Source organism: Acetobacter malorum, assembly GCF_001580615.1.
In the GTDB taxonomy this organism is placed as follows: Bacteria; Pseudomonadota; Alphaproteobacteria; order Acetobacterales; family Acetobacteraceae; genus Acetobacter; species Acetobacter malorum.
This window is the reverse complement of the sequence record NZ_LHZC01000056.1, coordinates 171,388-229,058: the sequence shown is the minus strand read 5'-3', so window position 1 is coordinate 229,058 and position 57,671 is coordinate 171,388. Positions and strand designations below refer to the sequence as shown.

The window sequence follows — 57,671 nt, the reverse complement described above, 5'->3', positions numbered from 1 at the left end:
GCCTTTTCGACACCGGATGATGTTTACAAACGGCCTTACGAGGGTACGGATAATGCAGTAGAGGCTATGCAGGCCTATCTGGACTGGGAGTACGGACTGGTTGCTCAGCTTGAGAAAGATGGAACCCATGGTTTCAGAGTTCTGGAAAACATCTGACGGCCCTTTTCCTCTCTAAACCTTCAGTGCTTCGCACCCTGCGGCCAGCAGGGCACTGTCAGCCTGTGGCGTGTGAATGCGGCCGCACAGGACATTGCGGTAATGTCGTTCAAGTGGGTTATCCTGACTCAGACCGGGATTGCCTATGGCGGCAACCGCTTTACTGACGGCTGCAATGGCATTTTCCGTGATGACCTGTTTGGCCAGTCCAGCGGTGGTATCGGTGTCTGCGCCTTGTTCCGTAAGCGTGATCGTATGGTTAATCAAAGCTTCATTGGACAAAAGCAGGGCATCGATTTCTCCTAGCAGGATCTGAAAACGAGGCAGCCTTGCCAGAGACGTTCCTAGGTTGGAGGGTTTACGGCTGTGAAGAAACGCCACCAGCCAGTTCCGTGCAGTAATGGCTATGCCGTTATAGAGGCCAGCTATGACAACCGCATGTCAACTTGCAATCGCGATTGGAACATTCTCTTTTGCGAGAGGGGACGCCAAAAGGCCAATATAGCGTTTCGGAATCTCCACATTATCAAAAATGATGGTGTGACTTCCGGTGGCGCGCATTCCAAGCTGATGCCAGCTTTTCTCGATACGCACACCTTTCAGGTCGAGCGGAACGAGGACCGGTCCGACTTTGGGTTCGGTATCATTTGTTTTAGCCCAGACAATGCCCCATTGAAGGGCTGTCGAGCCTGTCGAGAAGATCTTGCGACCGGAAATGCGCCATGTCGAACCGTTTCGGCTGACAGTCGTGTCGGGTAGGCCACCACGAGCCGGTGTGCCGAGTTCCGGCTCCACGCGCAGCGTGTTGATGAGAGCGCCTTCCTGACGAATGCTCTCGAACAGTTCCTGCTTTACCTCGTCTGACCATTGAGATGACTGTGCAAAGGTAGCGGATTGCAGATACTGCATGGCCAGAATAAGAGCGGTTGATGGATCGCCCTGTGCAAGACGGCTGATGATCTCCGTCACAGTACGAAGGGAAATATCCTCTCCCCCCGCCGTTTTTGGCAATGCCAGAGTGAGGAAACCTGCTTCATGAAGATCATGCAGGTTCTCGACCGCGATACTGCCGCTGCGGTCATAGCGTGGTGCACGCTCGGCAAAGACCTGAACCAGTTCGTCGAGGGCTTTGTCCGTAGCCGTGGTGCTGGTTGTGGGGGGAAATTGATTGTCATCCATAACGGTTCTCCGTTTTTCCTCAATCCTGCAGATAACAGAACGTATTTATTGTGAGGGGGAAACTGTCAGATCGAAAGCATCTTCCAGCTTCCCTGCATCTCTCAGAAAACCGCCGGAACGATAGGCGTCCAGCGTCGTCTGTTCCTGCTGAATGACCTTTGGCGTCAAAGGCGCCGGAGCGGCGATGAGGTGTTTAGCTACGACCGTTGCGACCGGAAGGGGCAGGCCGGTCTGGCGGCCCAGAATGGCTGCGTATTCAGCTTGATGCTCTGTTCCCCACGCGTAGGCCGCCGTCATTCGTTTATAGAAATCTGCAAGTCGCACGTGTTTTGTTGCCAGAGCCTTGTTAGTGGCAACAAAGAAACTGTTGTTGGGCATGACGTTCCGACCATCCACAATGTTGTGTGCGTGGCTTTGGACGACCGCCAGCGAGACATACGGCTCCCATGTGGACCAGGCATCAATCTGTTTCGTATCAAGGGCAGCCTTGGCCTGAGCAGGTGCCAGAAAAACGATATGAGGAGTGGGGGCAGGAATGGCGCCTGTCGCAATCAGGCGTAGAAGCAGCAAATGGCCAATCGAGCCTTTGCCCGTTCCAATCCTTTTGCCTGACAGGTCCGCCGCGTTGTGAATGGGCGATGAGGTCGTCGTGATTACAGCGGTCGACTCTCCGCCTCCTCTGGGGGGAACAAGAAAGGCGGCTTTGATGGGCAGATTAGCTCCCCATGCAAAAAGGAAGGGGCCGTCTCCTGCAATTCCTGTATCCACTGCGTTTGCCGCAAGCGCCTGCAAAAGGGGAGCAGCGGCTTCAAATTCGGTCCATTGAAGAGTGTAGGAAAGATTTTTATCCTGTCCGGCGGCCTCAAGAAGGGCCTTCTGCTGTCCTTTCTGATCAGCGACGATCAGGGTATCTTCTGCGTGGGCAAAAGAGATTGTCCAAAAAAGTGCCGCCACAAAGGACAGGAGTTTTCTTACAGAGGCCATAAAAATTAACTCGTTCAAATCTGGGAACCGACCCTGCATAAACAGGAAAGCCCTCAGCCTGATGGCATATCTGCTGAGGAACAATTAAATCACGTTAAACATTGATATTTAAAATATTCACCTGACATCTGCGCGTAGAATAGAGAAGGTAGGCACCTAATGTTGCCTGTGAGAGGACCCGCGATGTCAGACGCCATCACGCTGACTGGACTGTACAAGACTGCTGAATCCAGAGGGAAAACCCAGAGTTTGAGAGCGCTTGTCTCCTCCATAAGGCGTTACATGTCTCCCGTTGCGCTGGTTTGTCTCTGGCAGGTTGCGTGCTCTTTAGGGGTTCTTTCGACGCGGCTCGTGGCGTCGCCGATCCAGATTGTCGTGACGGGCTGGACACTAGTGCATGACGGAACGCTTCCTTTCAATCTTGGAGTATCGCTTCTGCGGGCAGGAAGTGGTCTGGGGGTGGCGATTACCTTAGGCGTGGTGCTGGCGTTGATTTCAGGTTTGTCCCGTATTGGGGAGGACGTTGTTGATGCGCCTCTGCAAGTCTTGCGGACTTTGCCTGCTCTGGCGCTTGTGCCGCTATTTATCCTGTGGTTCGGAATTGGTGAGACACCCAAGATCCTGCTTGTTGCGCTAGGTGCGACGTTTCCGATCTATTTGAATCTGCATAAAGGGATCCGATCCATTGATCCTAAGCTTGTGGAAATGGCGTCTACGCTGGGTCTTTCACGGTGGCAGACGATCCGGGACGTGTTTCTTCCCGGAGCATTGCCAGATTTCCTGACAGGACTGCGTTACGCCGTTGGCGTGTCCTGGCTGATGCTGGTCGTCGCCGAGCAGGTGAATGCGGAAAGCGGTATCGGGCACATGATGATGGACGCTCAGGATTTCCTGCGTACGGATATCATTCTTGTAGGTCTTCTCGTTTACGGTGTGCTGGGCCTGATATCCGATCAGATTGTCCGTTTTCTCGAAAGCACTCTGCTGGCCTGGCGCCCAGATGGACGAAAAGGGCGTAAGGCATGACCTCCACACATTCTTATTCTGAAGCTGATCCCGGTACGGCCGTGATCGTGGAACAGCTCACGCGACGGTTCAACAATGGTCCTCCTGTTCTGAATAGACTGGATCTGGCGATTGCTCCCGGTGAGTTTGTTGCTCTGCTGGGGCATAGCGGATCGGGCAAATCAACCCTGTTGAGAACCCTGGCCGGGCTTGATCCCGTGACCGACGGGGCCGTAACCAGACCGCGTAAAGTCTCGGTTGTGTTTCAGGAACACCGGCTTCTCCCGTGGAAACGTGTGTGGAAGAATATTGTGCTGGGGCAGGAAGACAAAGGTATCCGGCAGCGGGCGGAAACCGTTCTGGAGGAGGTCGGACTATCTCATCGTAGCAATGCATGGCCGCTTACGCTCTCGGGTGGAGAAGCGCAGCGCGCGGCGCTTGCCCGAGCCCTTGTGAGGGAGCCGGCCTTTCTGATGCTGGATGAACCGTTCGCTGCTCTGGACGCACTGACGCGGTTAAAGATGCAGAAACTGGTGGCTGATTTGTGGAAGAAGCATGGGTGTGCGGTTCTGCTTGTGACACATGATGTGGACGAGGCGCTTCTTCTTGCTGACCGTGCGGTGGTACTTGAACGGGGGCGTATTCGTGTGGATGTTCCCATTACCATACCGCGCCCTCGGCGGCATGCCGATCCAGGGTTCGAAGGGCTACGTAGTCTGTTACTTGATGCACTGGGCGTACATACCGCGTGAGTTTGTATTTCGGATAAGGCTAATTTCATGACAACTGCTCCCGACCGCGCGCCGGATTCTGCTGTCCTGCCAGTTATTCTCGATAGATGGTCTCCGCGAGCTTATCAGCCGACGGATATTGATCTGAAAGATCTGCTCGGATTTCTGGATGCGGGGCGCTGGGCACCCTCGGCCTATAATATCCAGCCGTGGCGTTTTATTCATGGCCGCCGGAATACTCCGGATTGGGACCGGTTTCTTTCATGGCTGATCCCATTCAATCGGAGCTGGGCGGAAAATGCTTCAGCAGTCGTGTATATCGTTTCCAGAACGATTACGATTTCAAGCAGGACGGGAGAACCTTCTTTATTGCCCACCCATGCTTTTGATGCAGGTGCAGCGGCTGTTCTTATACAGCTTCAGGCTTCACAAGCCGGATGGGCGGTTCATCCGATCAGTGGTTTTGACCATGATTTGGCCCATGCGGGACTGGAGCTCCCGGAAGATTATCAGCTACATGCGGCTCTTGTAATTGGCCGCCAGGCGGATGCTGCAACCTTATCGGAGGAATTGCGTGAACGCGAACAGCCATCCAGTCGGCTGCCAATTGAAAAAATCGCATTTGAAGGACGTTTCAGGCCGGACGATCTGTAAGGCTTCCGCTATAGCATTCTGTTTTGTGATAACTAGTAGTGCTTTTCCTTTACCAGGAAAGGCGCTTTGCGGTGTCTTCCCGCTATGATGGCCGTTTCTACTATAGCCGTCACGCGCAGAGTTCCATTCATCCCCAAGGCCTGTCAGTTTTCTTCCTTGGAACGTCTCTTGAGGTTCTTGACGTTCCAGGGAAGCATACAGCTGTGTGTGCGACGGGGAGAGAAACGCTGGAGGCAACATGCGCGATTGCCAGCCCGGTATGACCCTCAGCCGCGCGTTATGGGGGTAAATCAGTTTTCCCTTGTCGTTGCCGTGGGTTATTGCGGATACGGAAGGTGTGACTCGGCAGCAACCGGAGAGGCCGCTCCGCCTGCCTCGGCCGTTATAGCCCGAGATTCTCTCGCAAGGTCGTACCGGCATAGTCGCTTCGGATCACGCCACGTTCACGCAGGATAGGAAAGACCGTGTGCACAAGGCGCTGGAACTGGGAAGGATGTTCCAGATAGATATTGACCGCGTCGAACGCGCCATTTTCAAACCACTCCGTAATCGCGTTCGCCACGGTGAGAGCAGATCCAACAAAGGGCGACATGCCTCTGCCTACCCCAGCCGCCTGGTTTTTCTCCCGCATGGATTCAATGACCTGACGCAGCGTAAGAGCATTGTCCTCGGCGTGTTCGACAATTTTTCGCGCGCTGGTGTACCAGCTCCGTTCGGCATATTTCAGGACATCGGGAGGAAAAGGCAGATCGGGGTCATAACGGGTAAAATCATGCCAGCCGAACAGGCGGCCAAATTCGCCGAGTGCCTGCGCGAAACTGTGATCATGCTCATCATAGTAGTGTGCAATTTCCGCAGCGTGCTCGTCGGTATCGCCGATGATGAACTTGATCCCCGGTGCAACGAGCAGGCTGTCGGCCTCGCGGCCCGCTTTTTCGGCGCGAGTTCTCAGATCATTTCTGAATTCCCTCGTCTTTTCCAGCGTGGTGGCATGCGTGAAGATGACGTCGGCGTAGCGTGCTCCGAGTTCGCGCCCCGGTTCTGAATCACCGGCCTGGAAGATGATTGGCTCGCCCTGCGGCGAACGCTCGATATTGAGCGGGCCGACAACGCTAAAATATTCTCCCTTGTGATTCAGTGTGTGCAGCTTGGAGGGGTCGAGGAACTGCTTCCGTTCGCGGTCTCGCGGCAGGGCGCCTTCTTCGTAGGAACGCCACAATCCCCGCACGACATCGATGCTCTCTGCCGCCCGCGCATGGCGGGTTTCGTAATCATAATGTTCTTCGAGGCTGAAATTTCCTGCGGTGCCGGCATCACCAGTCGTGACCACATTCCAGCCGGCCCTGCCGCGGCTGATCAGATCCAGCGATGCAAGGCGGCGGGCGATATTGAACGGATCGTTGTAGGAGGTACTGAGTGTGCCTCCCAGGCCGATATTCTTCGTCACGACGGCGAGTGCCGAGAGCAAAGTCAGGGGCTCCAGACGGCTTAGGTAATGAGGTGGTGAGTTGGGTGTGATGAACTGGCTGTCGACGATGAAGATCCAGTCGAACTTAGCCGCCTCAGCTTGTCTTGCTATGTCGATATACCAGTCGATATTGACGCTGGCATCCGTGGGGATATCCGGGTCCAGCCAGCGATTATAGGTTCCGGGGCCGCCGACGCCGGTGGGTACGATGCCGAGTTTGAGTTGCTTTTTCGTCATAGTTTTCTCCATTTGGGCGGGTGGTCGTTATCTGATAAGCGTGAGGGTCTTCATGTCATTGTCCGGAGCGATGAGACCTGCGGCGGCGTAAGTCGCGGCAATGGATTCCAGCACCGAGATATCGGTGTCGTCGGCCGGTCTAATGGTGAAGTTCCGGTGCTTGAGAACTTCGGCGACGATGTCGAGCGGCATGTTCTGCCAACGTGCTGAGAGGATGCGTGCACCTTCCTCCTGATTGGCGTTGAGCCAGGAGGCTGTTTCGGTCAGGACCGAGCGGATGATAGCGACTGTCCGAGGGTTATCGCGAACAAAGGTGCGATCGGCCATGTAATAGCGGTTGTAATGCATGCCGACCGCCGCGCCGTCTTCCAACACAGAGGCTTCGGGAAGGGCGCGTCCGAATGTAAAGAAGGGATCGAATGTCGCCCAAACATCAATCGATCCGGTACGGAAGGCTTGAAGGCTACCGGCTTCGGGGAGGTAAACCGGACGGATATCCGATAGCATCATCCCAGCCTGTTGTAGCGAAACAAGAAGAAGGTTGAAGGAGCTTCCCGATTTTGCCACGGCGACGGACCGACCACGCAGCGCGGCGATGGAATCAATGTTCCTGTCCTTGCGCGTCAGCAACCCCAAAGCATGGGGGCTTGGCCCTTCCGCGGCGTAGAGTGCCAGGTCCGGAAAGAACGGATGGATGGACACCGGCACGGCTTCGGCGATATCGCTGAGAAAATCGACCTGGCCCATCTGGGCCGGGGAATGCCCCAGAGTGCTCCATTCGGCTGCGTATCCGGCCTCCGCCAGCGGTTGCTCGAATAGCTTTCGCTCCCTGGCGATTTCAAAGAGGATCGAGGATTCCTGGGAGCTGATGCGTAGTCGATGCGATGGTTCCGCCTGAGCCGGCTGCGTTGCGCCGCTAATAAGGGCCGCAATACTTCCGGCAAGGATACGGCGCCGGCTAGGGCAGAGTAGGGCAGTTTTCTTTGACATGCGTCTGGCTCCTGAAGCGTGCCCAGAGATCATAAGGAAAATCCGATCCGGCCATAATAATAGGAACCTGAAATCGGGATGCCCGAAGACGAGGTGTCATAGATCGAATTCCCGTTGTACCGCAGGATAAGGGGCAGCTTTCGTGGGCGCACGTTAAACAGATTGTTGATACCAAGGGTGACATGCAGGCGGTGGGACAGGAAATGCCGTGTCACCTCCAGATCGGTCATCCAGCGTGGCTTGTTCTCGAACTCGGCAAAGTGCTCGATCGAATACCGAATATCGGCGGGAGCCGCGATCTGGTAGGTCATATTTCCCGTGGTCTGGCCATAACGGGTCTGCCGCACATTCACATCCCATTCGCCGACCGTCCAGCGAGCGTTCAGGATGATCTTGCTGCGTGGAACCGAGGTGGTCAGCCAGCCGATGGCTTGGGCATTGAGCAGAGGCTGGTTGTTCGTGTCGTTCGACAAATGATGCAGGCGGGTGCGGTTGAGATCGATACCGGCGGACCAGTCGACCTTGCCGAAACGCCCGAAGCGCGTCACGTAGTCGATATTAATGTCGACGCCCTGTGTGCGGGTGCTGGCACCATTCGAAAAATAATTCGCGCTGACATTGCGAGGATCGAGACCCGGTGGAAGGTCGATGCCGGTGAGGGCGATTGCCTGTTCGGCGACGGTTCCGCTGTAGTTGCCGCCCCCCACGATGCGATCACGAATGTTAATCTGGTAGGCATCCGCCGTCACATGCAGGCCGGGCAGCGGCTCAAAGACGATGCCGCCGCTGACATTGGTGGAGCGTTCAGGCTTAAGCGGACTGGCCCCGAGCAGGCGAGCTGCATCAGATGCGACGGCTAGGCTGCCGGCGGCCCCTGTCGGCGTAACGCTCAGACTGCTGAAATGCTGCTCGGCTAGAGTGGGAGCGCGAAAACCATTGCTGATCGTCGAGCGGAAGGCGATGCGTTTCGAAAGCTCGTAGCGCGCAGAGATCTTTCCGCTCTCCGAATTGCCGAAATCGGTATAATGCTCGAAGCGGCCAGCGAAATCGAGATCGAGCTTGTCAATGGGCGAGATCGCCACATCGATATAACCCGCCCAGACATCGCGGCTCCAGTTTCCCGCCGACTGGGGCGTCAGGCCCGGCGCGCCCTGGAAACCACCCATGATGTAAGTCGGTTCATTTCCCGAGACGATGTCATAAGTTTCAAGTCGGTGTTCGGCGCCGAAGGCCAGTTTTAGTGGGCGGGACAATACTTTGAAAGATCTGGAAATATCCAGATTATTCGTCCATTGCGCATTTCTGTAGCCTGAGGTGAAGCCCTTCGTTGGCGTAGAGCCATACGTGGCGTAGTAAAGAAGATTGGCCGAATTGATTGTCGAAAGCTTACTTTCGTCAGCGCCGTAGGTCGTGCTCAGATCCCAGTGAAAGCTGCCGAATAGGGTATCGCCAGTTAGGCCCAGGGTTGCTGCATAATCGTTTTCCTCGTTCACGACTGACGGATTGAAGCCGTAGGGATAAACTTGAGGTAGGACCGAAGGAAGCCGGTTGGTCATGTAGTTTTGTATATGCCGATGCATATACGTGATGTTCATGTAGCCTTTTACGTTTTCCGTTATATCGCGCCCCGCCTCAATCGCCATGGATTCTCTCGTTTCCTCGGGAAGGCCAAAATTATAGTCTTCGGGGCGGTAATGCGTGCCGGTAACGTAGTGGTCGGCGTGATAAACTTGGCCGCTTACGTGCAGATAGCCGTTGCCGGAAAAGCCGACACCGCCATCGGCACTGAGTTGGTAATCCCAGCCAGGAGACCCATAAAGATAACTAAACGGATGAGCACCCGTCTGGAACGTCGTGTTCAGTCTGCTTGGCTTTTTCTTAAGGATGATATTGACGACACCGGCAATGGCATCTGAGCCATACATGGCGGCAGCACCATCCCTTAGCACTTCGATATGGTCAATTGCTGAAACCGGGATCGTATTGAGATCGACCGGCGTCGCGCCATGTTCCGGACCGGAATAGGTAGCGACGACACCGGTGGTGTGTCGTCTCTTACCATCGACAAGCACTAGCACTTCATTCGGGCTCAGCCCGCGCATCCGAAGGCCCGCGACCACGCCAGAGCCGCCGGTGATGCTGCTGTTGATTGAGGGATCCGTGCGAACCAGTGCGTCGCTGACATTCATGGCACCAGTTCGCGCCAGTTCGGCGCCGGTGATGATGTCGATCGGGCTGGAGCTGCTGCGAGCAGTGCGATGGGCATCACGCGTGCCAGTCACGATATACTGCTCACTTGCAACTCTGGTTTGCTGACGGGTTCGCGCTGCTTCATGAACTGGTCGTTTATTGTGTAGAGAAGGAGATTTCTCGAGCTCCTTGCGATGGTGCACCCTTTCCACAGGCTGGATCGTGGCACCTGCGGCGACCTGTTGTGATGCAAAAAAGGCTGCGGTGATATAAAGAGAGTTACGAAACGCCCGCATCGTTTTTCCGGTCAAAAATGATGTTTTCGAGAGGAGGTGTTGATACGAAGGAGAACCGAAAAGGGCAAATGCCGTTTTTTAATCCTTTTAATGAGTGACAATCATTGATCCAAACCCGTATGCGCGAAATGGCGCAAAGGGGGCTACGAGTTCCGGTCTGGGAGCCTATCGGGCAGGAGAAGGGTGGAGAGAAATCGGCCCAGGAGCAATTGTTCGCCCGAAGCAGAATTAATTCTGCGGGAATAAGCTGAACTTCTGGCAGAGGATCTGTTCGGGACACTGTGCAAAACGCCTGCAAATGCTGATAAGGGTGTTTCAGTCAATACCGAGGATTTCTATCCTTTACGGGAAGAGCAGACGCATATTTCACCTCAATCTTAGCTTTTGATATTTGAATAGCCTCTAGTTTTCTAGAGTGTGTCGTCAGTTATCGGATGGACGAGACTGATTTTGTACATTGACGTGTTTTGTAATGTTTTTTCCCTATTTTTTGGAAATATATTAGATGCGGCGGTATGGTATAAGCCGACGATCAATGGGAACGGATCTAGGGGGGCTCCTGGGTCGCGAAGGTGATGTCGATGGCATGGCCGCCGATAACCGTCTGTTTATGAAAGCCGAGTGGGATCGTTATCCCACTGGGATTCCCTGGCATGATATTTCCACCCGGTTTTGGGGACCGGAAGAGCGTTTACTGGTGATTACGTCGCTGATGCGAAAGCGGTGTGATCGAGCGGGTTTTCCGCCATTCGGTTGCCGATTACGACAAGCCAAAATCAACTTTCCTCATAGCAGTGTCACTCGTCTCCCCCATCATCGGAATTAACTGACGATACGTTCCAGAGCTCCCTAATCAACGTGGAGCAAACTACTAGCGACAAAGATAGGAAAAATATTTTGTGATGTAAGTATAATCTGGAGGTTTCTTCAGTCTAGGAGGAGTGTAAAGTTATTTAGCTTTTGGCAAGAGCCAACTGTTCTTATGCCAAAATATCCAGCTGGAGCGGGCGTTGATGTTTGAGAGAAAACGGTTTTGCCATCAATCAGGAAGGTCGTGGTCTCTTTGCTGACTGTGAGTGTAATGTGGTAGGTATGACCCGCCTGCAGCAGATCTTTTTCCTGGGTGCTTTCCTGTAAAAGCTGGCGCTTGCCTGAACCGTCATACCAACGAAAGCGGGTTGTCGTGTTCGTGTTACCCCCAATACCGGCGTAAAGCAGTATCAGGTTATTGTAGGAGGCAAGTGCGCCGTCGCGTATATGAGGTAAAGCGTTGTTCTGCTCATGCGCTGCCCAGAAAAAATTCATGTCCGATAGGCGGCATGATGGAGACGAGGTAAGGATGGTCCTCTCAAACGACAGGGTATAACTGCCAGAAAGCGGGCGGAGCAGCCAGATCGTCATGCCCTTCCGTGCCTGTAAATACAGGCTGCCATCAGGCTCCTGCCGGGTGATGGAAGGGGGGGAGGAAGGTTCGCTTTCCACTCGCCAGTTCTCCTCTGCCCAGTGCAGTAGTGGCAGTTCTCCGGCTAGGGCATTCTGGCTCAGAGCGCCAGAAGCCAGTAATCCCCAAAGTAGGCGTCGGCTCTTCATAGCATGCCCTCACGATCATTGGAGAGGAGTGCCAGACGGCTCATGGTAATTCTAAGAAGACCTCGGTTGGAGCAGGCTATGTGACGAGGTGCGCCGAAACCTTGGGGATTTATCATGCTGTTATTGATGCCTGTGAGAGGGGTAATTAACACCATTCCTATGCGAGCGTTTAATGCTAAAAATGAACGCCCACAGAGCCGCCAATAATACGCGGAGTTCCCATCCATCCGAAAACAGAGCCATAATCGCCTTCACGGAGACTCATATAGTAAGTTTTATCCAAAACATTATTGACCCAGATAGATGTATCCAGAGATGTTCCGTGGATTTTCAACTTGTAGCCTAATGAAAAATTCAGGAGGCCATAGGCCGGGATTTTAGCTGATAGGGAATTATCAACTGTTGCAAAAGTAGCTGTGCGATAGGAATAGCGGACAGTCGCATAAAGGGAAGATTTGTCGTCCAGACTATGCTCATAACGCCCCATAACGCTCAAGGAGACCTTTGGTGCGCGGAAGACCGGGCGCCCGTTCAGGTTACAGGAAGACGGGGGGTGACTTTGTAAAGAGATTTCCGGTGCGCACCGGGCGCTGTCGTAACTGAGGTATTTTGTATCATTATACAAAACATTCGGGGTGATATTCAGATTTTTTATGGGGTGCCAGTTCATGGTGTATTCAACCCCACGAGACCTATAGTTGCCTGCATTGGTTAAGTAAGTCTGTTGAGAGTCCGTATCATAGCCTTGCGTCTGAAAATTTTTGACCAGTGCATTAAAGTAATCAATCTTGAAATCGAGATTTGCTATAGGGATATCTTTATGCAAGCCAACCTCGATGCTCTCTGTCGTTTCTGGTTTGATATAAAGGCTATCGAATCCGGCTTTGCTAGCAGAACCCGAAGATATATTTATGGCGCCTGCTTTTTTGCCATAAGACAGTGCAACATAAAATTTTGTCAGGATATCCAGATCGTAATCAATATTTACCATTGCTGAAGGTAAAGCGGTCGTTTTGCTTAATATGCCTGAGTAAAATGGATTTCTGTTCAATCGTCTGAATGTTCCACTTTTATCATCAATTCCTTCTCTGAAACCAAATTTAATTGTGAGCTTCTTCAAGGGATGTGCTGTTGCCTGTGCATAGAGAGAATAGTAATCATCTCTTAAAGAGCCATAACGATAGACGGTCAAATCATTGTAACTGGCGCTTTTATACCAGGCTCCGGAAACGCCATCACTATATTGAGTAATTGCATTGGTATTAAGGCTCTCACCAGAATAGGCAAAACCTGTTGCAAAATTAATGGTTTTCCAGTGAGGGGAATCAAAGCGAATATTTTCGTACCATGTTCTATCTCTGACATTCGTGCCAGAATTGTAATAGGCATTAATACTGTATGGGTCAGACATAACAGGGTTCGTATAGAAGTAGCGGAACGAACTGATAGACGAGAGTTTCCAGCCTCCACCAAATCTCCAGCTTATTTGAGGAGAGACACCCAGTTGCTGAGTTGTATCATAATTCTGGTAATCAATGTCAGTCGCACGGCCCGTTATAATATGGTTTCCCAAAGCAGCAGACCTATTTTCAAACTGATTGACGCCTTCCACAGTAATGCTTTTGTATAGAACTGGTGTTGGTGTCTCGCGTTCAGCGCTATAATCTGCAATCAGACGGAAATTAAGATTTTCAGTGGGTGTGTAGTAAAGCTGAGTGCGAACGCTGTCCCCATGGTAGCCATTAACGTTGTTTCCATAACGGACATTTTTTATGTAACCGCCTTGCGCTGTGTGGTTATAGCTAATGCTGCTGTAAAGATTATTCAGTATTTTCCCAGAGACCAGCGCAGATGCTCGCATGTATCCATAACTGCCGTAAGAAAAGAATGCTTCGCGGCGGGGGGTAGCGGTTGGCACTCTTGTCTTGATGTCAATAACACCAGCCGTCACGTTAGCTGGATACAAGGTGCCTTGGGTTGCGCCATTATAGACGTCAATCGAATCAAGATCGTTAAACCCATGAGCCATCATGGAAGGACGGCTCAAATACACACCATCAAGAAATAGCCCGACACTGCTCGGCATGCCAACATTGGCTTCCCCCCCTGTCTGGCCGCCTCCATCCCCCATGCCGCGAATGGAGATACTGCTATTGAAGGGGTCGGCAGCATCAACATTCAGGCTGGGGGAGAGTTGCTGGAGGTCTTCGATCGTATTGATTCGTTCACTTTCCAGCTCTTTTCCCGTGAAATGATAGGATGATGATGTCGGTTTTTGTCTGTCCGTTGTCGCTCTGTTTCCAACAACGTCTACAGACTCTCCAGCTCCACGCTTACTGCTTTGTTTGGTAAGTTTCTGGAGTTTTTTATGGCTGATCTCAGGAGAGTCTGAGGTTTGCTCCGACCAGGCATTGGTGCTCAGCAAGGTGGTCGTCAGCAAAAAGCTACTTACGAAAGCGTGTCTCGAGATACTCAACTCAACCACCGATTAAAAATGTGGAATTAGGAAAGGCCTTATTCACACGATATTATTCGTTGGTATATTTAATAAAACGTAATATGGTGTTTTATTGATAATAATGTACTAACGAGGTTAGTGTTAATAAAAGGCCTATCCATGCTCAAACGATATTCGATTCGCGCTTTTTGCGGCGCTATGGCGTTGTGCCTGTTGCCAGATTTGTCTTTTGCCGATGCAAAATCGCCCCCAAAATCGTGGATTGATCCCGATACAGGTCATCGCGTCATTCGGGTCACGGATGAGCCGGGATCTGCAAGTCTGTATTTTAACATTCATGCTTATACACCCGACGGTAAGCAGATGATTTACACGACGGCAGACCGTGGTATCGGTGTAATTAACCTGTCTACGTTTACGGCCAAACCTTTGGTCAAAGGCCCAGTTGGAGGTGGGCCTGGAGCCGTTGTAGTAGGACACAAAACGGCAACAGTTTATTATTTCAAAGGGCTAAAAGGTGACTCACACTATGGCTCTCTCTGGGCTGCCAACATCGAGACGGGTGAGCAGAGAAAAATAGCTGATCTACCACGGCGTGCAGGCATTTTTTCCATTAATGCAGATGAAACGCTGGGCGCAGGGAGCTACATTGTTGGAGACGGCGAAGATTATAATGGACGCCAGGCAGGGCAGGTGGCACCGCACCCAACAGCAGAAGAGCCTTTAGACAAAAAGACCAAGATGAGCAGACGTCTGGCTGCAAGGCTACCGATGGTTATCTTTACCGTAGATTTACATACAGGTCAGATCAAACCAGTATTTGCCAGCACGGACTGGATTGACCATTTACAGTTTTCACCCACCGATCCGACATTGCTCATGTATGCTCATCAAGGGGAGTGGCAACAGGTAGAAAAACTGTGGACCATTCGCACCGATGGTTCAGAAAATAAACATATCGATCCACGCATCATGAAGATGGAAGGCAGTGGCCACCAGTGGTGGGACCATGACGGAAAAAACATATGGTATGATCTTCATATACCTTTAGGGATGATCTCATTCGTTGCAAGCTATAACGTCGAAAATGGAGATAGAACGTGGTTCCATTACGCTCCGGAAGAATCCTCTATCCATTTTAACAGGTCAGTTGACGGGAGCCTGTTTGCGGGCGACGGCAGCGATGCACCGGGAGCCAGGTGGCTCTATTTGTTTCATCCGGAACTGGTAAAGGATGATCGCAGTTTAGGTGAACATCTCATTCAGCCAGGCAAGTTCAGGGCTGAGCGATTGGTCAATATGTCCAAACATAATTATCATTTGGAGCCGAACGTTAATTTTACGCCGGATGGAAAGTACGTGATTTTCCGTTCAAATATGTTTGGCCCGACGTATGTCTTTGCTGTTGAGGTAAGCAAGTAACGTCACGGGGAAAAATGTTGTTGCGTGGGGGGTATCGGATCGACATAATCCCCCTCATTTCTTTTCAGAGGTAAATGATTGGCTCTTCAGCAGTTGTTGATCCGTTTTGTCGGTATCAGGGGGAGGGGTAATACAAGAGACAGCCTGCCTAATTCGTCTCTAATAACCTAAGAAGTTTTTAGAAATAATCCATGAAAATTAAGGTTCCAAACTAGCCGTTAAAATTTGATTTGAACCATGGAGAGAACGGCATGGAAATTTTCTGGAATGCGGCCCCCTTTGATCGTGCCATATTCATATTGCAAAGCAATTTTTAAAATATCCATGGGCCACCAGTTCAAATTGGCAGACCATGCTTTCTGCTGCCCTCCATCAACGGAAGCGGACCTCAGATTGGCTTCTGAATATCGTGCTGAGCCCTCAATAAGTCCTACCCCATTACAAAGGTAATTTTGATTTTTTGCGCATGTCGGGGAAGAAAAAGCGGCCGTTCTGGATTTCCAGCTCCGCGGCTTTCCGACCAGTGTGTAACTGGCCTGAGCATACCAGCCTGAAAAATGCAGCTTTTGCGTTGTGTTTTCTACAGCTTTATTCGCAATAATTTCATAAGCCTCCCCCTGGAACAGTAGCCCTTTCCAGGCCGCTGCCGCTTCCAGCCCAAAAGCCCCAACGCTCCTGAGGTCTATTTTTCCTGTATTCAGATATTTGGATGTCAGGCCAATATTCATTTCTGGGTAATCGGAAAATGTGGCCGCAGGTCCCTCTCCGCGACCATGAGCGACTTTGAAGACCCACTCTCCTGAAAACCCGACATGGAAAAACAGATCCTGCGTGCGGATGGGTACACCTACCAGCCGGAAAACAAGGGCCCGCTGGTTACCGTTTTCTCCCGGACCGGCGGTTCCGGCGGTGCCGGAGATCGCCAAATGGTATCGTTTGCCATGTACTTCTATTTGAACAGCCTGCCGCTCAATGCCAGCCGCAATATTGCGGGTAATGGTGGAAATGCTGGAACGTTCGATAAAAGCCGTGTCCCCTTGAGCCTGCATGGATTCAAGCCCAAAACTCGGTTTGAAAATACCTGCTGTGAACACAAAGGGTTTCAGTCCAATATAGCTGATCTGACCTTCAAAAAGACGCATCTGTCCACCGGGGGCCGGGCCGAAATCCCAGATGCCGCCGAGTTCAACCTGATCGTGAATGGTAATGCGCGCGCCATTCCGAATGCGCCCGCCTCGTGCTCCAACGCCCGGTGCGGGCTGGCTGGTTTTGGGGAAGCCTCCTATATCCAACTGATCAGTCGCATAGGGTTTGATAGTGATGCCGTCGAACTTGAAAGTTGGGATCGTGCCCGCAAACGCCGCTGGTGTGTGGATCAGTGATACACCCACACAGGCGACGGAGAAGCGCAGAGCGTAGCGCCGCAAAGCACTCATTCTGCGAGGTGACGCTTTAAAAAACAGAGGCAGTTTTTCAGAAATCATAATCAAAATGCAGCAACACAACCATCGCTTCTGGGGTCTGCGGCTCCTTCTATCATACCGTTACTGTGGCGGACGAGGGCACCCGCATGACCCATCATGGAGGAAAAGGGCGAGACAAGTTCTACATCATGCCCTGCCTGCTTCAATTGCTGGATGAGGAGCTCGGAAAAATTACACTCCATTTTGAGAGAGACACTTTCTGCTCCCCATGTTCGGCCCAGCAGCCACCGCGGTGCCGTGACAGCCTGCTGGAGTGGAATACCATAGCGAGCATACCGTGTAAAAATGGCGGCCTGTGTTTGTGGTTGTCCTTCTCCTCCCATCGTGCCGTAAACCATGGCCCGGCCATCATCAAAGCGGGCCATGGCGGGGTTGAGGGTATGGAATGGTTTCCGTCCGGGTTTAAGCGTATTCCAGCCTTCTTCTGCCAGACGGAAGGACGAGCCGCGATTTTGCCAGATAAGTCCTGTTTCTGGCAGGAACACGCCAGAGCCAAATTCAAAATACAGGCTCTGTATCATACTGACAGCAACGCCATTTGAATCAATGGCCCCCATCCATGTGGTGTCTCCTTGCTGGGAGGGCGCAGGCCAGGGCATGGCGCGTTTCATATCGATACTGCTTGCAAGGTTTTTCATCTGCGCTGCATCATTCAGGAAGCTCTGTGCACACGCCGTCATGAAGGCAGGATCCCCGACATGCGCATTGCGGAAGAGGAAAGCCTTTTTGGTGGCTTCCAGCAGTCCATGGATATGGGCAAAACTTTCTGCGTCGGGTGCATGAAGCTGGTCGAACAGTTTGAGAATGGCGAGTGAAGCAACGCCTTGTGTGGGGGGCGGCGTATTGTAGAGTTTTGCTCCGTGAATGTGGGCTTGCAACGGCGCGGTAAGTATCGCTCTGTGGCTTGTAAAATCTTCAATGCTCAGGGGACTTCCTGCCTGCTGGAGGTCATGAGCCAAGGCTTGCGCGATGCGGCCGGTATAAAAACTGTCCAGCCCATCCGCCGCCAGATGCTGTAAAGTCCGTGCTAATGCCGGGTTTCGGCGGATTTCTCCCTGGCGCACCAGTGCGTCTCCCCCAGCATAAGCGGATATGAAAGCCTGATTGTGAGCCAGTTCGGCTTTCTTTGTGTGGAGAAGTGCGGCTTCACTATCTGAAACAGCATAACCTGCCTCAGCGTAGTAAATGGCGTCCTTTAGCAACTCTGATAGAGAAAGACCGGGCTTTATTGCCGCGCTCTGGCGTAGGGCTTCCTGCCAGCCTGAAACCGCGCCTGCCATACTGTTGGCGGCAAGGCCTCCACGCCATGGAATTTCAGTATGACCAGCGTCCTGATAGAGAGCGAGGTTGGCCTTGGCAGCAGCAGCGCCACAGGCATCAATAACGCAGGTGCGGCCATCTGGATAAGAAACGAGCCAGAAAGCATCCCCGCCAAGTCCTGTCATATGCGGATAAACGGCAGAAAGAGTCGCCGCTGTGGCAACTATGGCTTCCAGCGCTGTGCCGCCTTTTTTCAGAATATCAAGCCCGGCCTGACTTGCGAGATGATGCGGCGAGGTCACCATTCCCCGCGTAGCATGAAATGTATGCAGCATTAGACGTCCGAAGAATGTTTGGTGTGATAATGGCGCGCAATGAGTGTGCAGAGAAAAAGCTGGATCTGATGATACAGGATCAGCGGCAGGATAATGAAACCTGCGATAGAGGCCGGAAAGAGGACGTTTGCCATAGGCACGCCCGAAGCAAGTGATTTTTTGGATCCGCACAGAATGAGGGAGACTTCATCGCGAGAAGGAAAACCGCAGGCTTTTCCGAGCAGCAGTGTGATCAGCAACACAAGCAGCAGCAGCCCGACATCTATGGCCACCAGAGAGAGAATGCTCTGCAAGTCCAGCTTGGACCAGATGCCCTCCACAACGGCATGACTGAACGCTGTATATACGACAAGCAGGATAGAAGAGCGGTCTGTTATGGAAATGATCTTTTTGTTGCGGTGTACCCATTTGTGCAAAACGGACTGAAAGAGCTGGCCAGCCACAAAGGGAAGCAGAAGCTGCACTGCAATATCTGTGATGGCCTGGGCAGACCATACACCCTGCGTGTGTAGAACCACTGAAACGAGAACCGGTGTGATGAAGATGCCTGCAATATTGGAGAGCGTTGCTGCGCAGATGGAGGCCGCCACATTCCCGTTGGCGAGGGACGTCAGGGCAATAGAGGACTGAACCGTAGAGGGCAGGCAGCACAAAAACAGCACGCCCAGCCATGTATTGCTGTCCAGCAGGCCCGGCGCCAGAGCATGGAGCGAAACCCCGAGGAGGGGAAAAAGCAGGAAAGTGCATGCCAGTACTAGCCCCTGCAATTTCCAGTTCCGCATATTTTCCAGAATGGCGCGCCGCTCAAGTTTGATACCCTGCATAAAGAACATGACCATGATGCAGGCATCGGTCACATATTCCAGAATGAGAGTAGCGTTTCCTTTGCACGGAAGAACTGTCGCCAGAAGGACGGCACAAATAAGAGCTGTCAGAAAAGGGTCGATTTTACGCATCAGGACGCACGCTGCATAAAACGGCGGCGCATGGGGCGCAGAACGGCAAGAGCCAGAACGGCTGTCAGCAGATCGCCTCCAATGGCCAGTGCGAAGACCGGATGCCAGTTGCCACTGGCCTGATGCAGCCACGCTGCCAGTGGGCCTCCAAAGACTGCCCCCACGCCCTGTGCCATGTAGAGCAGTCCGTAATTGCGGGAGGCATCACGTGTGCCGAACGTATCGGTGAGTGTGGCAGGGAAAAGCGAGAAAATTTCACCCCAGCCGAGGAAGACGATGCCGGAAAGCAGCACAAAAGCGACAGGGTGATTGGCCAGAGCGAGCCAGCATGTCAGGGCAATTGCCTCAAGAGAGAAAGCGAAAGCCATAGTCTGCTCCCGCCCCAGATGGTCGGAAACCCAGCCAAACAACGGGCGTGTGACGCCATTGGCAATGCGGTCGAGCGTCATAGCCAGCGGGAGAGCGGCCATTCCCAGAATAGTAAGGTGTGCTACGCCAAAATCTGTCGCAATCTGGGCGAGCTGAGAGGTAACCATCAGGCCTGATGTGGCCATGGTCGCCATCATAAAAAACATCAGCCAGAAGAGTGGGGTCTTTACGACGTAAGCGGTCAGATATCCCGTGCTTGCAGAAGAAGTGTCGGTGGAGGCGGCGCTTTCCGGTGTTTTCAGGAAGCAGGCTGCGACAACGCCTACAACGGCCATGATGATGCCAAACACCGTCATGGTGTTCCGCCAGTCAGACGCAGCCAGAAGATGAGAGATGGGGAATGTGGTAAGCATGGCCCCCATGCCATAACCTGCGGCAGCAGCCCCGGCTGCCATGCCCCGGTTTTTAGGAAACCACTGCATGAGGAGCGAAACGACACCTACATAAACAATACCGGTGCCAATGCCGCCTAGTCCACCATAGGTCAGGTAAAGCATGGTGAGAGAATGGACCTGCGCTGAGGCAACCCAGCTGAAGCCAGTCAGAACAATGCCCGCAATAATCAGGTTACGCGGCAGGACATGACGCGCAATCCAGCCCTGGATGGGCGAGAACAGGGTTTGCAGCACAATCAGCAGGGAGAAGGTAACCTGCAAGGCTGCGGCACTGGCGCTAAAATCTGTTTTCAGAACGGGCGTAAACAGGGTCCATACATATTGCGGGGAGGAAATGGCCCCCATGCAGACCAGACCGGCTATCATCTGCCGCCATTTTGCTGCGATCATCTTCTGTATCCTTTTTGGAAATTGCTGCGTAGCTCGGTCATTACGGGCTAGTTACGTGTGCGATGCAGGGTGGGGAGGCCAAAAGCTGGACTGAACTGGACGTTGATCATGATGCCGGCCTGTACTGCGGTGTTCAGGTTGGGAAGAATGGTCTTGCGTCCCAACTGGTCCGGGTTCCAGATATATTCAAAATAGGGTGTGCACATAACGCCAGGGGCAATGTTCAGGCCATAGTTTACTTCCACCATGGTTTCCTGTTTTGCCCATTTGGCATGGTGACCATGCGCGGTGAGTGTATCGTTCATGCCTTCAACAAATCTATGGTCCCAGATAAAGCTTTGACCAACCAGACCAAAATAATCACGAGGACGGCTGGCAAAGGGACCCCAGTCAAACAGACCAGCGACGAAACCATCTTTGATGGCGGCGTTCCCTGATGTCATGAGGTTAGCCGCGCCAAAAAGGATCAGACCTCTGGTTCCATGTTCATCTGGCTTCCAGATCATCTGCTGCGCCTGAAGGTAGAGCTGTGTACGGCCACGGCGGTTCATGGCCGTTCCTCCATACAGAGGGCGAGACTGGCCATGGTTGTTGTAGAGCGGGTCAGAATAGCTGGCGGTATCGTAAACAAACCCGAGATCATAAGCGCGGGGATAGAGGTCATTGGTGAAGTTTGTGCGGTAGCCTGCCTCAGTCGGGATGTATTCGCCTTCGGCTTTATCAAAACCCCAGTCCGGGCCGGGCCAGCTATTATGGTTGCTGGCTTTTAACCAAGGCTCGGCTTCCCAGATCCCTGTCTTAATGTAAGTTTTTTCTGTGGGTTTATAGAGGAAACGTGTGCCCCATGAGGACGTGACAAAGGACGGCATGGAGCCGTTGACTGTGAGGGTAGTTGGCACAGAACAAAGGAAAGACGGGAACATGCAGTAGAGTTCAGACCCGTCAAACTCGCCGCCTTTGGGCATGGAACGGCCTGCCAGAATAAAAAGGCGGTTGTTAAAAAGAGCCTGATCCCACGTAAATTCTCTGACCTGAAAACCATTGTGGTTTCCATAATAGGAAACAAACCCCCAACTGGAACCGGTCGCTCCGCCTGCGCGTCCCTGACCGGCAACATCATCTGCCAGAAAATGGATTTTTGCACCCGGGATATGCGCAATGCGCTGCATATCCAGATCCAGCCCAATCCCTGCAAAATTATTGAAGAAGGAACCATGTTTTATGCCGCCGGCAGGAACACCAGAATATTCGGAAACATTCCAGCCGGTAATGTAGATACCATTTTTAGAGAGGTATTTCCCAGCAGACATAACAGGTTGTGTATGCATGGAAAAAAGATAGGGCTGGGGAGCAGTCGAATGTGCACTATTGGCGGAGGGAGTGGATGGAACACCTCCCGGGGTGTTGATGGACGGAACATACGCGGGCACGGAAGGATCCGTCATGCTGCGTGCCTGTCCATTATCCGAATTTTTCCCGTGCACCACGACGTTAGGGGCTGTTGTGGTGTCACCCTCAGCGAGGGACGCAGAAGCGGGGCGGGGCATCTGAAGAACAGCACCAACGAGGAGCAAGCCAAAACAAAGTGGGCTGGGAATTTTCTTGAACAAGATCATGGCGGGCCTGTTTTTATGTGCTGACTTCAGCCTGGAAAGGCATCTTTTGTTGCCTGGATCAGCATATTTTCAAGGGAACTGAACTCTTGTTTGTTGTTCAGTGCGACAAAACCAACAGGCAATGCTTCGGGTAAGTCTGGGATAACGATAGGAGAGGCAAGGGCGCTCCGCTGGAGAAAGCCGGGTTGCAGCGTGCAGCCGTAGCCTGCTTTTACTGCTCCAAGCAGAGCGCTGAGGCTGTCGCTACAAAATGCAATATGCCAACGGATTTTGTGTCGATTAAGGGTTTCGAGTGCTATGCGGCGGGTAACACTTCCTTCTGGAAAAACCACAAGAGGTATGGACTTTTCCTTATCGAGAATTTCTTCAGGGTGCATGTACCATTTCAGAGTTTCTTGCCAGAGTAAGGTGCCATGCGTTTCGTGAGGAGCCTGCATGCCAAACATGAGGTCAATATCCCCGGTTCCAAGTCGGTCGCGTAATTGGTGGCTTAATCCTGTGATAAGACTGACCTGAGTTTTGTTGTTCTGTTTTCTAAAATTTCTAAGTAATAAAGGAAGGTCTGAAAGAATAAGATCTTCTGTTAACCCCAGTCTTATTTGAGTCTGTGTTTCGAGTTTTTCTGAGAGTTGAAAAATTCTGTCATGAGATTGAAGGGCGTCTTGTGCCAGACGGATAAGAGTATGCCCCGAACTGGTGAGTTCGACCACTTTCGTTGAGCGCGAAAGAAGGGAAATGCCGAGCGCTTCTTCCAGGCGGCTGATGTGCAGGCTTATGGTCGATTGACTAACGCCCCGGCGATGAGCCGCAGATGTAAAGTGGAGCGTCTCTGCGACAGCCAGGAAAGACCGAAGGTGTTGCAGATCTAGATTAGATTTATCGAGCATATAGATAAACACCAAAACGGAATCGCTATATCCGATTGATGCGATATGGATATGAAATCGTCAAGGAAAACGATGCGATAAAGAAATGGGAGCAGTGTAAAAAATACTTAATGTTTGTTCGTGTTATGACAAGAAAATGGGAATTTATATTGCTGTGATTTTATTCTGTCTGCGAAAGATGAGTTTATTATTTGGTATACAAGACTGAAAGCTAATCGGTCCAGATTGGGCGTGTCGTGCGTTGGACTTGTGCCGGCGGGTGCTACCAAGCCGCTCGGGATGTCCGGGCTTGGTAGCAGCGTACCGCAGTCTGCGGGATCTGATACAGTTTCCCAATTGGTCATGCATGCCGATACCCATAGATGAAGGCAAACTTCGTGTTTTTAGCGCACGGACAACGGTGGGCTTTTTTAGAATTTTCCTCTCATCCCTGATAATCCCCTTTCCCAGACGAAGGCGTTTATTCTCGCGGTCCAGGTCATCCTAACGCCCTGCTGCCGATTGAAGAACGAGACCCCGCTACCTCAAGTTATGCATATGATGAATGGAATATACCGAATTAGCATTGGCTGCCTTATGCACGACACTGTATCCATATCGAAACGAGATAGAGGGCGACGCCCGTTCCAAAAGGCAGTTTAGAAATCCACTTCATTTGTCTTTTGTATTTCGAAAATTATGTAATCTCTGGAAAGGGATAAAAAGTGAAGGTCGTCTTCCTCAATGGTCGTTTCATCAATGAGGATGAAGCAATGATCTCGCCTTTCGACCGGGGGTTTACCTTCGGAGAAGGCATTTATGAAGTTTGCATTTCAGTCGATGGAAAAATTGTCGATCTGGAAGATCATCTTGCGCGGCTGGACCACTCTCTGGAAGCCGCCGGTATTAACCCACCTCCTGAGAGGAGCATGCTGTCTGGTCTGATGCATGATATTCTCGCCAGAAACAGCATCGAAAATGGGTTCGTCTATATTCAGGTAACGCCGGGGAAAACTCCCCGCAATTTTGTTGCTTTGCCAGCAGAGCGGTCCACGCTTCTCATAAGCACTGGGCCAGCGCAGCTTGAGGGCAGCAAAGCCTTCAAAAACGGTATGCGCGTTCAGGTGTTGCCGGATATTCGCTGGAAACGACGCGATATCAAGACGACGATGCTCATGCCGCAGGTTATGGCCAAGCGTGCCGCGCTAAATGCTGGTTTTGACGATGTAATATTTTACGATGACCTGGGAATTACAGAAGGTAGTTCCTCGAATGTTTTCATGGTGACAGCTGACGGCGCACTCGTTACGCGACCTGTGTCGCATCAGATACTGTCTGGATGCACGCGTAATACATTGATCGAACTTGCCATACTGAACGGCATGACGGTGATAGAGCGCCCGATCTCCCATGACGATCTGTCAAACGCGAAAGAAATATTTCTCACGAGTTCGACCTACCTCGTCGTTCCTGTTGTGGAATTGGAGTTTGGGGAGAAAGCAATCACTTATTCCTGCAATGAAACAAAAAAACTTCAGGGTATTTATATCAAATATCTTCATTGATTTTTTCAATTTCAAAAAATTAACGCCGTTTTGTCATCAATGCCTAATACTGAGCGACGGAGTGAGGGTATGAGAAAGAATAGAACGGTTATCTGCACCGCCATTGTTTCATTCCAGATCGGACTGGGGGGAGTGAATGCTTATGCTGCGGTGCAGGATGACGAGAATGCGGACAAAACAAAAGACCGCGGATCGTCTCTGGTGAGAACAGGGGCGAAAACTGCCCCCTCAGGTACTGTGCATCAGGCCCGCAGACGGGCGGCGAGCCTTTCCTCTAAGGAGGTTCTCGCCAGTTCTTCGGAAACGATGATCATCACGGGGACACATGCTTTCAATCGGCGTGCGCGTGATTCCACTGCTCCGATTTCTATCCTTACCGGTGCGCAACTGCGGCAGACCGGCCAGATGAATGTCGCTGACGCCATCACACGTCTCGATCCGTCGATCACTATGCAGGCGGTCGGCGGTGATGCCGGGGCACTCACGTCCTCCATTCGGATGCGGGGATTGAATCCGAACGAAGTTCTTGTTCTGGTTGACGGAAAAAGGCGGCATACCACCGCTAATATTTATGCTGATAATGGTCCGCAGCAAGGTGGGACGCCGGTCGATCTGAATATGATCCCGGCCAACGCTATCGATCATATCGAAATTTTGCGTGATGGTGCGGCCGCCATGTACGGATCTGACGCGATTGCGGGGGTGGTTAACATCATCCTCAAGAAGACTGATCATGGACTACATATCAGCGCTCAGACGGGTGCAAATGCCTATGTGGGTAATGGCTGGAATTATCAGGTCAATGCGGATGGTGGGTTGAAATTCGGTGATGATGGCTATGTCCATATTAGCGGCTCAATGTACCATACCGATCATATGTATCCGCGCACGGTGGATTTTCGCTCGCAGCCGAACCGGCTCGGTTATGCCGGATATAGTTTTCCGTCCAATTCCAACAAGGTCATCAGCACCCCGGAAGAGACGCGTGAGAACCTGAGTATCAAGTTCGGTAAAACCCTGTTTAGTGGCGTTAAGGGGTACGGTCTGATTACCTATGCGCATAGGCACGCTGAAACGTACGAGAATTTCCGGCTGCCAAGCGTGCTTCCCGCAGTGAAGCCCAACGGCTTTACGCCGATCGAGACCATGAACGAGAATGATTTCTCGGGCATGCTTGGTCTGACGGGGGATAATTTTCTGGGATTTTCCTGGGATCTGAGCACGACGTATGGGGAAGATGATGATCGCGTCAACAACCGCAATACGGTCAATATCAATCTGTATAAATATACAGGCTATACGCCGACGACGGTAACGGCGCAGTCTTATTCCATGGCCCAGTGGACCAACGACCTTGGCTTTCGCCGCCGTTTCAATATCGGTCATGTCGTGCCCATGACGCTGGCATTCGGTGGTCAGCATCGTCTGGAAATGTATAATCTTTATGCGGGTGAGCCTGCGTCCTATCTGTATGGCGGTACGCAGGCATTCGGGGGCATCATTCCGGAAAATGCCGGTAAGTGGGATCGTGATATCTGGGCTGGATATCTGGATGGAGATTTCCACCCGCTCAAACACTGGGATCTCGATTTTGCGGGGCGTTTCGAGCATTACACCGATACGGGTAATACCGAGAATGGTAAGATCTCAACCCGCTATGACTTTACCAAACGGATTGCCATCCGTGGCACCATCAGTAACGGTTTCCGGGCACCCACTCTGGCCGAAGAGCATTACAGTGAGGTTAATATCGGTCCGACCAATGCAGGCGGTCTGCTGGCATCATCCAGTGACGCAGCGAAGGCGCTTGGAGCGAACCATCTGAAGCCGGAACGCTCCACCAGCGCCGAGGCGGGGATTTTGCTGGAGCCGGTGGATCGGTTCCATATCAGCGTGGATGTGTATCAGATCAATATTCGTGATCGTATTGCCGGTGGTGGCACTGTGCGGGGGCAGGCGGCGCATGACGCCATTCTCCAGACGGGTGCTTCGATCCCGCCGGGTGTGCTTCTGGACAATACAACCGCCTATTACTTCGCGAATGTCGGTTCGACACGGACGCAGGGTATTGATATTTCCGGTGATTACCTGTTCCGTTTTGAGAATTACGGCAATCTGGATCTAAGCGCGTCGCTCAACCTCAACCGGACGCGTATGAGCCATATTAATACCGACCAGCACGGCAGTCCCGTTCTGAATGCGCAGAATGTTAGTTATCTGACGACGGCTTCCCCGCGCAGTAAGATTATTCTGAATGCACGCTGGACCTTTCGGAACTGGGATATCAATCTGCGCGAGACGCGATATGGTCTGACAAGTACCCTGATGACTTATGAGGATCAGACGCCAGCCAGTTCCGTGTGCCCTCTGGACGGAGGCTCACTGCGTTATTCGGTGCACTGCTTTGGCCAATACAACAACACCCCTGTCTGGCTGACAGATCTTGAAGTGGGCTATCACATTAATTCGCGCCTTCATGTTGCTGTTGGTGCGAACAATATTTTCAATCAGCGCCCACGCAGGCTGCAAGACCAGTTCAACTATGTTGGGGCCAATATCTACGATTTCCGGAACTCGGGAATTCCTATTACGGGTGGATATTATTATGGTCGGGTGAATGTCGATCTGTAAGCCTGACGGAACGGAAGACGCCTGATATCGACTGCGGTGTTTCTGGGTGGCGGCTAGTGTGCCAACCCGGGAGCATCTTTAATTCTGGGGGAAGCAATGCGCGCGTGTGATATGGCAAATAGACCGTTCCGGGTCTGTCTGGTGGTAGCTCTTGTGAGTCTGGCGGCAGGTGCCAGTCAGCCGCGCCAGGCAGAGGCTCAGGCTTCTCATACGGAGGATGCCCATGCGACATCGGCTTATACCGCGCGGGAAGTGATGATTCCGATGCGTGATGGGGCGCATCTGCAAACGGTTATTGTCACTCCCAAAGGTCAGACCGGGCCGCTTCCAATTTTGCTGACCCGCACACCCTACGGCATCCCCGACCAGACCGTGATCGACACCGAAGCCTCGAAAGATATTTCCAGCGCATTGCCCAGCTGGAAAGCCTTTCAGAAAGATGGCTACATCATGGTTTATCAGAATTTACGCGGCCGGTTTAAATCCGAAGGTCAGTTTCTGAAAACAGCCCGCTTCGACGCAAACGATCCGATGCAGGCGAACGAAGTCAATGATGCATGGGATACGATCGACTGGCTGGTCAAAAACGTTCCGAACAATAATGGTCGCGTAGGAATGTATGGCGTATCCTATGCGGGAATGACGTCAGGCATCACATTGCTGCATCCGCATCCTGCGCTTAAGGCGATCAGCGAGCAGGCGGCGCCTGCGGATCAGTGGATGAATGATGACAATCATCATTACGGGGCACTTCGGGAAAGCTATACGTTCGAATATTGCGTCCTTGAGCAGGCGGACAAGAATAAAAATACGAATTATAATTTCGACACGCATGATGTTTACGACTGGTATCTTCGGGTTGGTTCTGTTCGCAATACGGACAAACTCTATACACATGGAAAGCTCAGCTACTGGAACGCAAATCTGGATCATCCGGATTATGATGCGTTTTGGCAGGAAGAGGCGTGGTATAAGAAGATAACAGGCTCAACGGTTCCCAACCTCAACGTTGCGGGCTTCTGGGATCAGGAAGATCCGATGGGACCATGGGACATTTTTTACAAATCTCAGGCTCACGATCCGAATGACACCAACTTCATCGTGGCAGGACCGTGGTTCCATGGCGGCTGGCAGAGGACTGACGGGGCATCGATAGGGCCGATGCTGTTGGGTGGACACAAGACCAGCAAGGAGTTTCAGGACGAGACAGAAGCTCCGTTTTTTGCTTACTATCTGCATGATAAAGGCGAAAAGCCACACTGGAAAGCCAGAATTTTTGAAACAGGATCAAATACATGGCAGACTTACCCGACATGGCCGGATAAGCATGTCACGCCGCAGAGCATCTATTTGCATTCGGATGGGACGTTGTCATTTACCGCACCTAAGAAGAATGATGCGCCTTACCGACAGTACATCTCGGACCCGGCCAATCCGGTTCCTTACCGCCCCCGCCCGATTTCGCCGACCTTTCCTGTTAGAGAATGGCGGACATGGGAGACCATGGATCAGCGGTTTGTCGATCATCGGCCAGACGTGCTGACCTTCACAAGTACGCCGTTGGATCAGGATTTGCGAATTGCGGGACCGGTTCAGGCTCATCTTTTCGCGTCGACATCGGGACAGGATTCGGATTTCATCATTAAGCTCATCGATGTGTTCCCGGAAAAGGGGCAGAAAAGCATATATTCGAACGATGAGGGCGCATCTTGGGCGCAGTCGCTGGACGGCTATCAATTTCCCATTGCAATGGAGGTCAGGCGGGGGCGTTATCTCCGCAGCTTTAGCTATCCCACGCCGCTTGTGCCTGGTAAAGTGACGGAGTGGCCGATTTCTCTAAGGGACCATGATCATGTCTTTCTCAAAGGGCATAGAGTGATGGTGCAGATCCAATCAACATGGTTTCCGCTGATTGATCGCAATCCCCAGACGTGGGTTACGAGTATTCCCGATGCCAAAACGGCCGACTTCAGGGCTGCGCAACAGCGGATATACACCACGTCACAAGCGCCCTCTCATATCACGCTCCCTGTCTTGCAATAGACACGACCATAACAGCGTTATCATGTTCCGTTTTCGAAATGATATGGTATGATGAGGGAGTGTGAGTTCTGATTGCGCTGCCTGTGCAGACGCTGCGTATGGATGCGTGATGATGGACATCAAATGGCTTGAAGATTTTCTTGCTCTGGCGCGCCTGCAAAGCTTTTCGAAAGCGGCTGAAGAAAGGAACGTAACGCAATCCGCATTTAGTCGCCGGATACAGGCGCTCGAATTATGGGTTGGGGTGGCGTTGATTGATCGCACCCGTTATCCGGCCTCGCTTACAGCAGAAGGCATGCTGTTTCGTGAAACCGCTAAAGAAACGATCAGGCTTCTGAATGCGGGAAAAAACAATCTGCAACGACAGCCGGATGATAGAATTCCGCCTGTATCAGTGGCGGCTCTCCATACAATTGCGATCACATTTTTCCCGCTCTGGCTTCAGAAAACCGAAGACGCTGTAGGCCCCTTGTACTCGCGCTTATTGTCGGACGATTTTTACAATTGTATTTCCGCTCTTTCTGAAGGTGAGTATGATTTCCTGCTTTGCTTCTATAATGAAGGCATGGAAATACCTCTGGATGATAATTCCTATATTTATAAAATTGTTGGATCCGACTCTTTTGTTCCTGTGATTCTCAAAGAAATCTATAAAGATAATGATACGGTTTACCCACTTCTATCATATAGCGAGAATTCTCTGTTAGGGCAGTTGAGCCATTCTGCCAGATCAAAAACGCTTCATGTTCTCACTGAAGAACGGCACCTTAATGAAAGTGCAATGGCGGAGGCCCTTAAACATATGGTTTTTGCAGGTCATGGGGTGGCGTGGTTACCCAAGAGTCTTGTCTCGCAGGAATTGCAACAAGGTTTGGTTATAGCTGTAGGCGAGGAGCTACCGCTGGAGCTCAGACTGTACCGGAAAGTGGGACGCAGAAGCGCCTTGACTGAAAAAATCTGGCTTTCGCAAAGTGTTCCGGAATACCATGACGCAGCCTTGTGCTGATTGTGAACAGAAGCATGATCGTGGCGACGCGGCGTAAGGCGTGTTCCATGCTCACCTCAATGACTGTTGTGCTGTATCCCTAATCAACAGCAGACTTTCCATCTCCCGGGAGCTTTATCCAGATCAGGTCGAAACGCCTCAAAATCCACAGTCCGGGAAAACGTTTTGAGTTGCTGGAAGGGAAACGCAGCGTAACGCTCAAAACCAAGAGGCTTTTCGACCTTTCTATCTGACGTAATCTAGGGGATAGACACCTGTCTGTTAGGTGCCCGGCTACAGGACGTGTTGTTGCCTCTTGGAACTATTATTCAAAACGGTTTATACGGCAGGAACTTGCCTGAAATCCGGACATTGACCCTGTCACCCGCGGGGTCGGGCTCACGTTCGATATGCATACGGAAATCAATGGCGCTCATAATGCCATCGCCGAACTCTTCATGGATGAGTTCTTTTATGGCCGGACCATAAACACTGACGATTTCGTACCACCGATAGATGAGGGGGTCGGATGGTGCGCCGCCCTCTAGAGTTCCTTTGGTGGGAATGGTACACAGCCACGGCTGCGCACCAGCATGCAGCCCGAGCAGGGCAATAAGGGCCTGTGCTTCCTGCGGCTGAAAAGCCATCTGCCCCAGACAGGCAGCGGTGGTCCATTCCTTACTACGGCCGACAACAGCGGCAATTTCTGCCCAGCTCACACCTTTTTCCACCCGGGCTGTCACAAGTGCTCGTGTAACGTCTGCGCGTGATTCATACATGGGTCTGTTCCTTTGTCTTAATGGCTGGTCTGCGAGGCAAGTGCGGAGCGGCGCACCAGAAAATCCACCAGATGGTTTCGAAGGTCATAAAAACCCGGCTGATGGTGGATGGATGTCCGGACCCGGTTGCGGGGAAGGGGATTCTCCACGATTTCCGCAATATGGGCTTGCGGGCCGTTGCTCATGAGTATCAACCGGTCAGCAAGCAGAATGGCCTCGTCCACGTCATGAGTGATCATGAACACGGTCTGGCCCGTTTTTGCGCAGATCCGTAGCAGCTCTTCCTGAATCACCCCGCGGGTCAGGGCGTCCAGCGCGCCGAAGGGTTCGTCCATGAGCAGCATGTCTGGTGTGGTGGAAAAGGCGCGGGCTATGCCTACCCGTTGCCGCATGCCGCCAGACAGTTCGGACGGGCGTTTGTGTTGCGCGTCCTGCAGGTTGACCATGGTGAGGTAGTGCAGGACCTTCTGGGTCACGTCGGCTTTGTTCATACCCGGGTAACGTGCCCGCACCGCCAGGGCGACATTCTGGGCAACTGTGAGCCAGGGCATAAGCGCATGGCCCTGAAAAACAACGCCTCGTTCCAGTCCGGGCTGGGTAACATGGTGGCCGTTCATGCTGACATGGCCTGTGGTCGGGTGTTCAAGCCCTGCCAGAATATTCAGGATGGTGCTTTTACCGCATCCTGAATGGCCGATCATGCAGACGAATTCACCACGGTTGATAGTGAAGGAGATATCGGAGAAAATGGCCGGAGCGTTGGCGCCATATCGCTTTTCCAGATGCTGCACATGCATAAGCGGCGTTATGCCTCCTGTATCATTCTGCATAGCCAACACTCCGTTGGAGGGCGCTGAACGCGGTATCTAAAATCATGCCTGTTATCCCGATCAGCAACACTGCCAGAATAACATTTGAGATGGACAGATTGTTCCACTGGTTCCAGACAAAATAGCCAATGCCGGAACTCCCCACCAGCATTTCTGCGGCAACAATGGCCAGCCAGGCAATGCCCATTCCAACCCGCATGCCCGTTATAATTGTGGGGGCAGCTGCCGGAAGGATGACAAGCCACATGCGCCGCGCCCAGCCCAGTTCCAGCGTGCTGGCAACGTCCAGCCATTCCCGACGGACTCTGGCAACCCCGAAGGACGTGTTAAGCAGAACTGGCCAGAGCGAGCAGATAAAGATGACAAAAATACCGCATTCTTCTGCATTTTGTATGGTGTAGAGGGCGATGGGCATCCATGCGAGGGGCGAGATTGGGCGCAGGACCTGAATAAAAGGGTTAAGCGCGCGTGCGAGTAGAGGTATTTGCCCCATAAGCAGGCCCAGCGGCACGGCAACAGCCACAGCGAGCCCGTAACCGATAAAGACCCGCAGCAGGGAGGCGCCCAGTTGCCAGCCAATACCCCGGTCATTGGGGCCGCTGTTATGGAAAGGCGCCTGAAGCTGCTGCCATGCATCATGGCCAAACTGGCTAGGGGAGGGGAAACCGTGGCTGGCCGGGGTGGCTGAGGACATTCCCATAAGCTGCGCGTATTCCGCATTCTCCCCTTTTATGACCTCTGCCGGGGGAGCAGAGGGCAGGGTCAGCACCTGCCATGCCAGCAGCAGGGCTCCGGCCAGAACGAAACTGAGCAGAGTGCCTTTGAGTTTTTCCTGTCTGCCGCCCATCACCTCTTCCCGTTTTCTGCAAACGTGGCGGCCGGGTCAAACGGCGTGCCCAGAACCTGGATGGGTGGGTAATCACTGGCATAAGGTGGGGTCAGGTCGGGCAGGGCCAGTGCAGCAGCCTGCTTGCGCACATCTCTGAGCATGAACACCTCTTCTGCAACCCTGCGCTCATCAACGGGTGTATTGAGGTAGCCCCAGCGTTTCATCTGCTCGATCATCCATATGGCGGGCGAATAATAAGGAAAGGGGCTGAAGGCGGAGCGTGACGGCTCGTTGCGGACTGCGCCCAGCCCATCGGCGTAGTGGCCCGTCAGGCCCTGACGGATGACAATCTCGGGTTGGTTGAGGTATTCAGCTCTGGAAAGAATGGCAGCGGCTTCCTGCCGGTTTTCAGCCTGCTGCATATAGGCGGCGGCCCGGATCATGGCGCGTTGCACCGCACCATAGGTGTTAGGATGTACACGGATAAAGGTTTCCGTCATGCCCAGTGCGCAGCAGGGGTGGCCGTCCCAGATTTGGGAGGTAAGGATCTGCAAAAATCCTGCCTGTTCCGTCACTGCGCGCTGGTTGAACGGGTCTGGGCCTAGAAAGCCGTCAATATTGCCAGCCTTCAGGTTCGCTACCATCTCTGGCGGCGCGGTGACGCGCAGGGTTACGTCCTGATCCGGGTTGAGGCCGTAATGTGCCAGATAGGCCCGCAGCAGAAAATTGTGCATGGAAAATTCAAAGGGAATGGCAAATGTCATGCCTTTCCAGCTACGCGGGTCCCGCCGGTTTTGGTGCTTGAGGGCAAGGGTAATGGCCTGCCCGTTGGTATTTTGCATCGTCACCGCCCGCACAGGTGTAGGCGCATGCCCTGCGCCCAGTGAGAGGGCCAGCGGCATGGGAGAAAGCAGGTGCGAGGCGTCAAAATTGCCGTTCAGCAGATTGTCCCGGATAAGAGCCCATCCGGCGGTTTTTTGTAACTCTACCGTAAGCCCTTCGTCATGAAAAAACCCTTTGGCGTGCGCCATGATCAGTGGCGCTGCGCAACTGATTGGAACAAAGCCGATTTTGAGAGTCGTTTTTTCAGGTGTAGCCGAGGGTGTGGCGGCAAAAGCCGGACCCACGGCACCAGTCAGGGCTGCGGCAAGGGAGGTGCCCAGCAGCCCTCTACGCGACAGGGACAGACCATGCATGCCGCCGCATGAGCAAATGGAGGCCGAGGAGGCATCATCGCATGCCAGAGTGGAGGGGCGCGATGTGTATAAGCCCGAAATAAAATGTCTTATCATATCATCAGACCTCCAGAGTTGCGGTAACGGTACCATCGTGGCGTTGCTGCATGACCAGCCGCTCCGGTGTGTTGTGTATGGTGTGCCAGACTAATGCAGGGTCGGGCTGGCCGCGCAGTTCCAGCGGCAGGCTACGGTTTTTCAGGCGTATGGCGGGCGGGCTGTGGTGGTAGCCTTCATAGGGCAGGCCCAGAACGGCATGAGCAATGGCGTCGGCCTGGGGGGCAATAGGGCCAATATAGCGGCAGGGTTGCCCATCCAGACTGATGCAGTCGCCAAGGGCATAGATGGCGGGGTTGCTGGTTTGCAGCGTCTGCGCGTTCACCGCAATGCCTTGGTCCGTCTGTAACCCGGCCATGTGCGCCAGCCTCAGGTCGGTTTGGAGGCCAATGGCGGCAATAACGTAATCGGCGGTTAGTGCCTCTCCCGTCTCAAGCTGGACCATAGTGCCGTGTTCCGTTCGCTTGACGGAGGATACTATGGCTTCCGGAATAAGCGCTACACCGCAGCTCCTTAACTGCTGTTGCAGCCGCGCACCTGCCTGTGCGGGTAGCAGCGAGGCAAGCGGGTATTTGCCTCGGTATACCAGTGTAACGGAGTGGCCTGCCCGTGCCGCATCTTCCGCCAGTTCGCACCCGACAAGCCCGGCACCCACAATAACAATCCTGCGTGCGTTCTGGCCGAGCTGTGTGCGTAGCGCGGCCCATGCGGCCAGCGTGTTTATCCGCCAGACCAGGCTGGCGGGAAAGGCGGGGTGCTCAACAGGGCACGCCCCCTGAGCCAGAATAAGCTTGCTGTAGGGTAGGGTGCCGCGTGTGGTGCGCAAACGCTGTGCGTGCGGGTCTATGCCCACGGCAACGGTTTGCGGCAGTAGGGTTACATGCAGGCGTTGCGCGGCGTCCTGCCCGGTCTCCTGCCGCAGGCCTGTGGCATCCAGCCCACGAGAGAGAGCAACGGACAGTTCGGGTTTGGCGTACACATCTGCTGTGCAGGCTGAAACCAGCGTAATAGGGACAAGTGGGTCCAGCGCCCGCAGCCTGCGGGCGACACTCCAGCCTGCCGCGCCACCTCCTACAATCACAATGGCAGTGCTTGTCGCCCCTGTATTCCTTACGCTGGCGGGGCGGACGTTCTGGTCTGGTGAGGCTAGGGTAGGGGGCTGTTGGGGAAGGGGCTCAAAGTCAGCTTTTCCTACCCCGCATAAGGGGCAGTACCAGTCATCGGGAATATCTTCAAAGCGTGTACCGGGTGGCAGACCGCTATCCGGGTCCCCCTTGCTTTCATCATAGATCCAGCCGCAAACCTTGCAGATATATAATGTGACAGAGGTAGGGTAGGCTGGTGCGTTCATACGGGCATTTCCTCTTGGGAAAGGCGATCCATCTCATAACGCAGGTGTTTGATGGCGGGTGTGACAATGGCCATAAACTGGGCCTCGCGCACGCGCCGTTGTGGTGCCGCGCTGCTCAGATAGCCACGCGCCCCTTGGTGCAGCAGTGCGGACTGCGTTGCGCGCAGGGCCAGTTCGGCCCCGTGGGCGCGTATATCCAGCACATCCAGCATGTAGCCTTTGTCTTGGGGTGCCGGGTTACGCGCCAGAAATATAAGGCGCTCTTCAAGAGTTTTTAATTCAGAAGCCAGCGTATCGGGGCGATCATGCAGATACTGGTTAACGTGGCCCAGCGGTCCTTCGACCTCCTCCATGCTGTCGATCGCGCCCTGAATGATGCCAGCAGCCATACCGCATTGCAAAAGCAGGAATGGGACTTTGATCTGTTTCAGCAGCGGTGCTGCGGGGGAGGCAATAACATCCTGCTCGGGCACAAAGTGAGCCTGTAAGCGTATGCCCCAGGTGCTGGTGCCTTCCATGCCCGAAAAATGCGGGCATTTGAAAAGGAGTTCCGGCTTATCCAGCCGGAGCAGGAACAGGACCTGCTCAGTTCGGTCCTCTCCCAGACTGGCAACAGCGCCGCAATACTGCCCCTGCGCAATATGGCTGACCCATGGCAAGGTGCCGTCGACCAGATAGCCCCCTGCAACACGGGTTGCATGCAGGGCCATTTTTTCTATTCCGGCCTGCGCCTTTATGGGGTTGGAAAGCGCTGTCCCCCCAAAACGCGCACCCTTGAGGTGCAGGGCCAGCAGGTCCGTATTCAGGCTGGCATCAGGGGCGGCTGCCAGATAAAGGGCGCACGCCATGTGGCACCAAACCAGAAAGCCGGTAGAGCCGCACCAGCGCGACACTGCGGACACCCCGCGCACAGCCTGCACCAGATCGGGGTTGTCCTTGCTGGCTAGGGGGGAAAACAGCCCCGCCTGCGCCAGTTCCTCCAGCACGTCGAGCGGGTAGTAGCCTTCCTGATCTATAGTGCTGGCAAGGCTGCTCAGACGGGTTTGGGCAATCTGTTCGATCCTGCTGGACACATCATCACAGCCGTTGTTCCCGGTCGTGGACGCGGCTTCTGGGGGGAGGTCGGACATCGGGTGTGAGATGTGTGGCAGCATCATGCAATCAGTCCGCGAGAGTGACAGTCAGGGGCACCGGATTGCGCAGGGTGTTGGCAACGGGCGAGAAATAATTGGCGTGTTCAACAATCTCGTTCAGAACCTCGCGCGGGGCGTCACCTTCTACGTTGACGCGGACCCGCACCTGCCGGAACCCCATCTCCTCCGGGCGGCGTTCGGCTCCGCCGGCCCCCCAGGCAGCCGTATTGCCGATATCCCCCTCCAGCCAGAGTTCCAGTTTGCTCAGCCTGACCTGCCGGTAGGTGGCCACGGCGGTAATGCCCACGGCAAGGCAGCCCCCAAGAGCAGACAGAACAATTTCGCCCGGCGCAGGCGCAGTGTTCTGCCCGAACAGGTGGAGCGGCTCATCCACAACCACGGGCTCATGCCCTTCCACATAACTCAGGGTCCGGTACTGGCCATCGGTAATGGTGCGTACTTTGTTGGTGCCCTGACCGTTGGGGTTTGCTTTGCCTTTTTCTGCAAATTTAAGAAGGCCATCCCGGTCGATCGGGCGGAGGTAGGTGGTGACTTTGGTGGCTTCAGACATGAAGAAACTCCCTAAACAACTATTTATTGTGGTAATATCATTCCGAATCGTTATTTATGGGTATACCGGTCTGTCTACCTCGTCAATAAAATAACTCTATGGTAAAAAACCGCCATGACTGAACCCGCCCCTATGCTCCACCCGACCTACGCACCCGACGCGGAACCAGACGAACAGGTAAGTGATGCGGGGGAGGCGCTGATTACAGCGGCCATCTGGCTGTTCTGCCGTAATGGCATCCGAAATACCGGGATAGAGAAGATCATCTCGCGGGCCGGGGTTTCAAAAATGACGTTATACAACCGCTTTGCCACCAAGGACGGACTGGTTTCTGCTGCACTCGAAAAGGAGGCCGAGCAGTGGCGGGAATGGTTTTTTGCCTCGGTCAACGCGCCTACGCCAGATCCACGTTATGGGCGGCTTCTGTTCATTTTTGATGCGCTGTTCGTCTGGTTTGAACGGAAAGACTATTTTGGCTGTCTGGTCATGAAAGCCGCTATAGAATTTGATGACCAGTCTGCTGAAATCAGACGTATTTTTAAAACTCACAAACAGAAAATGGACGACTATCTGATCCATTTGTGTGAAGAGGCGGGGTTTGAAGCCCCCATACGCCTTACTTCCATGCTGACCACTATTATTGATGGGTGTATTGTTAAAGCGCTGGTCAGTCGGAATCCCAATGTTGCCCTTGAGGCAAAGGATATTTGTAAATCGATTTTGAATTCCGAAATGAAAGGCCTTTTAACAGAATGAGAGTGGGCGCTTTATTTATGGTCAATGATTTGGCATGTCGCATCCGGAGCGTCAGGCGTGCTGGATATTGAAATTCATAAAAGCAAAGACGCAGGATGACAGAGTGGTCTTTTTTACGGATCTCGCCATCCTGTTCTTTCGATACGCTCGAGTTTCTTAAGCTCTGTATGAAGATTTTACCTGCCCCACCGAGGGAGGCTGCTGATCATTAAAAATTAGAATGTGCCGCAATTTTCATTGAAGGGTTTGCCTGCAAAGCGATCTTTGATCCACGCAATTTGATCCTGCGTAGAATTGATCATGGTCGGGTCATGATCAAGGCCGGGATAAAGATGGAAAAAGAGTTTAATACCGTTTCTACAGGCTTTATGCGCTGTTTTCCTGACGCCGCCCGGAGGAACAGAAACATCTCCGCCGCCGGTAAGGACCATCAATGGTCCTTTGACGGGTTCATCCCCCATACGGTCTTCTTTCAGCATGGCTTGCACCGCAGGCAATTTGGTCCAGTTGGGCTTCATAATCTGCGAGCTTGTTTTGCCCAGATACGCTGCATAGCCAGTAAACCAGCAGGCTTTTGTCGCAATCAGAGGGTAATGCTCATACCCCTCTTTGGAGAGAACAGTTTTGACGTCAAAGTCCGGATAACGGGCCTTCAGGCCATAGGCCACCATGGGGAAGTAGAAGGGGGCTCCAATCTCTTCGGGTTTGGGGGCAATAAAGTCGAGCATGTCGACTGTGCCGGAAACGGAGACTGTTCCCAGATAATCCGGGTTGTTCATCTGTTGCTCCATTTCCCCCACGCTCCAGGAGGCCATGCCGCCCTGCGAATGACCATCAGCCACCCACTTCTGGCTCAGTAGGCCCGGAAGCGCCTCATGCGCCGCAGCAACGGAGTAAATGACATCGTAGCCCTGAGCGAGCTTGTTCATATATTGATGAGCACCGGGCGTGCCTTCACCATGATAGTCGGTCGCAACGACTGCCAGACCTGCTTTGGGGAATTCAAACAGCCCTTCATCCCCATAGTAGAGATCTTTCATTAATGAAGGAGCGCAGGGCTGGGCGACACCACTGGTGCCATGAGCCCACGCAACCATCGGCCAGCCGCCGGCTGGGGCAGGTCCAGCAGGAAGTAGCACGAAAGCAGATGTGGTGACGTCATGACGTTCAGCATCAAGGGAATGATACAGGATGCGCCATGCCGTCATGCCTGCCGGGATAGCGTAATCTGTTACTTTTTCAGCGCGGATTAGGGCACCGGGCCATGATGGCGTATTGGCGAGGGTGTTATCTGTATAGAAAGGGGTAATCGGCAGAGCCTGATCGGCTTCAAGCTTAAGCCCTTCAGGAATGTTTTTTGGCAGCGCTGTCTGCCCAAAGGCATGCTGTCCTGCGCTGAGCGCCATGATTGTGGCACCTGAGAGCAATGCCATACGTGCAGCTTTCTTCCCGCTGTATCTTTGAGTGTTCGATTTGCGCGCAAGAGGCCACTGTAGGCTTTGAGCCAGCAGAAGGCATGTTTTCGAAAATTTTTCCGGCATTGTAAAAGACATGTTTCACGCCATTTCTGTTTTGATAACGGTATGAAACCATAGAATTTGTAAAAAGGCACCTATGTTTGAAAAAAATCCGGAAGCGGAGGATACGACCTGCTTCCGGACTGTTCTCTCATCGGGCACATCTGGCGGTAACATGCCGCAGACTTTCTGCTTTTTTAAGCAGAGACTATTAATTTACATCTTATAATCGGGCTGTTCTCGGTCAAGTTTGCGTTTTAACGCAGACCAGATCATGCGGCCCTGGTCCGGATCTTCATCAAATTGTTTTTTAGTTCTGAGAATTTTATCTTCGGAAGGCGTGTATAAAGGCACTCCCGTTGCTTGTGCTGCAATTTGAATGCGGCACGCCTGTTCCAGATAATACATGCGGTAAAATGCCCGTGCAACGGTTTCCCCCACAGTCAGCAAACCGTGGTTTTGCAGAATCAGGGCACTATTCGTGCCAAGATCACGCACCAGACGTTCACGTTCGCTTAGATTATCGTCAGCGGCAATGCCCTCATAGGGGTGAAACCCGACTGAGCCGTAAAACTCAATATTGATCTGATTCAAGGGCAGAATGTTGGTATCCTGTGCAGCCACAACCATACCTGGCACAGTATGAGTGTGCATCACGCAGGCGGCATCCGGGCGGCTACGATGCACAGCGGAATGAATGACAAAACCTGCGGGATTAACCGGCCAGGATGTTTCCTGCTTTGGCTGGCCATCCGCATCCACAACGACGAGAGAGCTGGCTGTAATTTCTTCAAACAACAGTCCATATGGATTGACCAGAAACCGATGGTCATCACCCGGCAGACGGACGGAAAGGTGGGTATAAACAAGGTCGGTCATGTTGAAGTGCGCCATCAGCCGGTAGGCTGCGGCTAAATCTTCACGCAGGGCTTGTTCTGTTGAGGAGATATTCGGCATTGTCATCTTCTTTCTTCAGGACACTTCTTTTGTCTTTTTGAAATGACCAAAAGTTGCTGTTCTGCGTGCACCGGCAGGAAGAGCCAATGTGCCAGCTTCTACGCGACGTGCAAGGTATTGATAGGTTTGGAGTGCCTGTGCCCACATATGTTCACCAATAGCAATGGCTTCATATTCCTGGCTGCCGCTGGCAAAGGCTGGTAACGGCCGGATTTGCGTATGGTAGTCACAGGCGTAAAAGAGCGGGAAAGAATAGCGTTCTTCTTTCACACTCCTGACCCGGTGCGCAGTGGCGACGAATGTGCCGGCTGTCATAACCTCCAGCATGTCACCAATATTGACCACAAAGGCTCCCGGAACAGGGGGAGCGTCAATCCATTCTCCGTTGCCGTTCATAACTTCCAGTCCCGGCTGGTCAGCAAGCAGGATGGTAAAGCACTCATAGTCAGTATGCGCCCCGATGCCGGGGGCATCCTGTGCTTCGGCGTCATAAGGATAATGGATCATGCGCAGCTTCGACGGTGGGAAATTGGCGTGATCGTCAAAGTAGTTTTCGGGTAAACCAAGAGTAAGGGCAAAGCCACGGAATAGCGTGCGGCCCAGAGCAAAAACAGCCTTATAGTATGCTTGCGCAGCCTCTTTGAAACCCGGAACAGTGGGCCATTTGTTGGGGCCCAGCAGAGGTGTGCCTGCCTGAACCAGCGGATTGTCAGCGGGGACCTCAAAACCAATATCAAAAGCTTCTTTATGGTCAGGCCGACCACTGCCGTAGACTTCCTCGCCTTCGGGTACAAAGCCCTTATGCGTTTCCGAAGCACCAATATAATAGTCCATCTTCCGCTCAAAAGGCTGCGCGAAAAAGGCCTTGGCTGCATCACGCACGCCTTGAATGACATCTGCCGGAACGTGGTGGCCTGCAATATACAGAAAACCCACGTTGCGGGCCGCGTCCCCAAGGTGTTGAGCGACAGCCATACGGTCCTCTAACGTCTCGCTGTACAGTCCAGCGATATTGACGACAGGAATGGATGTGAAGGTAGCGGTTTCTGTCATAATCATCTGTCCAGTTCAGCTTGCGAAGAGAAGATTTGTTTGAAGTGGGCCTGCTCTGTCTGGCCAATCCATTTATTCAGGTCCCATAGATCGGCTATGGGGGCGTTGGTAAAGGGAAGGGTATGGACGTATCCATCCGGTCCGCATTCTGGCGTGAGGGTGGAGGTGCTGTAACCCCGTTCCTGTTGAGATCGCCAGATTTGTTCCCACACGTTTTGATGGAACTTTCGGGCGGCCGTGTACTCAGGTGCTGCTGGGTGCGGGACTTGTGGCCCCTGATCATACCCGATGCGGGCCTGTATATGATGCACCCTTTTGAAAAAGGCACTGAAGTCATCTTCCGGGTCATTAAGCAGCCGTTCACAGCAGACAACCCAGTGGCTTATATCCAGTGTGAAAAGAATATTGCTTTCCAGATGCGGTAAAACATCCAGCGTAACCCATGGGTTTGCCAGAATTCTGGAACGGTGTGTTTCAAACACACAAAGAATTCCAGCCTCCTGTGCGATGGCGTAGGCTTTGTTTATGAAGTCTGCCTGCTTACTGGCGCCCCAACGGTCATTCCCTCCCAGAACATTAACAAAGCGAGGGGCCATAAGGGCCGCACGATCAAGCGCCTGCTTTAGATCTTCCAGATGCTCTTCTATGCTACACGACTGTTTGGGTATCACGCCACCTCCCGTCATGATGATGCCAATGTAAGGCATATTTTCATCCGTCAGGATTTGAGCGTTCCGGCGTGCGTCTGTGTGGGTGGAGGGAATTCGGCCTTCAAGACCGGTAAAGCCAGCGGCTTTCGCTTCCTCTGCGGCGCATTGCCACGGGCGACTGTCACCCCATAACGTTTTAAACACCTCAAGGCGCATAGAAATTTCCTGGGAAAAAGCTGGGTTCAGATAGGGGATGCTGAACCCAGCGCAGATGGTCAGAAATTATAGTGCAGATCGACACCAACCCACCGAGGTGTTTGCAAATACTGCGCCCGGCTGTTGTCACTCCCTGTGAAGGAATAAACATTGCCGTGTTTGTCGAGCATATTGTCCACATACACTGCTGCCGACCATTTACTGGTTTTAGGAGCGAACTCCATACGCAGACCCATGGAGCCAATTTTGTTGGTCTGACCGTTGGGGTCTCCCAATGCCACAAGCATATTGTCTTTCCATGTGTAACTGGCCTGCAATGTCACACGGTAGCGACTGATATCAACCCCGTACCGTGCAACGGCGCTCCATGAAAAACGGGGAGCAAACGGCAGGGCAGAGTGGGCATTTACATTGGAAAGAAGGGGCAGGCCGCCAATATTGTTCACTGCGGACGTTGCCTGCGCGTCGAGGTAGGCAAAGGATCCTCTGAGATCAAGATTGGGTATCACATCATGTATGGTGGAAGAAACCTCACCACCTCTGGTGCGGGCCCGTGAAATTGTGCCCAGGCTCAGGGACGTGATATTTCCCGGCATTTCCGCAACAAACAGGGTCTGTCTGTTATGATATTCGTAATCAAACAAAGAACCTTCAAGCATCAGCTTGTTTTTGAAAAGGCTTGATTTGACACCGACTTCGTAAGCAATCAGGTTTTCCGGACGGACGTAATCAAGGGCCTGCGATGCTGAGACAGGGGCAGCAAAGTATGTTCCTGCCTTAAACCCGTTAGAAATCGTACCATAAAGGTAGGTGCCGGGTACAACCGTATAACGCAACCCGACGCGGCCCGTGAAACGCTCATAATTATGGCTTGTGTTGAGGTAAGACAGGGTGCCGCCCGGCGTGCCCGTTACAGCGCCGTTCATGTCCCGTGTGCCCCCATGGAACCCACGCTCATCATAAGAGAAGCGCCCGGAAGCGATGAAGTCCAGATTATGGGTAATATTGGTTACGGTGTTGACATACACCCCGGTAGACAGGTTTTGCTGACTGAAATGGTTGGTCATATTTTCTTCGGGCATATCAAACAGGAAGCCACGACTACTGGTATAATCACCATCAATTTTGTCGTAAGATTCGTAAATGCCAACGGTTAAATGGAATATTTTGGCAATATTGGTGCGCAGATGCATATCATGCGACTGTGCCAGATAGGTATCATTCCAGTGATAATCAGAAACCTGGACAGATTCACCATCGTAGTTGTCATAAATATTTCTGCGATACAGATCTATGGCAGTCTGTGACGTGAAAACACCGAAATCAAAAATACGTTCGAAAGACAGGGAGGCACCGCCACCGTTTTCATTACGGCCAACCCGGTTCTGCCCAACATTCACCCTGTTGTAATAGGCATCTGAGCTGACCCCAATGGTGCCAACAGGAAAGCCGTTAACGGCATCAGCCTGGGTGTTCTGAGGGGACATAGGGGTGCCCCGGTCCCGTGTATAATGGATATTTAAAAGTGCTGACGTTTTATCATCAATCTGGAATTTTGTGAGATTCCTGATGGCCAGAATATCCTGCGCACCATAGCGTTTGTTGGTGTTCAGATCATGCTGCCAGCCATCGCCTTTGGTATAGCTAAAGGCCGTTCGGTTTGAAATTTTATCTGTAATGGGAACATTGACGGCAAATTTGCCTGTGCTGGTGTTATAGCTGCTATATCCCCAGTCCAGATAACCGCCAAATTTGTCAGAAGGTTTGACGGATGAAATGTTGACGCTGCCACCTGTTGTGCTGCGGCCCATATCGAAGCCTTGTGGCCCCTTTGCCACGACAACATTTTCAATATCAAGCATCTGCCCATTATAAAGCGCGGCATACGGTGCAAACACGCCATCCAGATAGATACCAATACCGCCCATATTGGTGCCTACGTAGTCATCCAGCCCGACGCCTCGGATCGAGAAAATAGGCGAACTGCCAGAGGTCGCATTCACGGCTGTTACACCCGGGGTATAAGCCGCAATTTCTTTGGGGCTTTCCACATGCAGCTCACGAAGCTCTTTTCCGCTCATGACATTCACTGTGCCAGGCTGGGAATGAAAGTGCGCCGTCCGCGCTTGTGTGACCTGAATATCTTCAGAAGAGGTGCTTCTGCGAGGCGCGCGCACTTTAGACCGAGACGCTGCGGATGCCTTTGAAACAGATCTGTTTTGCGTGGCACTGCTTTTGTAAGTGTGAGGTTGGCTATCAACTTTGGCTGCAAAAGCAGGAAGAGCTGACGTCGTACCCAAAAGGAGTGCTGTCAGAGCCAGTTTGCGCCGAACTGTTTGATGGCTGCCCCTGATAAGAGCGCTTGGGATGGTGGTTGGGGAACGGCGTGTCATGCCTGCACTCCTGGCGTTAAGGGGCGTGAGGGAAGGGGTGCAGTCTGTTGGGATACTCTGCGGGCTAAAGTCGCTGTTAGCGGCAAACGGAAAGAGCGGGCGGTCATAAGATCCCCTTATCTACTGGGGTGGACAGATCCACCCGGGTAACGACTTCATTTCAATTTAATAATGAAACGAGGCGCTCTTCGTTTGGAATGTTGTAAATCTTACTTTTACAAGGACTGGTGTGTGCCCTCAGTACCGTATCATCTGGTCGAGAAAGCTTTGGGCGCGCTGTGTCTGGGGGGTAGTGAAAAAGACCTCAGGTGGTGTTATTTCAAGAATACGCCCTTGATCCATAAAGATAATTTTATCAGCAATGCGGCGGCTAAACGCCATTTCATGCGTCACGCACAAAGTGGTAATGCCTTGTTCGGCCAGAGTGTCCATAATGCTGACAATTCCGGTTATCGCCTCCGGGTCAAGCGCCGCTGTTGGCTCATCAAACAGCATGACTTCCGGCTTCATGCAGAGGGCTCGTGCTATAGCGACCCGCTGCTGCTGGCCGCCTGATAGCTGGATAGGGTATTTGTGTGCCTGTTCAGGAATACCCACCTGCGACAAAAAATGATGCGCCATGTCCTGTGCGTCTTTACGAGAGACATTGCGTACAAGTTGAGGGGCGAGGGTACAGTTATCAAGCGCACTGAGATGTGGAAAAAGATTATAATTCTGGAAGACCATTCCAACCATGCAGCGCAGTTCTGTCAGGCTGGTTTTTTCATTAATAACCTTGCCATCGATAAGAATACTTCCGCTGTCATGCGGCTCAATGCGATTGAATGTTCGGATGAGGGTTGATTTTCCTGAACCTGAAGGGCCAAGAACGACAATTTTTTCACCCTTCTGCACTTCAAAATTAAGGCGGTCCAGAGCGACGAATTCTCCGTACAATTTGCTCATATTGCGCACGGAAATCATAGAGGTTTCGTCGTGGGGCGGGGTGTTTTGAACGGGGAATGTATCAGGCTGCATTGGCTGAAGCTTTCTTACGGTCGGCCCAGGAGAAGCGGCGTTCCACACGTTTTTGTAAGAAGAGAAAGAAAAAAACCATCGCAAGATAATATATGAGCGCAGCCGCATAGTATTCTGTGAATTCGAATGTGCGTGCCACCTGAACTTGTGTGATTGCAAGGAGCTCCTGCAGAGAAATAACAGACGCCAGAGACGTTGTTTTTAGAAGAGTGATGAATTCATTGATGGTTGGCGGGAGCGCGACACGAAGAGCCTGCGGGAAAATGACATAGCGATAGACTTGTTTGCGCGTCATACCCAGAGCGTCAGCAGCAAGCTCCTGACCGTCATCAACGGCGCTTAGGGCTGCGCGGTTGATTTCCACCTGATACGCTGATTCATTAATGGAAAGCGCAACAAGCGTGGCTAAAAACGGCGTAAACCATTGCTCTCTGAAAATAGGGAAGAACTGCGGAAGCGCATTCCAGATAAACAGAAGCTGCAGCAGTGTCGGTGCGCCTCGGAAGACAGATACATAAGCCTTCAGCACGACTTTGAGCGCGGACTTTCCGTGACTGTTAAGCGTTATCGCCATCGGAATGGAGATAACAATTGCAATGAAATGAGACAGCAGAGCGACAGAAAGCGTAATAGCTGCACCTTTTAGAAAAGCGACCGATGTCAGCGCGGCAAAAAAAGCCTGCCAGTTAAAGGCACCCCCACGCTCATCAGTCGAAAGGGCTTGTTCACTTTGAGCTGAAAGCGACCACTTTTGTCTGTAACCAGAAAGGGTGCCGTCGCTTTCCAGTTCAGAAATCGCTTGTGTGATCAGCGCATGGTCGTGTGGGTTTTTGCGTGTGTAGGCAGCAAAATGGCGATAATCGGAATAATCAGGCTTAAGAATAATCCGGACTTTGCCATGAAGCTGCTTTTGTCTGAAATAAAGCTCGACATCCTGACTGACAAACGCAAACACGCGCCCGATGAGCACTTGCTGTACGACCTGATCTTCAGTCGGATATTGTTGAATGGTGATAGGAGGCTTGCCCGCTGCACTCAGAGCAATATTTTCACGCTCTATGCGTGCGGCGTAGCTCGTGCCGGACTGAACAGCAATGGTTTTGCCAGATAGCTCCGCCATGCTTTTTATAGGAAGCGTATTGGCACGAGCTACGACGGTTAAGGCCGTATCTTGATAAGGAACAGCATCAAAATTCTTCTCACGGTCTGGTAATTGTATGATGCCACTTAATACAATTCCGCATCTCTGTGCCGCAAGGCTGGGGAAAAGGCCTGTGAAATCCATGGTGACCAGATTGAGTGACGCATGCCAATGTTTTGCAAGGGCGCGTGCCAGATCAATATCCATGCCTTCCGGCTTACTTGCGTCTGAACCCTGAACGAATGTCATGGGCGGCAGGGTCGGGTTTGTGCAAACCGTCAGCGTACCGTTTTGCACAAAGGAGGGCGTTTCTTCTCCAGAGGTCTGGGCGGACGCTACGTGGTAGGAAGACAACCCCAGACCGATACCGAGCAAACAGAGAGTGGTAAGGCGCGCAGGCTTATATCTTTCTGGAAAAACCATAGTCTTCATGAATGAGAAAAAAGCGCTCATTAGTAGGATTCTTCCAGCAGGGCACGAAACGTCTCAACCATCACTTCTGTTTCTGGGGAGAGTCTGGCCAAAAAGTGAAAGCAGGTTATCAGTTGCAGGTCATCGAAGCTGATACGTCTGAGTAGCTGACGATCAACGAGCGGCTTTGCAAAAGCTTCTGGTAGAAAACCAATGAAGTTTCCGGAAAGAATAAGCAAAGCACGTGCATCAACATTTTCTGCGGACGCATGGAAAGAAAGGTGGGTGCGTATTTCTTTCCATCGTGGTGAGGTTGCAGCGTCAGAAACCGCAATGATGCGCTGGGCGGCCAGAAGGTCCAGAGTAATGTCCTCTTCCGGCATTTCAAAAAGGGGATGTCTGGCACCACAATACAGGTTAAGCGCCTCTGCTACGAGCGGGACGCTTTGTATGCCGGGCATATGCTGAGGGTAGAGCGCAATACCCGCCGTGGCTTGTCCATTGGTCACAGCAACCTCGACATCTCGCGTAGACGCGGAATGGACTGTCATGAATACGTTAGGATGGAGGCTTGTGAACGTTCCTATTGCACGGATAAGGGGGGTCTCGCCATGGGTTTGCAGATTATCGGGCACATACAGCCGAAATGTGCCCGATAAAATGCCACTTATCTGGTTGATCCGTTGCTGAAAATGCTGGAGGTCCTGCATGAGAGTAAGCGTAGCATCCAGAACAGCCTGACCCTCACTGGTAAGGGAAAAGCCGCTGCGCCCCCGTTTGCAGAGTTTGAGCCCCAGCCGTGTTTCAAGGGCCGAGATATCAAGGCTGATAGAAGACTTGCTTTTGCCTAATGCAATCTCTGCGGCAGCAAAACCCGACTGGGCTGCAACGGTATGGAAAACGCGCAACAAGCGTAGGTCGACCTCTGAAACCTGGCCACGAAAACCTTTTGAACGCCGCACATTTGCTTTGTGAGCTGTGGGGGGCAGGGGGGCTGGTTGGGGGTTGGCTGATCGGGGCATCTGATCTGTCTAACCTCTCTCTCAGTCGGCCAGGTTGCGTGAAACGTGAGGTGCTCAGGGCAGGCTGTGCGCAAGTGTTCACCTCATTTGTAATCCGCTTGGGTCTGTTACCCTATCGTAAGAAGGGGAGGTCGGGAAGTGGGCGATGCCGGTGCAAACAGTGCCTTATTCCTCTGAAGGGAGTAGCCTTGATAGGGGATCGAAGTGTTTCCGGCCTTGGTTTTCTGCGGAGAAAATCGATTTGTGCATTCTGTCCGGCTCACCTGTGTGGTGGCAAATTTAGATAATTAACGTTTTTATAAAGTGAACTCCGGTTTATTCTAATTTTGCTCTCATTCCTTATTCGTTACAGTCCTGAGGAACGTAGCAATCTCAAGGATTTCGGGTAATGGTAGCAAACCGCTGGTTTATTGATAGCGAGACCGGTGAATTGGCTGATGTGCTCCTCTGTCCTCCAGAGTACTATCAGTGGATCCCGAGTAACGATATTGCCATTCAGACGATGGCAAACGGTGGCACCATTGATCGCACGGCGTTGACCGAACAATTTGGCGAGCTGGTTTCTTCTTTGAAAGGTGCAGATGTTTCATGTCATTTCCTGAAGCCGCATCCAGATATGCCGTATCAGGTTTATACGCGCGATAGTTCACAAACCACGCCATTTGGTACCGTTGTAACGCGACTTATGCGTAAGGAGCGTGTTGCGGAAGAAGGTGAAATCCGCTCTTTTTATGCGCCAGATGAAATCTGGAAAAGCTGCACCAAAGGGCACATAGAGGGGGGGGATATCCATATCATTCGCCCCGGTTTGTTAGCCGTAGGTGTGAGTGGTGGCCGCACGGATGAAGCGGGAGCTGCGGAGTTTATCAGCTGGTTTGAAGAGGCGGGGTGGACGTGCCGCATGATACGTTTCCCAGAGCATTTTCTGCATCTTGACGTGATTTTCACAATGGTGGCGGAAAATCTGGCCATTGCAGCAGTGGATTGTCTGGCTGATGAAGACCTGGACTGGTTCAAGGCGAATGGCATTCGCCTGCTTCCCGTTACGTACAAGGAAGCCATGCGCGATATGGGGTGTAACGTTCTGGCGTTGGGTAAGGATCGTGTCATCAGCCCCCACCATTCTACGCGCATCAACAGCGTGTTGCGTGCAGAAGGTCTGACAGTTTTTGATCCGAAACTGGACCAGTTTTCTCGCGGCGGTGGGAGCGTTCATTGCATGACTATGCCGCTGCGCCGGAAATCTTTACTGTCAGCGTAAGGAAAGAAAGGTAGAGTATGGCGCGGCTTATTATCAGTGCAGATGGCCCGGAAAAATTTGATATCTGGAAAAAAGCCTTTGCCGAAGTTGCGCCGGACCTGTCAGTTTTGTCGTGGTATGCGTCTCAAACCCGGCTCCAACCCAGTGACTACGTGTTGGTCTGGTCACCGGAGGCAGACCATTATCCTGCATTAGCGACCGCAAAAGCTATTTTATGCACGGGGGCGGGGGTCGATCACCTCTTGAATGCCCCCGGCTTTCCTCGCCATATCCCTCTGGTTCGCATGGGGGGAGAACAGACCGGCCAATTAATGGCTGATTATGTCACATGGGCAGCCATTGCTCTTTTAAGGCAGGCCAGAACATGGGCGATCCAGCAAGCTGAGCAGCGATGGGCTTGCAATACCATTGCACGCACAACAGATGCAACGCGTATTGGTGTTATGGGGCTGGGCCATTTAGGTGCCTATGTTGCGACACATCTGGCACGTGTTGGTTTCAGGGTTTCGGGCTGGAAGCGTTCCCCGGCCACTCTGACTGGTGTGAAAGTCTATGCAGGGCAGGAGGCCTTGCCAGAGTTTTTAGAAACTGCGGACATTCTGGTTAATCTTCTGCCCAGCACGCCTCAGACAGATGGGATCATCTCGGAGGAGTTTCTGAAAAAACTCCCGCGAGGTGCAGGTTTTATCAATGTTGGCCGGGGCCGTCATGTTGTTCAAACGGATCTTATCAATGCACTGAATGCAGGTATTTTGTGTGGTGCCGTTTTGGATGTGGTGACGCCGGAACCTTTGCCTGCCACGTCACCCTTATGGACGCATCCTTCTATTATCATCACGCCGCATGTTGCCTCAGAAGCGTCTCCTTTGATGCAGGCTCAGTATGTTGCAGAGGCGATTGGGCAAATAGAACGAGGCGAAAAGCCAGCATTATTGTGTGATCCTCAAAGAGGGTACTGAATTCTCCTGAATGTCTAAGAACAAGGACGGAAAAATGCCTGCCCAAAGCAATATGCTCATCGACGGTCCTGCTCTTTGGAGCGATCTCATGGAAACGGCCCGTTTTGGTGGGACGCCAAAAGGGGGCATCTGTCGTCTTGCTTTGTCTGATGAAGATAAAAGCGTGCGAACATGGTTTGCGCAGACATGTGAGGCTTTGGGCTGTACTGTAACGTATGATTCAATGGGCAACCAGTTTGCCCGACGAGCCGGCACTTGCGAGACGTTGCAGCCTATCATGATTGGCAGCCACCTTGATACCCAGCCTACTGGCGGGAAATTCGATGGTATTCTCGGGGTTTTAGGCGGTGTGGCTGTGCTGCGGGCGCTGCATCGTGCTGATGTCTCGACGCGTCACCCTATAGAAGTGGTGAACTGGACTAATGAGGAAGGTGCCCGTTTCACTCCGCCTATGCTGGCATCCGGTGTGTTTGGTGGCGCCTTTACACAAGAATTTGCGCGCAGTCGGCCCGATAAAAATGGCATCACGCTAGGGGAAGCATTGGAGCAAACGGGGTTTGTGGGGGAGGAAGAGTGCGGGAAGCATCCTGCGTCCGCCTATTTTGAGCTCCATATTGAACAAGGCCCTGTTCTGGAAGCTGAGGAAAAGACCATAGGCGTGGTGCAGGGCGTGCAGGCCATGCGTTGGTATGACGTGACAGTAACAGGGCAGGATGCTCATGCTGGAACGACCCCCATGACCATGCGATCTGATGCATTGTGGTCCGCTGCCCGTATGATTGATGGCGTGCATCAGGTGGCAATGAATCATGCGCCTGATGGCTTGAGTACAGTAGGTATCATCGAATGTTTGCCCGCCAGTAGCAATGTTATTCCGGGCAGTGTTCATTTTACAGTAGATCTGCGCCATCCGTCGGACGGCACTCTGGAAATAATGGAGAAAGAATTTTACCAGACACTCGAGGCAATTGCGGCTTCCTGTGGGGTGGAATTCAGCATCTCTCCAACATGGACATCGGACGCTGTGCATTTTGATCCTCTCTGTGTCTCTTTTGTAGAAAAAAGTGCTCAAAACCTCGGCTATAGCGCCCGCAAAATTGTGTCCGGTGCTGGTCACGATGCCGTCTATGTGGCGCGGGTGGTTCCGACTGCGATGATTTTTGTGCCGTGCTGGAAAGGTATTAGCCATAATGAAGCGGAAAGTGCTGAGCCTCACGATGTTACGGCAGGCGCGAATGTCTTGTTACATGCTGTGTTGCAGGCTGATTCTGAAATGGCATGATGACCTGATCAGCGTATTATTGGCTGTCTGGGTATCTGGCGTTTTCCGTAAAAATGCATGCTTATAACGCAAGCACGAAAAGTGTTGGTAGGACGTGTCATATCGCGATTGAGGCCTATGGCCGCCAACTTCTGCTCTGTGGCCCGCTCCTACTGATATTTCGACCAAGGCTGAAAAATGGATGAAGCTGGGCGTCTGAGAGGGCCGGGAGGGCGACTGCTTTCTATCTGAGTAATTACCATCATTGCCCTGATTGTATGACTTATGGTCAAATGGAATTTCGTTGAATGTATGGAAATTCCGTCCCATGTCCGCATATCCCTATCTGACTCACTGGAAAGAAGAGATCAGCCGGAGCCCGAACGCGCTTTACATGACGCTGGCCGATGCTCTGGCGCTTTCCATACGTAAGGGTGACCTGCGGGAAGGGGACAAACTGCCCCCACAGCGAACGATAGCAGAGTATCTTGGCACCAATCTGACGACTGTCACCCGAGCCTTCACTGAGGCGCGGCGGCGCGGCCTGATTGATGCGACCGTCGGGCGGGGCACTTTTATCCGGGTCGGCGCGGGGGAAAGTCATTGGCGGCATACGGGTCCCGCTGTGGTCGATCTGACCATGAACCTCCCGCCCATTCCACAGGATCCGCCGCTGCAGCGGATCATCCAGAATGACATTACCGCCATTTTAAAGCAGCAGGATCTGAACAGCCTGATGTCCTACCGGGTGACGGGTGGCACATTGGAGGAGCGTCAGCTTGGTGCAAAGTGGATTGCACCCGTTCTCGGTCAGCGGCGAACTGACGAAATCCTTGTCGCACCCGGGGCTCAGAGCGCTCTGGCGGCCATTGTGAGCACGCATACGCAGCCCGGTGATGTCATTGTCACCGATCGTATTGCCTATCCCGGCATCCGGACCATAGCGGCACAGTTCGATCTTATTCTGGTGGGGGTGGACAGTGACGTGGAGGGCATGATGCCGGACCAGCTTGATCGGGCCTGCGCGGAACACCATCCCCGGTTGCTCTACTGTATTCCGACCATCCACAATCCTACTACCGCCACGATGTCCCTGGAAAGACGAAAGGATATTCTGGCAGTTGCCCAACGCCACCATTTGCATATTGTCGAGGATGACCCTTACAGCTTGTTGATGGACGATCCGCTGCCTGCCTTGGCGGCTCTCGACCATAGCCGTGTCAGTTACGTGGCCACTCTTGCCAAAACGCTCAGCCCGGGCCTGCGCACGGCTTACGTTGCCTTACCTCATGCGGACATGGCCCGAAGGGTGACGGCCGCCATCCGGGCGATTGCATTGACCAATGCCGGTCTGCTTAGTGCGCTCACGGCGCGGTGGATGCAGACGGAGCAGGCGCATACAATCCTGCATGCCATCCGCAAGGAACTACGCCTGCGCCAATCTATTGCCCGCAAGGTTCTGGGGGAGGGCCATTGCATGAACCCCGATGGCCCGCATGTCTGGCTGAAATTGCCCGACTGGTGGGGGAGCGCAGATTTTGTCGCCTATGCCCGCAGGCGTGGTCTGGCCCTGGTTCCCAGCACTGTTTTTACCATCAGTGGCGAGCCGCCCCAGCGGGCACGGATTGCGCTGGGTAGCGCACCGGATGCTGCAAGCCTTGAGGAATCTCTGCAGGGGGTCCTGTCGGTCCTGCAGCACAAACGCTCTCCCGGTTTTGCCGATATTGTATGACCGGATTGGGGGGCCTGAAATCGGTGGAGCACCCTGATTCTCTGGAGTGGCTGGTGGACACTCTGAAAAACAAAAAGGCCATCAGTTCACGAATGCGTGATAAATAAAGCCCTTTAAAACAGGGAGTTATGGAAACAACTCACCATTGTATGGTGATGGCCATATTTTTGTATGGCACTGCTCTCATTGAGAGGTGCCTTACGGCGTAATTTGATCTGATTGTATTGCTATTGATGAGCATACAATATTTTGCCCCCCTCTCATCCCGTGCCACGTTCGCCTCAGTAACGCGGTTAGGCCCGGCTTCTCGCCGGAACCGCAGCACACGGGAGAGATACCATGCCGAAAATCGAACACGCTCCGCATAAAGATGGTGATTGCTTCGTCAATTATGAAAACAAGGTTTTCGAGGACGTCAAAGCCAACCCCGGCGAAAAAGCTCTTATTACCTTTCATACCGTTGCCAATGAAGGGTCTGTTGGGTTTGTAAACCTGCTTCAAGCCACGCGCCTTATTCGTAAAGGCTTTGAAACGTCCGTTCTTTTGTATGGTCCGGGTGTGACCCTCGGCGTGCAGCGTGGCTTCCCCCGTCTGGGTGACGAGGCTTTTCCGGGGCACATGAACTGCAATAAGCAGATTGCAAAAATCCTTGAAGAAGGCGGAAAAGTCTATGCCTGCCGCTTCGCGCTTCAGGCTCTTTATGGCTACGGCGAGCAGAACCTGATCCCCGGTATTACGCCGATCAATCCGCAGGACGTGCTCGACATCATTCTGCTGGCGCGGCGCGATAACGCCTTCATCCTCAATACCTGGACTCTCTGAAGCCCGAAGGGAGGACCGCAAGCCATGCCCCGTATCGTTCGCGCCGCAGCTATCCAGATCAGCCCAGTCCTTGGTGACGACGGTCTGGGGACTGCCCGGAAAGTCTGTCAGGCCATCCGCGATGCCGCCGAAAAAGGTGTCGCGCTTGCGGTCTTTCCCGAAACCTTTGTGCCTTATTATCCTTATTTCTCGTTTATCCAGCCTGCTTTCCGCTTTGGCGCAGAGCATCTGGAACTCTACGAACGCGCTGTGATTATCCCCGGTCCGGTGACGGACATGGTGGCGGAGGCCGCGCGCCAGACCGGCATGGTCGTGGTGCTGGGCGTGAATGAACGGGATTTCGGCACACTCTACAACACGCAGATTATTTTTGATGCCACGGGAGAAATCCTGTTCAAACGCCGCAAAATCACGCCAACCTACCATGAGCGCATGGTCTGGGGGCAGGGCGACGGGTCAGGACTAAAAGTGGTGGAGAGTGCTGCGGGCCGCATTGGGGCGCTCGCCTGCTGGGAGCACTACAACCCGCTCGCCCGCTACGCGCTGATGACCCAGCATGAAGAAATTCACTGCGCTCAGTTTCCCGGCTCACTGGTCGGCCAGATTTTTGCTGATCAGATGGAAGTGACCATCCGGCATCACGCACTGGAATCCGGTTGTTTTGTTGTGAATGCAACGGGCTGGCTGACGGAAGATCAGATCAGGGACATTGCGCGGGATCCCGCACTGGAAGGGCCGCTGCGAGGTGGCTGTTTTACGGCCATTGTTTCACCAGAAGGCAAGCTGCTTGGCACGCCCCTGACGGAAGGTGAGGGAATGGTGATTGCCGATCTCGACTTTGCGCTCATCACCAAGCGCAAGCGGATGATGGATTCCGTAGGGCATTACGCACGGCCTGAATTGCTCAGCCTGTTGCAGGACCGGCGACCGGCTCCGACTGTTCACTATGTCGGCGAGCAGGGGGTGGATACTCCGGTAGCACTGTCTGGAAATGAGGCTACGCCATGACTGTTCCCACACTCGGCACGCTTTCCGGCCGCAAGCTTGTTACCGATCTCCAGTCGTTCGGGTTGCAGATTGGCACGGAAAGTGGCGGGATTTCCCGTAAAGGCGGGGCTGGCCCTTCTGATCACAAGACAATCACCATCGCGGGCCAGACCGTCATGGTTCCTGTCTATACATCCGGGGCGCGTCGGTCTCCGTTTCAGGCAAGTCCGCCGGATCGGAATGGAGCCAGCACGCTGGAGCGGGACGGGCAAACACTGGGCACGATCCATTTTCCGGCTGCCCCGCGCTTTTATGGGCTGAGCACTGCGGACGGTATTCCCTACTGGAAAATTGCCTTGTTGCATGGCCGGGATACGCTGGCCACCACGGTGCACCAGACCTGCATCCGCTATGCGGACCGGCGGACGTCCTGTCAGTTCTGTGCCATCGGCCAGTCGCTGGAGGCCGATCGGACAATCGCTTACAAGACACCGGCGCAGCTTGCCGAAGTTGCCAAAGCCGCCGTGGAACTGGACGGCGTGCGCGACATGGTGCTGACAACAGGCACGCCGAATGTGATTGATCGGGGGGCTGCCGTTCTGGCGGAATCAGCCCGTGCCATTCGGGCGGCGGTTGATCTGCCGCTTCAGGTTCAGTGCGAGCCGCCACGGGATCATGGTTGGTTTCAACGCCTGCGAGACGCCGGGGCAGACAGTCTGGGCATGCATCTTGAGGCCGCCACGCAGGCTGTGCGTGAGAAGATCATGCCCGGCAAGGCCACGGTCAGCGTTGAGCGTTATATGGACGCGTTTGCCAGCGCCGTGCCCATTTTCGGGCGGGGGCAGGTGAATACCTACATTCTGGCGGGCCTTGGAGACAGCGCCGAGGACATTCTGGCGCTGGCCGAGCGGCTGATTGCGCTTGGGGTGTATCCCTTTGTGGTGCCGTTTGTGCCCATCTCCGGCACACCGCTGGAAAATCATGTCCCACCTTCAGCCGATTTCATGAAATCTGTGCTGGCACCGCTAGGGCGGATGCTGCGGGAGGCTAACATGAAATCCACCGATATCCGGGCCGGATGTGGCCGGTGTGGAGCCTGTTCCTCCCTTTCGGCTTACGAACAATGAGCACGATACTAGAAGGCGTGGAAGACCGGCCGTTCATCCCTACGGAATATGTCGTGCGCCTTGCGCGCACACCGTGGGAACGGGCTGGCTACCATGCGTTGCGCCGCGAAGTGTTCTGTACTGAACAGCATCTTTTTGCAGAAGATGACCGTGATGCGATTGACGACGTTGCCATTCCCATCATCGCGGCCTGCTGCATGGCGGGGATGCCGGACAGGGTTGTGGGCGCGGTGCGCATCCATGAAGCTGAACCCGGTGTCTGGCGAGGCTCTCGTCTGGCTGTCCATGCCGAGCATCGCAAGCTGGGGCGGATCGGCGCGGAACTCATCCGCATGGCGGTTAGCACGGCGCACGGTCTTGGGGCGACGCGGTTTCTGGCGCAGGTGCAGGAACAGAATGTGTTGTTTTTCCGCCGCTTACACTGGAAAAGCTTTGGCACAATAACCCTGCACGGCCTGCCACATCATGACATGCAGGCTGACCTCTCGCGTTATCCGGCACATGGGCAGGATCAGACATGGTTGCTGCGTCCGCAGCCACGCACACGGCAGGTGGCGTGATGGCTGGAAAACTCACCACATTGCTGCATACGCTCCGCAACGGTCGGGCTCTTGCCGCCAAGCAGGATATTTCTGAAGCCGTTGCGATTTTCGGACAGGATGCCTGTGAGGGTATCCGGCTTGGCGATGACTGCGCTGCGATCCCGGATGGAGACGGGTATCTCCTGCTGGCCAGTGAGGGATTTCAGGACAGCTTTGTTCGGTCCATGCCGTGGTTTGCCGGGTATTGCGGCGTGATGGTCAATGTCAGTGATATTGCGGCCATGGGCGGTCGTCCGCTTGCGGTGGTTGATGCGCTGTGGAGTGACACGTCCGCAGCTGCGGCATCAATCCTGACAGGCCTTCATGATGGTGCCAACACCTATGGGGTGCCGGTTGTTGGCGGACATACCAACATGCGCAGCACCCATAATTCGCTCTCTGTGGCGATCCTTGGTCGTGCCCGTCATCTGCTGACCAGTTTTGATGCCCGAGCGGGTGAGGTTCTGATTGCTGCCATCGATCTGCGCGGTCGCTGGCATGACCCGCATCCGTTCTGGGACGCCAGTTCCGCCCTGTGTGGCACCGATGAAGCAGTGCGCCTGCGCGGAGATATCGAACTTCTGCCAGCTATTGCCGAAGACGGTCTGAGCCGTGCAGCCAAGGATATTAGTATGGCCGGGCTGTTGGGGACTGCTCTTATGCTGGCCGAATGCTCAGGCGTGGGCATGACTATCCGGCTTGAAGACA

Annotated in this window: 46 protein-coding genes and 1 pseudogene (2 of these 47 only partly in view); 19 read left to right on the top strand and 28 right to left on the bottom strand. The window is 53.1% G+C overall.

The window, feature by feature from the left end; genetic code table 11:
* Positions 1-156, top strand: partial view of a rhodanese-like domain-containing protein gene (locus tag AD930_RS15180; protein ID WP_061506900.1) — the end only. The gene continues 1,452 nt to the left of window position 1, outside the view; 156 of the gene's 1,608 nt are visible here — the last part of the coding sequence; its start codon lies beyond the left edge, outside the window; the stop codon is at positions 154-156.
* A gap of 15 nt (positions 157-171) precedes the next feature.
* Here AD930_RS15180 and AD930_RS18530 read toward each other — a convergent pair.
* Positions 172-1,335 (bottom strand): annotated as a pseudogene (locus AD930_RS18530) (acyl-CoA dehydrogenase family protein).
* Between the two features lie 45 nt (positions 1,336-1,380).
* Positions 1,381-2,319, bottom strand: coding sequence for an ABC transporter substrate-binding protein (locus tag AD930_RS15170; protein WP_061506899.1), 939 nt, complete (start codon positions 2,317-2,319; stop codon positions 1,381-1,383).
* Between the two features lie 183 nt (positions 2,320-2,502).
* On the opposite strand from AD930_RS15170, the gene AD930_RS15165 reads away from it, so the two are divergent.
* The 3 genes from AD930_RS15165 to AD930_RS15155 are packed head-to-tail and all read left to right on the top strand — an operon-like array spanning position 2,503 to position 4,709.
* Positions 2,503-3,345 carry an ABC transporter permease gene (locus tag AD930_RS15165; RefSeq protein ID WP_061506898.1) on the top strand — a complete coding sequence of 281 codons (843 nt, stop codon included), beginning with the start codon at positions 2,503-2,505 and terminating at the stop codon, positions 3,343-3,345.
* On the top strand, positions 3,342-4,076 hold the full coding sequence (locus AD930_RS15160) for an ABC transporter ATP-binding protein (RefSeq protein ID WP_061506897.1): 735 nt from the start codon (positions 3,342-3,344) through the stop codon (positions 4,074-4,076). The genes AD930_RS15165 and AD930_RS15160 overlap by 4 nt, the downstream gene beginning before the upstream one ends.
* A gap of 27 nt (positions 4,077-4,103) precedes the next feature.
* Positions 4,104-4,709, top strand: a complete 606-nt coding sequence (locus AD930_RS15155; RefSeq protein WP_061506896.1) for a nitroreductase family protein — start codon at positions 4,104-4,106, stop codon at positions 4,707-4,709.
* A 382-nt stretch (positions 4,710-5,091) separates the two neighbouring features.
* On the opposite strand, the gene AD930_RS15150 is transcribed toward AD930_RS15155, so the two are convergent.
* From AD930_RS15150 to AD930_RS15130, 5 genes are all read right to left on the bottom strand, one after another.
* The gene (locus AD930_RS15150) at positions 5,092-6,414 is read right to left on the bottom strand and encodes an NtaA/DmoA family FMN-dependent monooxygenase (RefSeq protein WP_061506895.1); all 1,323 of its coding nucleotides are present in this window, start codon (positions 6,412-6,414) and stop codon (positions 5,092-5,094) included.
* 27 nt (positions 6,415-6,441) lie between these two features.
* A complete protein-coding gene (locus AD930_RS15145; RefSeq protein ID WP_061506894.1) occupies positions 6,442-7,404 on the bottom strand; it encodes an ABC transporter substrate-binding protein in 963 nt (320 codons plus the stop codon).
* Between the two features lie 29 nt (positions 7,405-7,433).
* Positions 7,434-9,890: a TonB-dependent receptor plug domain-containing protein gene (locus AD930_RS15140; RefSeq protein ID WP_061506893.1), complete on the bottom strand. Its 2,457-nt coding sequence runs from the start codon at positions 9,888-9,890 to the stop codon at positions 7,434-7,436.
* 927 nt (positions 9,891-10,817) lie between these two features.
* Positions 10,818-11,480 carry a LamG domain-containing protein gene (locus AD930_RS15135; protein WP_264820967.1) on the bottom strand — a complete coding sequence of 221 codons (663 nt, stop codon included), beginning with the start codon at positions 11,478-11,480 and terminating at the stop codon, positions 10,818-10,820.
* A gap of 175 nt (positions 11,481-11,655) precedes the next feature.
* Entirely contained in the window at positions 11,656-13,920 is a 2,265-nt protein-coding gene (locus tag AD930_RS15130) for a TonB-dependent receptor (protein ID WP_061506891.1), read from the bottom strand.
* Between the two features lie 177 nt (positions 13,921-14,097).
* On the opposite strand from AD930_RS15130, the gene AD930_RS15125 reads away from it, so the two are divergent.
* Positions 14,098-15,360, top strand: a complete 1,263-nt coding sequence (locus tag AD930_RS15125; RefSeq protein ID WP_061506890.1) for an oligogalacturonate lyase family protein — start codon at positions 14,098-14,100, stop codon at positions 15,358-15,360.
* Between the two features lie 218 nt (positions 15,361-15,578).
* On the opposite strand, the gene AD930_RS15120 is transcribed toward AD930_RS15125, so the two are convergent.
* From AD930_RS15120 to AD930_RS15095, 6 genes are all read right to left on the bottom strand, one after another.
* Complete coding sequence (locus AD930_RS15120) at positions 15,579-16,796, bottom strand: OprO/OprP family phosphate-selective porin (protein WP_244150621.1); 1,218 nt, start codon at positions 16,794-16,796, stop codon at positions 15,579-15,581.
* Between the two features lie 50 nt (positions 16,797-16,846).
* Positions 16,847-18,439: a gamma-glutamyltransferase family protein gene (locus AD930_RS15115; RefSeq protein ID WP_061506889.1), complete on the bottom strand. Its 1,593-nt coding sequence runs from the start codon at positions 18,437-18,439 to the stop codon at positions 16,847-16,849.
* Positions 18,439-19,395, bottom strand: a complete 957-nt coding sequence (locus tag AD930_RS15110) for a bile acid:sodium symporter family protein (protein ID WP_061506888.1) — start codon at positions 19,393-19,395, stop codon at positions 18,439-18,441. Before AD930_RS15110 ends, AD930_RS15115 begins: the two co-directional genes overlap by 1 nt.
* On the bottom strand, positions 19,395-20,609 hold the full coding sequence (gene oxlT, locus AD930_RS15105) for an oxalate/formate MFS antiporter (protein WP_061506887.1): 1,215 nt from the start codon (positions 20,607-20,609) through the stop codon (positions 19,395-19,397). Before oxlT ends, AD930_RS15110 begins: the two co-directional genes overlap by 1 nt.
* A gap of 47 nt (positions 20,610-20,656) precedes the next feature.
* The gene (locus AD930_RS15100; protein WP_244150620.1) at positions 20,657-22,054 is read right to left on the bottom strand and encodes a carbohydrate porin; all 1,398 of its coding nucleotides are present in this window, start codon (positions 22,052-22,054) and stop codon (positions 20,657-20,659) included.
* A gap of 197 nt (positions 22,055-22,251) precedes the next feature.
* Positions 22,252-23,112 carry a LysR family transcriptional regulator gene (locus AD930_RS15095; RefSeq protein WP_061506993.1) on the bottom strand — a complete coding sequence of 287 codons (861 nt, stop codon included), beginning with the start codon at positions 23,110-23,112 and terminating at the stop codon, positions 22,252-22,254.
* A gap of 704 nt (positions 23,113-23,816) precedes the next feature.
* Here AD930_RS15095 and AD930_RS15090 point away from each other — a divergent pair.
* From AD930_RS15090 to AD930_RS15075, 4 genes are all read left to right on the top strand, one after another.
* Positions 23,817-24,656: an aminotransferase class IV gene (locus AD930_RS15090; protein WP_061506886.1), complete on the top strand. Its 840-nt coding sequence runs from the start codon at positions 23,817-23,819 to the stop codon at positions 24,654-24,656.
* 69 nt (positions 24,657-24,725) lie between these two features.
* Positions 24,726-27,287: a TonB-dependent receptor plug domain-containing protein gene (locus tag AD930_RS15085; protein ID WP_082781924.1), complete on the top strand. Its 2,562-nt coding sequence runs from the start codon at positions 24,726-24,728 to the stop codon at positions 27,285-27,287.
* 141 nt (positions 27,288-27,428) lie between these two features.
* Positions 27,429-29,330: a CocE/NonD family hydrolase gene (locus tag AD930_RS15080; RefSeq protein WP_244150619.1), complete on the top strand. Its 1,902-nt coding sequence runs from the start codon at positions 27,429-27,431 to the stop codon at positions 29,328-29,330.
* Positions 29,331-29,439: 109 nt separating this feature from the next.
* Entirely contained in the window at positions 29,440-30,336 is an 897-nt protein-coding gene (locus AD930_RS15075) for a LysR family transcriptional regulator (protein ID WP_061506885.1), read from the top strand.
* Between the two features lie 308 nt (positions 30,337-30,644).
* On the opposite strand, the gene cynS is transcribed toward AD930_RS15075, so the two are convergent.
* The 7 genes from cynS to AD930_RS15040 are packed head-to-tail and all read right to left on the bottom strand — an operon-like array spanning position 30,645 to position 37,100.
* Positions 30,645-31,094, bottom strand: coding sequence for a cyanase (cynS, locus tag AD930_RS15070; protein ID WP_061506884.1), 450 nt, complete (start codon positions 31,092-31,094; stop codon positions 30,645-30,647).
* Positions 31,095-31,111: 17 nt separating this feature from the next.
* Positions 31,112-31,924, bottom strand: a complete 813-nt coding sequence (locus tag AD930_RS15065) for an ABC transporter ATP-binding protein (protein ID WP_061506883.1) — start codon at positions 31,922-31,924, stop codon at positions 31,112-31,114.
* Positions 31,914-32,771 (bottom strand): ABC transporter permease, encoded by an 858-nt coding sequence (locus AD930_RS15060; RefSeq protein ID WP_061506882.1) that lies wholly within the window; start codon positions 32,769-32,771, stop codon positions 31,914-31,916. Before AD930_RS15060 ends, AD930_RS15065 begins: the two co-directional genes overlap by 11 nt.
* Positions 32,771-34,045, bottom strand: coding sequence for a CmpA/NrtA family ABC transporter substrate-binding protein (locus tag AD930_RS15055; RefSeq protein WP_156477139.1), 1,275 nt, complete (start codon positions 34,043-34,045; stop codon positions 32,771-32,773). Before AD930_RS15055 ends, AD930_RS15060 begins: the two co-directional genes overlap by 1 nt.
* Positions 34,046-34,049: 4 nt before the next feature.
* Positions 34,050-35,396 (bottom strand): FAD-dependent oxidoreductase, encoded by a 1,347-nt coding sequence (locus AD930_RS15050; RefSeq protein WP_061506881.1) that lies wholly within the window; start codon positions 35,394-35,396, stop codon positions 34,050-34,052.
* Positions 35,393-36,553 carry an acyl-CoA dehydrogenase family protein gene (locus AD930_RS15045; RefSeq protein ID WP_244150618.1) on the bottom strand — a complete coding sequence of 387 codons (1,161 nt, stop codon included), beginning with the start codon at positions 36,551-36,553 and terminating at the stop codon, positions 35,393-35,395. Before AD930_RS15045 ends, AD930_RS15050 begins: the two co-directional genes overlap by 4 nt.
* A 4-nt stretch (positions 36,554-36,557) precedes the next feature.
* Complete coding sequence (locus tag AD930_RS15040; protein WP_061506879.1) at positions 36,558-37,100, bottom strand: OsmC family protein; 543 nt, start codon at positions 37,098-37,100, stop codon at positions 36,558-36,560.
* A 114-nt stretch (positions 37,101-37,214) separates the two neighbouring features.
* Between AD930_RS15040 and AD930_RS15035 the strand changes: the two genes are divergently transcribed.
* A complete protein-coding gene (locus AD930_RS15035) occupies positions 37,215-37,856 on the top strand; it encodes a TetR/AcrR family transcriptional regulator (protein ID WP_061506878.1) in 642 nt (213 codons plus the stop codon).
* A 215-nt stretch (positions 37,857-38,071) separates the two neighbouring features.
* Here AD930_RS15035 and AD930_RS15030 read toward each other — a convergent pair whose 3' ends face one another.
* The 8 genes from AD930_RS15030 to AD930_RS14995 form a co-directional block, all read right to left on the bottom strand.
* Positions 38,072-39,262, bottom strand: a complete 1,191-nt coding sequence (locus AD930_RS15030; RefSeq protein WP_082781945.1) for a lipase family protein — start codon at positions 39,260-39,262, stop codon at positions 38,072-38,074.
* A 327-nt stretch (positions 39,263-39,589) separates the two neighbouring features.
* The gene (locus AD930_RS15025; protein WP_043552826.1) at positions 39,590-40,330 is read right to left on the bottom strand and encodes a class II aldolase/adducin family protein; all 741 of its coding nucleotides are present in this window, start codon (positions 40,328-40,330) and stop codon (positions 39,590-39,592) included.
* A gap of 15 nt (positions 40,331-40,345) precedes the next feature.
* Positions 40,346-41,383: an isopenicillin N synthase family dioxygenase gene (locus AD930_RS15020; RefSeq protein WP_061506989.1), complete on the bottom strand. Its 1,038-nt coding sequence runs from the start codon at positions 41,381-41,383 to the stop codon at positions 40,346-40,348.
* A gap of 2 nt (positions 41,384-41,385) precedes the next feature.
* On the bottom strand, positions 41,386-42,249 hold the full coding sequence (locus AD930_RS15015) for a sugar phosphate isomerase/epimerase family protein (protein WP_061506876.1): 864 nt from the start codon (positions 42,247-42,249) through the stop codon (positions 41,386-41,388).
* Positions 42,250-42,308: 59 nt separating this feature from the next.
* Complete coding sequence (locus AD930_RS15010; protein WP_061506875.1) at positions 42,309-44,426, bottom strand: TonB-dependent receptor; 2,118 nt, start codon at positions 44,424-44,426, stop codon at positions 42,309-42,311.
* Between the two features lie 453 nt (positions 44,427-44,879).
* Complete coding sequence (locus AD930_RS15005) at positions 44,880-45,605, bottom strand: amino acid ABC transporter ATP-binding protein (protein ID WP_156477137.1); 726 nt, start codon at positions 45,603-45,605, stop codon at positions 44,880-44,882.
* Between the two features lie 43 nt (positions 45,606-45,648).
* On the bottom strand, positions 45,649-47,232 hold the full coding sequence (locus AD930_RS15000) for an ABC transporter substrate-binding protein/permease (RefSeq protein WP_373320511.1): 1,584 nt from the start codon (positions 47,230-47,232) through the stop codon (positions 45,649-45,651).
* A gap of 20 nt (positions 47,233-47,252) precedes the next feature.
* Positions 47,253-48,233 carry a LysR family transcriptional regulator gene (locus AD930_RS14995; RefSeq protein ID WP_082781921.1) on the bottom strand — a complete coding sequence of 327 codons (981 nt, stop codon included), beginning with the start codon at positions 48,231-48,233 and terminating at the stop codon, positions 47,253-47,255.
* A gap of 388 nt (positions 48,234-48,621) precedes the next feature.
* On the opposite strand from AD930_RS14995, the gene AD930_RS14990 reads away from it, so the two are divergent.
* The 9 genes from AD930_RS14990 to AD930_RS14950 form a co-directional block, all read left to right on the top strand.
* Positions 48,622-49,494 (top strand): dimethylarginine dimethylaminohydrolase family protein, encoded by an 873-nt coding sequence (locus AD930_RS14990; RefSeq protein ID WP_043552818.1) that lies wholly within the window; start codon positions 48,622-48,624, stop codon positions 49,492-49,494.
* Between the two features lie 17 nt (positions 49,495-49,511).
* Positions 49,512-50,453: a 2-hydroxyacid dehydrogenase gene (locus tag AD930_RS14985; protein WP_061506873.1), complete on the top strand. Its 942-nt coding sequence runs from the start codon at positions 49,512-49,514 to the stop codon at positions 50,451-50,453.
* A 34-nt stretch (positions 50,454-50,487) separates the two neighbouring features.
* Positions 50,488-51,735: a M20 family metallo-hydrolase gene (locus AD930_RS14980; protein ID WP_061506872.1), complete on the top strand. Its 1,248-nt coding sequence runs from the start codon at positions 50,488-50,490 to the stop codon at positions 51,733-51,735.
* Positions 51,736-52,042: 307 nt separating this feature from the next.
* Positions 52,043-53,446, top strand: a complete 1,404-nt coding sequence (locus AD930_RS14975) for an aminotransferase-like domain-containing protein (protein ID WP_061506871.1) — start codon at positions 52,043-52,045, stop codon at positions 53,444-53,446.
* A 339-nt stretch (positions 53,447-53,785) separates the two neighbouring features.
* The gene (locus AD930_RS14970) at positions 53,786-54,268 is read left to right on the top strand and encodes an MSMEG_0572/Sll0783 family nitrogen starvation response protein (RefSeq protein ID WP_061470968.1); all 483 of its coding nucleotides are present in this window, start codon (positions 53,786-53,788) and stop codon (positions 54,266-54,268) included.
* A 24-nt stretch (positions 54,269-54,292) separates the two neighbouring features.
* The gene (locus AD930_RS14965) at positions 54,293-55,276 is read left to right on the top strand and encodes a Nit6803 family nitrilase (RefSeq protein ID WP_061506870.1); all 984 of its coding nucleotides are present in this window, start codon (positions 54,293-54,295) and stop codon (positions 55,274-55,276) included.
* A complete protein-coding gene (locus AD930_RS14960; protein WP_061506869.1) occupies positions 55,273-56,382 on the top strand; it encodes an MSMEG_0568 family radical SAM protein in 1,110 nt (369 codons plus the stop codon). Before AD930_RS14965 ends, AD930_RS14960 begins: the two co-directional genes overlap by 4 nt.
* Positions 56,379-56,942, top strand: coding sequence for an MSMEG_0567/Sll0786 family nitrogen starvation N-acetyltransferase (locus tag AD930_RS14955; protein WP_061506868.1), 564 nt, complete (start codon positions 56,379-56,381; stop codon positions 56,940-56,942). Before AD930_RS14960 ends, AD930_RS14955 begins: the two co-directional genes overlap by 4 nt.
* Positions 56,942-57,671: the 5' portion of a sll0787 family AIR synthase-like protein gene (locus AD930_RS14950; protein WP_061506986.1), read on the top strand. The gene runs 242 nt beyond the window's last position; the window shows 730 of its 972 coding nt (coding positions 1-730); its start codon is at positions 56,942-56,944; its stop codon lies off the right edge, out of view. Before AD930_RS14955 ends, AD930_RS14950 begins: the two co-directional genes overlap by 1 nt.

Excerpts from the sequence above, each read along its gene's own strand:
- AD930_RS15125 (WP_061506890.1), top strand. The coding sequence starts at position 14,098 with ATGCTCAAACGATATTCGATTCGCGCTTTTTGCGGCGCTATGGCGTTG.
- AD930_RS14960 (WP_061506869.1), top strand. The coding sequence starts at position 55,273 with ATGACTGTTCCCACACTCGGCACGCTTTCCGGCCGCAAGCTTGTTACC.
- AD930_RS15045 (WP_244150618.1), bottom strand. The coding sequence starts at position 36,553 with ATGATGCTGCCACACATCTCACACCCGATGTCCGACCTCCCCCCAGAA.
- AD930_RS15135 (WP_264820967.1), bottom strand. The coding sequence starts at position 11,480 with ATGAAGAGCCGACGCCTACTTTGGGGATTACTGGCTTCTGGCGCTCTG.
- AD930_RS15035 (WP_061506878.1), top strand. The coding sequence starts at position 37,215 with ATGACTGAACCCGCCCCTATGCTCCACCCGACCTACGCACCCGACGCG.
- AD930_RS15015 (WP_061506876.1), bottom strand. The coding sequence starts at position 42,249 with ATGCGCCTTGAGGTGTTTAAAACGTTATGGGGTGACAGTCGCCCGTGG.
- AD930_RS15050 (WP_061506881.1), bottom strand. The coding sequence starts at position 35,396 with ATGAACGCACCAGCCTACCCTACCTCTGTCACATTATATATCTGCAAG.
- AD930_RS15145 (WP_061506894.1), bottom strand. The coding sequence starts at position 7,404 with ATGTCAAAGAAAACTGCCCTACTCTGCCCTAGCCGGCGCCGTATCCTT.
- AD930_RS15095 (WP_061506993.1), bottom strand. The coding sequence starts at position 23,112 with ATGCTCGATAAATCTAATCTAGATCTGCAACACCTTCGGTCTTTCCTG.
- AD930_RS15040 (WP_061506879.1), bottom strand. The coding sequence starts at position 37,100 with ATGTCTGAAGCCACCAAAGTCACCACCTACCTCCGCCCGATCGACCGG.
- cynS (WP_061506884.1), bottom strand. The coding sequence starts at position 31,094 with ATGTATGAATCACGCGCAGACGTTACACGAGCACTTGTGACAGCCCGG.
- AD930_RS15025 (WP_043552826.1), bottom strand. The coding sequence starts at position 40,330 with ATGCCGAATATCTCCTCAACAGAACAAGCCCTGCGTGAAGATTTAGCC.
- AD930_RS15160 (WP_061506897.1), top strand. The coding sequence starts at position 3,342 with ATGACCTCCACACATTCTTATTCTGAAGCTGATCCCGGTACGGCCGTG.
- AD930_RS14965 (WP_061506870.1), top strand. The coding sequence starts at position 54,293 with ATGCCCCGTATCGTTCGCGCCGCAGCTATCCAGATCAGCCCAGTCCTT.
- AD930_RS15100 (WP_244150620.1), bottom strand. The coding sequence starts at position 22,054 with ATGACGGATCCTTCCGTGCCCGCGTATGTTCCGTCCATCAACACCCCG.
- AD930_RS15030 (WP_082781945.1), bottom strand. The coding sequence starts at position 39,262 with ATGGCGCTCAGCGCAGGACAGCATGCCTTTGGGCAGACAGCGCTGCCA.
- AD930_RS15170 (WP_061506899.1), bottom strand. The coding sequence starts at position 2,319 with ATGGCCTCTGTAAGAAAACTCCTGTCCTTTGTGGCGGCACTTTTTTGG.
- AD930_RS15110 (WP_061506888.1), bottom strand. The coding sequence starts at position 19,395 with ATGCGTAAAATCGACCCTTTTCTGACAGCTCTTATTTGTGCCGTCCTT.
- AD930_RS15065 (WP_061506883.1), bottom strand. The coding sequence starts at position 31,924 with ATGCAGAATGATACAGGAGGCATAACGCCGCTTATGCATGTGCAGCAT.
- AD930_RS14975 (WP_061506871.1), top strand. The coding sequence starts at position 52,043 with ATGTCCGCATATCCCTATCTGACTCACTGGAAAGAAGAGATCAGCCGG.
- AD930_RS15140 (WP_061506893.1), bottom strand. The coding sequence starts at position 9,890 with ATGCGGGCGTTTCGTAACTCTCTTTATATCACCGCAGCCTTTTTTGCA.
- AD930_RS14980 (WP_061506872.1), top strand. The coding sequence starts at position 50,488 with ATGCCTGCCCAAAGCAATATGCTCATCGACGGTCCTGCTCTTTGGAGC.
- AD930_RS15075 (WP_061506885.1), top strand. The coding sequence starts at position 29,440 with ATGATGGACATCAAATGGCTTGAAGATTTTCTTGCTCTGGCGCGCCTG.
- AD930_RS14955 (WP_061506868.1), top strand. The coding sequence starts at position 56,379 with ATGAGCACGATACTAGAAGGCGTGGAAGACCGGCCGTTCATCCCTACG.
- AD930_RS15115 (WP_061506889.1), bottom strand. The coding sequence starts at position 18,439 with ATGCTGCATACATTTCATGCTACGCGGGGAATGGTGACCTCGCCGCAT.
- AD930_RS14985 (WP_061506873.1), top strand. The coding sequence starts at position 49,512 with ATGGCGCGGCTTATTATCAGTGCAGATGGCCCGGAAAAATTTGATATC.
- AD930_RS14970 (WP_061470968.1), top strand. The coding sequence starts at position 53,786 with ATGCCGAAAATCGAACACGCTCCGCATAAAGATGGTGATTGCTTCGTC.
- AD930_RS15085 (WP_082781924.1), top strand. The coding sequence starts at position 24,726 with ATGAGAAAGAATAGAACGGTTATCTGCACCGCCATTGTTTCATTCCAG.
- AD930_RS15155 (WP_061506896.1), top strand. The coding sequence starts at position 4,104 with ATGACAACTGCTCCCGACCGCGCGCCGGATTCTGCTGTCCTGCCAGTT.
- AD930_RS15005 (WP_156477137.1), bottom strand. The coding sequence starts at position 45,605 with ATGATTTCCGTGCGCAATATGAGCAAATTGTACGGAGAATTCGTCGCT.
- AD930_RS15000 (WP_373320511.1), bottom strand. The coding sequence starts at position 47,232 with ATGAAGACTATGGTTTTTCCAGAAAGATATAAGCCTGCGCGCCTTACC.
- AD930_RS14995 (WP_082781921.1), bottom strand. The coding sequence starts at position 48,233 with ATGCCCCGATCAGCCAACCCCCAACCAGCCCCCCTGCCCCCCACAGCT.
- AD930_RS15060 (WP_061506882.1), bottom strand. The coding sequence starts at position 32,771 with ATGGGCGGCAGACAGGAAAAACTCAAAGGCACTCTGCTCAGTTTCGTT.
- AD930_RS15055 (WP_156477139.1), bottom strand. The coding sequence starts at position 34,045 with ATGATAAGACATTTTATTTCGGGCTTATACACATCGCGCCCCTCCACT.
- AD930_RS14990 (WP_043552818.1), top strand. The coding sequence starts at position 48,622 with ATGGTAGCAAACCGCTGGTTTATTGATAGCGAGACCGGTGAATTGGCT.
- oxlT (WP_061506887.1), bottom strand. The coding sequence starts at position 20,609 with ATGATCGCAGCAAAATGGCGGCAGATGATAGCCGGTCTGGTCTGCATG.
- AD930_RS15120 (WP_244150621.1), bottom strand. The coding sequence starts at position 16,796 with ATGAGTGCTTTGCGGCGCTACGCTCTGCGCTTCTCCGTCGCCTGTGTG.
- AD930_RS15165 (WP_061506898.1), top strand. The coding sequence starts at position 2,503 with ATGTCAGACGCCATCACGCTGACTGGACTGTACAAGACTGCTGAATCC.
- AD930_RS15150 (WP_061506895.1), bottom strand. The coding sequence starts at position 6,414 with ATGACGAAAAAGCAACTCAAACTCGGCATCGTACCCACCGGCGTCGGC.
- AD930_RS15020 (WP_061506989.1), bottom strand. The coding sequence starts at position 41,383 with ATGACAGAAACCGCTACCTTCACATCCATTCCTGTCGTCAATATCGCT.